Origin of the sequence: Sporolactobacillus shoreicorticis (assembly GCF_024125445.1) — a bacterium.
Classification (GTDB): Bacteria; Bacillota; Bacilli; order Bacillales; family Sporolactobacillaceae; genus Sporolactobacillus; species Sporolactobacillus shoreicorticis.
In genome coordinates this window covers 57672-115342 of the sequence record NZ_JAMXWM010000012.1, presented here as the reverse complement: position 1 = coordinate 115342, position 57671 = coordinate 57672, and the positions used below count along the sequence as shown (strand labels likewise).

The following is a 57671-nucleotide window of genomic DNA, read 5'->3' as shown; positions in this document are numbered from 1 at the left end:
CTACTATCCAATGGGAAACCAGGGAAACGTGACGAGTCCGTGGACGCAGGGATCGAACGCTGGCAGCGCAGTAAGTCCTGCAGCCCAAGGACCGAATCAAGGGAACGTGACGAGCCCGTGGACACAGGGAGCGAATTCAGGGAATGTGACAAGTCCGTGGACACAGGGATCAAACGTCGGCAGCGCAGTAAGCTCTGCGAATCAAGGGAACGTGACGAGTCCGTGGACACAGGGAGCGAATCCGGGGAATGTGGCGAGCCCGTGGACACAAAGTCCGAACGCCGGCAGCGCAATAAGCCCTGCAACCCAGGGACCAAATCAAGGAAATGTGATGAGTCCGTGGACGCAGGGGGCGAATCTGGGGAATGTGACGAGCCCGTGGGCACAAAGTCCGAACGCCGGCAGCGCAATAAGCCCTGCAACTCAGGGACCAAATCAAGGAAATGTGACGAGTCCGTGGACGCAGGAACCGAACGCCGGCAGTACAGTAAGCCCTGCAACCCAGGGAGCGAATCAAGGGAATGTGGCGAGTCCGTGGACGCAGGGATCGAACGCTGGCAGCGCAGTAAGCCCTGCAACCCAGGGTTCGAATCAAGGGAATATCAGTCCGTCGATTCAAGGGAGCAGTACAAATCCTTATTATCCAAGTGCAGTAGGCGGAGCTGCTTCGCAGAAGCCCGTTTATCATCCTGTTGATCAGATGGGAGCAAAGAGTCCATATTATCCACAGTTGCAGCCGTGGACAGGGCAACAGCCGCAATTTCCAATTGGCCATGGAACGGTGCAGCTTGATAAAGCTTATGTAGGTAGTCAAACATCTGCGGGTAAAAAAACGATGCCATGGACGAATCCACAAGTAGCCGGAACTGCGTCGAAACAAAAACAGCCGCAAACCGCACCTGTCGGCAGCAACAAAACATCACCTGTGCAGACAGGAGTAGTGGGAGGCTATCCGTACCCGGTAATTCCAAATAAAGCACAAACCGGTAAACCATGTAATTGTGGAGGTCCGGTACCTCATTCGCCATACGGAAATGCACCAATCGCAGGGTATTACGGTGGAAACCAGCCGCCGCGTCCGCAACCGATGCCTTATTGGGCAATGCCAAATGTGTCCGCGCCAATATACCAAGCAGGGAAATCAGGAAGTCCTAAAAAATAGGCTCTGTTTAAAAATAATATTGTTTCCACTCCATTGTTTGGAGCGGAAGGTGCAAAAACCTTGCGGGATCAGCAGAGCTACGTGAGACATGGCAACGCGTGGAACGCGCAAGAAGACTCATGAATTACCCACAGTCGTGCCGTCATGCGCAATTGAGAAACAACAACCGTATTTAACGGAACCAAAAAATAAAAACAATGCGTTTAAGATAATATGATTGATCCGGCATATGTTTTCTATTTTTTGCTAATTTAACGGTAAAAATTCTTAAGCGTAAAATGCTCCTTCTTCACACATGATAAGTGCGAAAGGGGGAGCAAAAGTGAAAAAAGCAATAGCAAAATTAGGAACCGTGTTAACATTAAGTGCCTTATTGGCAGGCTGTCAGGCGGATAACGCTGCATATAACCGCCCAAATGCGCCGCGGGATGTCAATTACCGAACCGGCTACAACAATCCGAATTCGAATGCAGTTCCACCAACCGCACCGGATTACAATAATCTGAGCGGTGACACCAATAACCAGGTGAACCAGTTAAGTTACGGTGATCAAAAGAAATTAGCGAACCGTATTGCGGATCGAGCAGCTTCTGTTGACGGAGTGGATGAAGCCCATGTACTGGTTTCGGGAAACAACGTTGCCATAGGAGCAGTTCTGGATAAAGGACGAAACGATCGCGCAAACTTAAGAAAGAAAATCAGGCTTGCAGTTCTTCCGCTCGCAGGCGGTCGTGAAGTGCTGGTATCGACCGACAGCCGCTATGTCAAACGAATTACTGCAACAGAAGCGACGTTTAATGCAGGCAAGGCAACTCGAGAAGTTCGCTCAGATATTGTCGGCATTATCGACGATCTGGCCAATGCTGTTAAGCGTCCGTTTGAAAACAACAGCAAATAAAAAAGTAGTAATTCTGGAAGAAAGAGCAAGGGCATTAAGCCTTTGCTCTTTTTTTCGCCGTGAAAAATAGGTATAATGATAACGGAGTGAAATATGCGGGGTACATTAAAGCAGCAGTTGAAGAACTAAAGGATAAAAAACGGTAGCGGGTGAGCGGAGAACGGCTTTTGCCGGTTCTTTTTTTGCCTCTATGTTTTTTATAAAGGTGCATTCGTTTTTTTGTACCGCATTTTTATTGGGAGGAGAAGAAATTATGTCTGGACATTCAAAATGGAATAACATACAGCATAAGAAAAATGCGTTGGATGCCGTACGTGGTAAAATTTTTATGAAATTATCCAAGGATATTTTCCTTGAAGCGCGTCACGGGGGCGGCGACCCAAGCATGAATGCCGGATTAAGGCATGCGATTGAGAAAGCAAAAGCGGCTAATATGCCAAACGACAACATTTCCCGGGCAATCAAGAAAGCAACCGGAAATTTAGACGGCGTGACTTACGAAGAAATTACTTATGAAGGATACGGTCCGGGCGGTGTAGCGGTCATGGTTGACGTTCTGACCGATAACCGTAACCGTTCGGCTTCCGAAATTCGCCATGCGTTTTCAAAGAGCGGCGGTAATTTAGGCGAATCGGGAAGTGTTGGATTCCTGTTCGAAAAACAGGGCATTATTGAAATTGAAGCAAAGGACGGCCTTGATGAAGACATGGTTATGATGGATGCCGTTGATGCGGGTGCTGATGATGTGAAAACAGAAGAAGATCGGTTTATTATCGTGACAACACCTGATGTCTTTGAGGACGTTCGAAAAACATTAGCTGAAGAAAAAAACTATGAAATTGATCGTGCGGAGATCGCTATGATCCCGACGACTACAACCTCGTTGAGCGGTGAAGACCTTGAAAAAATGGAAACATTAATTGGGGCTTTGGAAGATAACGATGATGTACAGGATATTTACAGCAACCTTGAAGAAGCATAACTCCGAATGAGGCGAAAGAGGGAACATTCGACGTGAATGTTCCCTTAATTTTTGCGTGTGCCTGCTTACATGGGTCTGTGAACCATCAGTGCTCATTGGCTTTTCTTGGGACAAATACCCGCCATGTGGTATGATAAAAGACAGAGGCCTTGGCTTAGAAACGATGGACGAGGAGTTAGCTTAGTGTTTGATTATATTAAAGGAATTCTGACTTATCTTTCCGGCAGCGGTATTGTTATTGAACTGGGAGGATTCGGCTACAAGATCATATGCCCGAATCCGTTCAGCTATCAACCGCTGCTGGACAAAGAAACGAAGATTTATCTTTATCAGTACGTTCGCGAAGAGGCGAACGTTTTATATGGTTTTCAGACAAGAGAGGAGCGGGAACTGTTTGTCCGGCTGCTCTCTGTTTCCGGGATCGGACCGAAAAATGCGCTTGCGATTCTTGCTTCGGGCGACCCTGATGAAGTCATCCAAGCAATTGAGGCAGAGGATGAAAAGTTTCTTACTCGTTTCCCGGGCATCGGCAAAAAAACAGCGGGACAAATTATTCTTGATCTGAAAGGTAAATTACAAGAATTTGCTGTCCGGCCGGCAGACATGAAATTGGAAGAAAATATGGACAGCAGACTGGAAAACGCGCTTGCCGAAGCGACGGATGTTCTGGCGATGCTCGGTTATTCCGACAGGGAAATCCGCAAGGTTGTACCACAATTAAGAAAATTAGATCTGAATGCGGAGAATTATGTGAAAGAGGCTTTGAAGCGATTATCCAAAGTGTAGAAGGAGGGCGACGGATTTGGAAGAGGATCATTTGCTGTCTCGTGACGCAACACTTGAAGATCAAGGGCTGGATCAATCCATTCGCCCTTCTGATTTAGATCACTACATCGGTCAAGAGGAAATAAAGCAGAACTTAAAGATTTTTATTTGTGCAGCAAAAGCGCGTCACGAACCGCTTGACCATGTACTTCTTTATGGCCCGCCCGGACTTGGTAAAACAACTTTATCGATGATTATTGCATCGGAAATGGGCGCAAATATTCGGACAACATCTGGTCCGGCACTTGAGCGGCCGGGAGATCTTGCGGCGGTACTCTCATCGCTTGAACCTGGTGATGTACTTTTTATCGACGAGATTCACCGCCTTCCTCGCCATGTTGAAGAGATTCTTTATCCGGCAATGGAAGACTTCTGCATGGATATAGTTATTGGAAAGGATGAAACCGCACATTCGGTACGAATCAATCTGCCGCCGTTTACGCTTGTCGGTGCAACCACAAGGGCCGGTTATTTGTCTCCTCCGCTTCGTGATCGTTTCGGTGTGATCAGTCGTCTTCAGTTTTACACTCCGGATGAGTTGTCCATGATTATTAAAAGAACGGCATCTGTACTGCAAACAGAAATCGAGCAGGATGCCTGCATTGAGATTGCACGCCGTTCACGTGGGACTCCGCGAATCGCGAACCGCCTGCTGAAGCGGATTCGCGACTTTGCTCAGGTAGAGAGCAATGGGTTCATTGACCGCACGACGGCACGAGACGGTCTGAACCGGCTTCACGTTGATGAAGCCGGACTGGACCGTGTCGATCATCAGCTGCTGATGGGGATGATTGACCAGTTTAATGGCGGGCCGGTTGGCCTAGATACCTTGGCCGCAGCAATCGGCGAAGAACGGCACACAATTGAAGATGTTCATGAGCCGTATTTGCTTCAAATCGGTTACATCCAGCGCACGCCGCGCGGACGAATGGTTACTGATCGGGCATACAGTCATTTTAATCTGGGACGAGGGGATCGGAAGTGATGAGTGGCATGGGTAGAATACTCATGATTGTTGGTGCCATCCTTTTTTTAGTCGGTCTCTGCTGGCCGCTAATCGGACGACTTCCGGGCGATATTGTTTTTAAAAAGGGGAATACCACGTTCATTTTCCCCATTGTGACTTGTCTTATAATAAGCTTGATTTTATCGCTAATCATGTATGTCATTAATCACTGGTTTCACAGGATGTAATGTCAGCGTTGCTCACAGGATGTGAGTGTATTTAATCGAGGATCCTGTAAATTAGAGGATTCTTTGAAATCGAGAATTCCTTGCAATTATTGAAGTTCCTATAAAAAGAAAGAGAGTGCTGAAATGGAATTATCTGATTTTGATTATGATTTGCCGGAAGAACTGATTGCGCAGACCCCGTTAAAGAATCGTGCAGCTTCACGGCTTATGGTACTTAATCCGAACAAGGATCGGATCGCACACCATACGTTTGGTGAAATTATCGATTATTTAAATCCGGGGGACTGCCTTGTTCTGAATGACACGAAGGTGCTTCCGGCCCGTCTGATCGGTCATAAAGAAGATACCGGTGCGAAAATTGAACTGCTGCTTCTGAAACAGAAAGAAGGAGATACGTGGGAATGCCTGGCAAAGCCGGCAAAGCGTGTACATCAGGGTGCACGTGTTTCATTTGGTAATGGGATGCTGGTCGGCGAGTGTACCGAAGAACTGGATGAAGGGCGACGTCTCGTGAACTTTCATTACGAGGGCATTTTCTATGAAGTTTTGGACGCGCTCGGCAAGATGCCACTGCCGCCTTACATAAAAAAACAGCTCAACGACCCCGATCTGTATCAGACTGTCTATGCCAAGCATCGCGGATCGGCAGCTGCACCGACAGCCGGGCTACATTTTACTAAGGAATTGCTTGCTGAAATTCAAAAAAAGGGGATACACATTGTTTTTATCACTTTGCATGTTGGGCTGGGCACATTCCGTCCGGTTAAGGTGGACAAGATCGAGGAGCACACAATGCATTCTGAATTCTATCAGATGTCTGCCCAGGCTGCGGAACAACTGACGAAAACGCGCGCCGAAGGCAAACGAATCATTGCATGCGGTACGACGGTTATTCGCACACTGGAAACGATAACAGAGAAATGTGACGGCAAGTTCGAAGAAGCATCCGGCTGGACCGATATTTTTATTTATCCAGGATATAAATATCGCGCCATTGACGGAATGATCACCAACTTTCATCTGCCGAAGTCAACACTGATTATGCTGGTCAGTGCATTCACTGGTCGGGAATTTATCATGAGGGCGTATCGTGAAGCGGTCAAGGAACGGTATCGTTTCTTCAGCTTTGGCGATGCTATGTTTATTGAGGAAGGAATTAGCCATTAATGAATCAAGCTGCAGTTACCTATGAATTAATTAAGACGGATAAGAAAACAGGAGCACGACTTGGAAGGCTCCATACGCCTCACGGAACATTTGACACACCAATGTTCATGCCGGTCGGAACACAGGCAACGGTCAAGACAATGAGCCCGGAGGAACTAAAAGAGATGGGTGCGGGCGTCATCCTGAGTAATACTTATCATCTGTGGCTTCGTCCGGGCGAAGATATTGTTCAGGAAGCCGGAGGGCTTCATCACTTTACGAACTGGGATCAAGGAATATTGACCGATTCCGGCGGCTACCAAGTGTTTAGTCTGAGCAAGCTACGTGATATAACTGAGGAGGGTGTACATTTTCGCAATCATCTGAACGGAGAGAAACTTTTTCTCTCTCCAGAAAAGTCGATAGCGATTCAGAACGCACTCGGTTCGGATATCATGATGGCGTTTGACGAATGTCCGCCGTTTGATTCACCTTATGAGTATATGAAAACGTCTGTAGAACGAACTAGCCGTTGGGCAGAGCGCTGCCTGGCAGCTAACGTCAATCCTGAACGCCAGGCGCTGTTCGGGATTGTCCAAGGCGGCGGATATAAGGAACTTCGCGAGCTGTCGGCACGTACGCTTGCGTCGCTTGATTTTCCGGGCTATGCAATCGGCGGACTCTCGGTCGGCGAACCAAAGGAAAAAATGAATGAGATGCTCACCTATACGACACCGCTTCTTGCGGCGGATAAACCTCGTTATTTAATGGGTGTCGGCTCCCCTGATTCATTGATTGACGGTGTCATCCGCGGCATTGATCTGTTTGATTGTGTGCTGCCGACTCGGATTGCGCGCAATGGCACATGCATGACTGAGCATGGGCGGCTTGTTATTCGCAATGCGAAATATGCTCATGACTTTGGTCCGATCGATGCATCCTGCGATTGCAAAGTGTGCCGAAATTACTCACGCGCGTACATCCGTCATCTTGTTAAAGCAAATGAAACGTTCGGATTTCGCTTAACCACTTACCATAACCTTTATTTTCTGATAAAATTAATGAAGCGTGTCCGATCTGCGATCAAAGAAGACCGGCTGCTTGAATTCAGAGAGGAATTCTTTGAATCGTATGGGTTTAATAAACCGGGTGCTAAAAACTTTTGAGTATAGAAAGGAAGAAGTTCATTGAGTCTTATGCAGTTGTTACCATTGCTGGTGTTTGTAGCAATTTTCTATTTTTTGCTGATTCGCCCGCAACAAAAGAGGACTAAAGAAACAAGAGCGATGCAATCGGCTTTAGCTAAGGGCGACAAGGTTGTTACGGTTGGAGGACTTCAGGGTACGATCGACTCGATCGACGATCAGGCAGCAGTGCTTCGCTGCGGCGGTACGAAACTGACTTTTGAACGCAACGCGATCCGCGCGGTCCTGAAAAAGGCAAATGCACCGGAACCTGCTGTTGAAGAAAGTACGGAAAAATAATAAATCAAAAAAAGGCGGCCGCGCGCGGTCGCCCTTTTTTGATTTTCACAATTAATGCTTTCCGGCAAATAGATTGACGCCGATTGCACCTCCTAGCGATGCAGATGCAATATTGGCAACAAAAAAAAGGTACTGATTCAGGCTTGGACTCTGATCAAGACCAAGATATTGAAAGAAGAGACTGAACAAACAATAAGCAAGCCCGGTGATGGCTCCGATCAAGAGCCCTTTTTCTTTTGTCTTTGATCCGGAAATCACACCGCCGATGAAAAGAGCAACAATTGAGATGACAATGGGAAGGATGGAACCATTTGATTCCGTGTACGTTGTGAAGCGCAGCAGCGAGGCGAGAAGAAATGCGGAAGCAAGGACAATGAGGATCGCAGCGATCATTCCGTATGTGACAGCACTAAGCCAATTTCGAGACATTTTACCACCTCCATTAATGAATGTTTCAAGTCTGTTGCCAAAAATTTTCGACATCCTCTTATTGGTAAAAGGATTTGGATTTGCCGGATATGACGCGGCAAATCGAGATTCCTGATAGTCCATCTTATTCGGACAGGTTCAAAATCATGACACCTGTCCCATTCATGAAATTGTCCGGCTTGCCCATACTAAACCTATAGATCAAGAATTCAGAGAGGAGAAGCAGAATGGGAACGTCGGTGATTCGCATACTTTGCTTGGCCCTGCTCATGTTCATCGGTTTCAGAAAGTCATTGAGTGAAAAGATTTCAGAACAATCCGGTCTTGACGTAGTGCTCGTATTCTCTGCTTCCGGATTGGCCGTTGCGGCGATAGTGATGCCGGAGAGACCGTTAATTCCGCTGCTCGCACCGTTCCTGATTCTCATTCTCATTTATCGGTCGCGCTTTTGGCTTTATCGTTTTGCCGCCAAATGGTCGATTCATGAGCACCTTATTCAATATTTGAAGGCCGCTGATTTCCGTTCAATGAGAAAAAAGACGATGCATCCATTTGAAGCCGATTATGAGCCGCCTCGGCCGGGGCTTTCACTTATTGAAAACGGGAAGGTGCGAAGCGATAATCTGGAACAGATTGGAAAAACACCGCTCTGGCTCAGGCAGGAGCTGAGAAAATTCGGCTATCGCAATATTCGTCAAGTCAACTATTTAAGAATGGATCCTCTGGGAAATTTCTACATGGACCTTAACAAATACATGCGCCATGATTAACTGAGCCACTTTCCGATGATCGGAAGCTGGCTCAGCTGTTCTTTTTGCAACAAACCGAGGAAAGACGCAAGTACTAAATAGAGTGCAGCGACCAGCGAGATCATAACAAGCGTTCTCGGAAGAAGTGACCAGGCTGTAAATGTCCGCTGGATAAGCAGATGGGCAACAAAACCTGAGAAAACAATCAAGAGAAAGGTGCGGATGTAATCACGAATAATCAACGAGAATCCAATGGCTTTAAACATGACAGCGGCGTGCAGGACAGTGACAAGAACAACATTCGTGCAGATAGCGAGCGCGGTGCCTTTAATGCCGAATTCTGGTCGACAGGTGAGCACGAACAGCATAATGGTTTTGACAATCGCTCCTGTTAAGGTGTTATACATGGCCGCCTTTGCTAAATCAAGTGCCTGAAGAACGGCGTGCATCGGTGCTTGAAAATAAAAGATCATGAAAAACGGTGTCATAATATAGAGAAATTGAGCAGATTCCGGTGAGTCGTAAATAATATCCATCAACGGCCTAGCAAATGAGTAAGTGACAACTACCGAAAGACCGCCGGTGAGCATGGCGATGCGCAATGCCTGGTTCAATCGGTAATGAATCAAATTAAAGGACTTGCGCGCATACGCTTCACTGATTGCCGGAACAAGCGAGACATGAAGGGCATGCGTGATGAAGCTTGGGAGCAGCAGCAGTGTCATTGCGTATCCGGTCAGCTGTCCATAAAGCTGTGTGGACCAGGCAATTGAATATCCGGCGATAACGAGTGCATGTGAGACGATCATAGGTTCAAAGAAATTGCTGAGCGATGAAATCAGACGGCTGCCCATTGTCGGCAGCCCGATTCGAAGCAGGTCGCGAAGAACTTCACGCGTCCCTTTTAGCGATCTTTTCTTGCGACCCTTCATTTTTATGCCTTCTCCATGCTTAAAAACGTAAAGCATGTAGAGGAGCGAGGCACATTCTCCTGCCGAACCGGCAATCATTGCGCCTGCGGCGGCATAGGCGACACCATAAGGCATCAGCAGATTAGCCAGTGTTGCGACGAGCGAAATCCGAACAACCTGTTCAACAATTCCTGAATAGGCATAAGGCTTCATGTTGCGGATTCCCTGAAAATAGCCGCGTAAAACAGAGCTTACGGCGACAATTGGGATCACCGGTGTTATAGCAAGCAAAGGATAGATAACGCGTGTGTCGGCGAATAAATAGTTCGCCGATATTGGAATCACGATCAACATGACTGTGGTCAGTACGATACTGGAGAATCCGACAATAGCCAGCGACCAGGCGAGTACCAATTTAACTTTACGAAAGTTGCCAAACGTCTGCGCCTCAGCAACAAGCTTTGATATCGCGACCGGCAAACCAAGCTCGGTGAGCGTTACGACCAGGAGCATGGCAGGAAACGCCATCATAAACAGGCCGACTCCCTCGTCACCGATCACGCGAGCAAGCACCATCCCATTGATCATGCCGAGAATGCGGGTAATCAGACCCGCTGTCATTAATATAAAAGAGCCTTTTAAAAAAGATTGTCGTGTCATGAGCGGCCCGCCTTTGTTTGCAAATTCACAAGTGAGTAAATGATGTGGCTTGCGACCGTGTTGGGAAAGGAAATTCCGCGGCCGTAGTAGAGTATATGCATCAAAAGGGTCCAAGCATGACAAGCCTTGCAGAAAAAGGCAGGTTGACATCTGTTTTTGTGTTTCGTATTCAACCGCAAATATGCTATTATAGGCTTTATGGGGAGGAATCAAAATGCCGGATGAATTGAACGATATGGAAAAGTGGCGGACGATCATTGAGCCGTTTCTGCAAAGTAAATTAAATGAGTTTCAATTGCTCGGCCTTAATCACTTGAAAATGGATGAATTCTGGCAATTTGTTAAAGAATCTTTGGAGAAAAAGAAAGAGGACAAACCCGAACGAATACATGAAGTGGTGGCTGCGGTCATGGCGTTGACAGTGAATGATTACATGAACAAACTGCGCTTGGATCTGTTTAAAAACAGCTCAAATGAAATGGACAGCTCACTGTTTGGATAAATGCAGTTCGTAGACGGGAAGGCTTTCGTAGCAAACGAGGGCCGACAAAGAGAAGGGAGCAAGCTTAGATAATGGTAAAAAAAGGACCGATTTTTTCCTTTTTTGCGCTTTTAATTGTGCTGGGGGTCATCATTGGTTTTGCAGTAAATCCCATCATACATAGGGTAAATTTGGGACTGGACCTTAAAGGCGGCTTCGAAGTGCTGTATCAGGTCGAACCACTTAAGGCAGGCCAAAAAATTGACAGCGATACAATGAGCAACGCGGTCGCGGCAATCAATAAGCGGATCAATGTGCTCGGTGTCAGCGAACCGAATATTTCGATTGAAAACGGACACCGGATTCGTGTCCAGCTTCCGGGCGTTAAAGATGAAAAACGTGCGCGTCAGCTGCTGTCAACAACGGCGAAGCTGGAATTCCGCGATTATAAAGACAGATTGATGATGGACGGCTCGGACCTGAAACCGGGCAAGGCAAAGGTTGCTTTCGACCAAATGAACAAGCCGATGGTTACCTTGCAGCTGAAGGATCCGAAGAAATTCGCCAGTGTGACAAAGAAAATTGCAAGTTATGATCCATTAAAACGCGAAAATGTTCTCGTGATCTGGATGGATTATAAAAAAGGCAATTCTTATGCTAAAGAATCGGGCAAAACAAATCAAAAATTCATCTCCGATCCTAGTGTGGATCAAGAACTGAATACGTCCGATGTTGAGATTACCGGGAGCTTTACGGCTAAAGAGGCGACAAACCTGAAGGACTTACTGAACTCAGGTTCACTGCCGGTTCGAATGGTTGAAAAATATTCCACTTCTGTCGGCGCTCAATTCGGACAAGACTCCATGAAAGAAACGATTTACGCAGGTGCGCTTGCCGTCGCGGCCATCATGCTGTTCATGCTCTTGTTCTATCGTTTAGGCGGGCTGATTGCGGACCTGACTCTGGTTTTCTACAGCATCATTGTTATGGCCGTATTTGTCGGACTGCAGGCGGTGCTCACATTGCCGGGTATTGCCGCCATGATTCTCGGGGTAGGGATGGCTGTCGATGCCAACATTATCACACTTGAACGAATTAAAGATGAGCTGCGAAGCGGAAAATCAATAATTTCTGCGTTTAAAGCCGGGAATCAGCGGGCACTGCCTACGGTTATCGATGCTAACCTGACGACGATCATTGCCGCTGCTGTTCTGTTTGCCTTGGGAACCAGTGCTGTCAAGGGATTCGCCGTCATGTTGCTGATCAGCAATGTTGTCACCTTCGTGACATCGGTTTATGGTGCTCGTCTGCTGCTTGGCCTTCTGGTTCACAGCCGTGCGCTTAATAATCACCCATGGCTGTTCGGCGTGAAGAGGAGTGATATTCGTGGAACTAAATGAAAAAATGGATTACAAACACTACAATAAATTTTACGATCACTTTGATTTTATGAAGCACCGAAATGTTTTCTTTGTCATTTCGTCTGCGCTGATTATTTTGGGTATCCTTTCACTTTTTGTTTTCAAGCTCAATTTGGGGATTGATTTCTCAAGCGGTACACGTGTCGATGTGCAGAGCACTGAGCCAATTTCAATTGAAAAGGTTGACCAGACTTTTCGCGCAATGAATTATGACCCGGAACGACCGGTTGTTTCCGGAACCCATAAGAACATTGCGACTGTCCGCATCAACGAAGAACTGAATCAGCACCAAATTGCGGCGATTAAGAGCAAAATCAAAGCACAGTTCGGCATCGAGCCAAACGTCAGTATGGTTTCTCCGCAAGTCGGACGCGATCTTGCGAAGAACGGTCTATTCGCTCTGGTTTTGGCTTCAATCGGTATTATCATCTATGTATGGATTCGTTTTGAATTTCTTCAAGGTCTAACGGCGGTGCTTGCGCTGATCCATGACGCGTTTTTCATCGTGACCGTATTCAGCCTGTTTCATCTTGAAGTTGATATTTTGATTATTCCTGCTGTGCTTACGATTGTCGGTTATTCAATTAACGACACGATTGTGACGTTTGACCGTGTGCGTGAAAACATTAAGCTGAGCAGAAAGAGACTTTCAACGATTGAGGAATTCGGTGCAATCGTAAACCTGAGTATCCGCGAAACACTGACGCGATCATTGAACACGGTGCTTACCGTGCTGATTCCGGTTGTTCTGCTGCTGATCTTCGGCAGTGAATCAATCCGTAACTTTACGCTTGCCCTCTTTGTCGGACTGCTTTGCGGCGTGTATTCGTCAATCTGTATCGCCTGTCCTTTATGGGCGGTCATGAAGGTTCGCTATCTTGACAGGCGGAAGAAAAAGAGAACTGTACAGACTCAGGCATAATTTTTAATGGAGAAATGGAGGTACCGGAATGAAAAAACAGTGGAGAATACTCCTCGTACTCATTTTCACATTAATTATTGTTCTGTTTTCCATTGCTAATGTGGAAACCGTGGGGTTCAGCTTTCTGTTCGGCGTTGTCCGGCTGCCACTCATTCTTGTGATCATCGGATCATTGCTGATCGGAGCAGTGCTTATCGGGTTGTTCACGTATTCCACGATTTACAAACAGCGTCATCGAATCGGCAAACTGGAACGTGAACTTCGAAGAATAATTGATTTGCATCCTGAGGATTCCGAACGTTTGAAAGTTGATCTGAGCGGTGAAGAGACATCAAGCGAATCACGGACCGCGAGGCGTCGGTCACAAAAATAAAAATCCGGCCAAGCGAGGAACCGGTTGTTGAGGGAGCGCGAGGGCGGATGTTGAAATCAAAAAATTATTGGAAGATAAAAAAGGTTGATGAAGAAAAAATGCAGCGGCTCTCAGAGTCGCTGCATATTTCTGTGCTTACTGCTCGTTTATTGGTTGCAAGAGGATTTGACGATGCGGAACAAGCCAAACACTTCCTGCACTGCGAAAGCATGAAATTCTATGAATCTATGAAAATGAAGGGCATGGATAAAGCTGTTGTCCGCGTTAGCAAAGCGGTAACAAACGGGGAACAGATTCGCGTCTTTGGTGATTATGATGCAGACGGAGTGACGTCGACTGCTATTCTGATTCGCGCATTGACGTCAATCGGCGCTCATGTATCCTACTACATTCCGAACCGGTTCAAGGATGGATACGGGCCTAATGTGGGTGCGGTCGAACAAGCGAAGAAGGACGGCGTAACACTGATTATAACCGTCGATTCAGGCATTGCAGCTAGCGATCCTGCCGAATGCGCGAAGAGAATGGGGATTGATTATGTGATCACCGATCATCATGAGCCGCCGGATCAGCTGCCGGAAGCTTTTGCCATTCTAAATCCGAAGCAGAAAGACTGCCCTTATCCCTTTAAGGGATTGTCCGGTGCCGGGATCGCACTCAAGCTTGCACAAGCGATCTGCCCATCGGATACATTCGATGAGAAACTGGTGGCACTCGCCGCCATCGGAACGATTGCCGATCTCGTACCGCTTGTTGATGAAAATCGTTTGATTGCTTATCTAGGATTAAAAACGATGAATGCGGGATCGCTGCCGGGGATTGACGCACTCAAGATAAAAGCATCCGGGGCGGGAATGGTTGACAGCGATGTGATCGGTTTTCAAATGGCGCCGAGACTGAATGCCGCAGGACGCATGAATGACGCAAGAGCTGCGCTTGAACTGCTGCTGACTGAAGATGTGAGCGAGGCCGCGGCGCTTGCCGAACAGCTAGATTCGCTGAATCAAGATCGGCGAGCAATTGTTGACAGAATAGCCAGGGAGGCTGACGCACAAGCTGCGGGCTATATAAGTCGAGGCGATAAAGCACTCGTCCTTGCGGGTACAGATTGGCATCAAGGCGTTATCGGCATTGCGGCGTCGAAAATCGTTGGCAAATATTACCGCCCCGTGATTATTCTCAGTATTGATGAAGAAACCGGTATTGCTAAAGGTTCCGGACGCAGTATCGAAGGCTTCAATCTTTATCAGGGATTGAAAGACGCATCGAATTATCTGATTCAGTTTGGCGGGCATCAGATGGCGGCAGGGATGACGGTTGCGAAAAACGAGATCGATGCCTTTCGGAAGGCCTTTGCAGATGCCGCGGCTCGTGTGCTGCAGCCTGAAGACCTCGTTCCTCAATTGACCATAGACGGTGTTTCTTCAGTTGATGATCTTTCCGTAGATCTGATTGAAGAATTGGCGCAGCTTGCTCCGTTCGGCACGGACAATCCGCGTCCGCTGTTTCAGATTGAACAAGCACCTTTAGCAAAGCTCGGTGCTGTTGGACGTAATAACAATCATTTAAAGGTGACACTTAAGGGTGGCGAAAAAGAACTCGAAGCAATTGGATTCGGATTTGGCAGCTGGATGTCGCGTATTTCACCAAATGACCACTTAGTTGCAGTCGGTGAGTTAGGAATTAATGAATGGAACGGCTTTAGAAAAGTACAGTTACTGATTCGTGATCTTTGTGTTGAGGGTATTCAAGTGTATGATTGGCGTTCTGTGCGCGACATTCATGAAAAAACGGCACAGCTTGTAGAGGATTCCGTAACCCTGCTTGCCTTTCAGCCGGAAACTGCGGCACATTTTCAGCTCGAAGGTATCGTGCAGGTATATGAGTCCGGCATGTCTGTTCCATCAGATGCTGTTGCATTTCTTGATCTCCCAGATGATGAGGCACAACTCGCAGACATGATAGGAAGCAATCCGCAGCTTAACCGCTTTTACTGCATCTTTTATCACCCGGAAGACCACTACTTCACAGTGTTTCCGGAACGCGATCACTTTGTGTGGTATTACGCGCTAATCCGCAAAAGGCATTCCTTCGATGTTCAGGAAATGATTCGTCAAATCGCAGGCTATAAAGGTTGGAGTGAGCAGTCGATTTCTTTGATGACCCAGGTGTTTTTTGAACTCGGTTTTGTTAAAATAGAGAAGGGTTTCTTAACTGAGAACCCCTCTCCGGTTAAAGCGCCGCTAACATCCTCCGACACGTACCGTAAAGAGAAGATGCAGCGCAGATTGGAAGCACGTTTCTGCTATTCGCCGATCGGCGAACTGAAGCAGTGGATCATGGCACAGTTTATGCATGAACGCGTTTTAAAATAATATAATGCGATTTTGCAGCGATGCACAGTCAGATAAACGAGAGCATTTATTGAAATGGAGAGAGTGCGCAATATGGATTATGCAAAGTATATAAAGTCGGTCATGGATTTTCCGACGACAGGTATTAATTTCAGAGACATTACATCGCTGCTTGAGGAGGGAGCGGTCTACCGTTCAGCCATTGATGACTTGGCAGCTTTCGCAAAAAGCAAGCACGCGGATGTGATCGTCGGACCGGAAGCACGCGGATTCGTCATCGGTGGACCGCTTGCCTATTCATTAGGACTTGGTTTCGTACCTGTCCGCAAACCGGGTAAACTGCCGCGTGAAGTTGCGACGGTTTCCTACGAGAAGGAATACGGTATTGATACGCTATGTATTCATAAAGACTCAATTAAACCGGGGCAGCGTGTGCTTGTCACCGATGATTTGCTTGCAACCGGTGGTACGATTGAGGCGACCATTCAATTGGTCGAACAATTAGGCGGCGTGATTGCCGGAGTCGCTTTTTTAATTGAATTGACCGAACTCAACGGCTCAAGGCTGCTTAAAGATTATGATGTCCTTTCTTTAATTCACTATTAAATGAAATGCTCCGGAGTGCCTGGAATTAGGCACTCTCTTTTTCTCACTGCGAATCATAACAATTAGGAGGTTTTGTCCACCTGCAGGATGGACAGAATGGAATGTAAATCCTTTACTTTATTGGTTTTATCTTTGATAATAGTCCTAATAGGTGCCAATTGCGCGGGACCATAGTCGCCGGCTTGTTGGCTGCCTTGCTTCTTTTTTTATTTATTTGTCTGAAATTACTAAATTGGGTGATTTAAAGATTTGATTCGCAGAACCGGCAAGGGTCCGGCATACAGGTGATGATATTATGACGATGGAAGAACTTATACAGCAAGCTTCAACCTACTTAGATAAAAAAGATATTGAATTAATCCGTGAGGCCTATCGTTTTGCCGATCACGCGCACAAGGGACAAGTCCGCAGGTCGGGCGAGCCCTATATAATGCATCCGATTGAGGTCGCGGGTATTCTTGTGCAATTGAATATGGATGTCATTACCATAATCAGCGGCTTTCTTCATGATGTTGTAGAAGATACGCCGGTTACTTTGGAAGACATTCGCGAAGCATTCGGAGATAACGTGGCTGAGCTTGTCGATGGCGTGACGAAGCTGAGAAATTTTGAATACACATCAAAAGAAGATCAGCAGGCAGAAAACCACCGTAAAATGTTTGTCGCCATGGCGCGTGATTTGCGCTGTGTCATTGTCAAGCTTGCCGACAGGTTGCATAATATGCGGACGTTAAAATATATGAGTGCCGAGAAGCAGATTCAAAAAGCGAATGAAACATTGGAGATTTACGCGCCGCTTGCCAATCGACTCGGTATTTCCGCAATTAAATGGGAGCTCGAAGACATCTCGCTGCGTTATTTGAAGCCACAGCAATACTATAAAATTGTCAATTTAATGAAACAAAAACGTGAAGAACGCGAAGCTTATATTGCTCAGGTAGTTGAGGGATTGAGGGCGTATGTAAAATCCGTACATATTGATGCTGAGGTCTCCGGCCGCCCAAAGCATATTTACAGCATCTATCGCAAAATGGTGAATCAACATAAGCAGTTCAACGAAATTTACGATTTATTCGCGGTCCGGATTATCGTCAAAAGCATTAAGGACTGCTATGCTATTCTTGGCATTATCCACACACATTGGAAGCCGATGCCCGGTCGTTTCAAAGACTATATCGCGATGCCAAAAGCCAATATGTACCAGTCGCTCCATACCACTGTAATCGGGCCGAAGGGAGATCCGCTTGAGGTCCAGATTCGAACTGAGGAAATGCATGATGTTGCGGAATACGGAATTGCGGCGCACTGGGCATACAAGGAGGGCAAGGTTCGAAATATCAATAACAAATTTGAGGACAAGCTCACCTGGTTTCGTGAAATTCTTGAGTATCAGAATGAAACCGACGATGCCAAGGAATTCATGGAATCATTAAAGATGGATTTGTTTTCGGACACCGTATTTGTGTTCACGCCTAAGGGGGATGTGATCGAGCTTCCGGTCGGATCAGTACCGATTGATTTCGCCTATCGGATTCATACCGAGATCGGCAACAAAACGGTTGGTGCGCGCGTTAATGGCAAGATGGTGCCGCTGGATTACAAGCTGAAGACCGGCGATATTGTCGAGGTTATGACCTCGAATCATTCCTACGGACCGAGCCGGGATTGGCTGAAGATTGCCCAGAGTTCGGCTGTAAAGAATAAGATCAGGCAGTGGTTCAAGCGCCAGCAACGTCAGGAAAATGTGGCAAAGGGCCGTGAGATGCTTGAAAAGGAATGCCGTAGTCAGAATGTAAGCATAAAGGATAACCTGACTGAGGATAAAATCATTGCTGTAGCAAAAAAGTTTAATTTTTCCCATGAAAATGAACTGTTTGCAGCAATTGGATATAACGGAATTACGGCCAAGCAGGTTGTTACTCGGTTCACCGACGACGAGCACAAGGCTTCGGAACCAACAGAAGCAGAGGAACGAATGAGGCAACTGTCTGAACCAAAGCAGAACACAAACAACCATCGGAAGACGTCGCTTGGCGTGCGCGTTAAAGGTGTTGACAATTTGCTTGTTCGTCTTGCACGCTGTTGTAATCCAGTGCCAGGTGATGCGATTGTCGGTTATATTACACGCGGGAGAGGTGTCACCATTCATCGTGTGGATTGTCCGAATATCAAAAATGAAGAGGAGCAACGCCTGATGAAGGTCGAATGGGAGAGCAATGAATCAAAATCAAAAGAATACAACGTCGATATTGAGGTGACTGCCTTTGACCGGAACGGTCTGCTCAATGAAGTGCTCCAATGCGTTTCCGATTCGCACACAGCCATTAATGGTATTTCCGGCCGCGCCGATAAAAACAAAGTGGCGACCATCAACATGACGATCGCGATCACGAATATTGATCATCTGTATCGAGTCGTTGAGAAAATCAAGCGGATTCCCGATATCTATTCGGTTCGCCGCGTGATGCAATAGAAAAGGGTGATTTCTAAAAAATGAGGGTTGTATTGCAGCGCGTTAAGCGCGCTAAGGTCGACATCGATGGCAAAACGGTAGGGAAAATTGGCGCTGGACTGCTCCTTTTAGTCGGCATAAAAACCGGTGACACAGAAAATGATCTTCAGTATGTCGCTGATAAACTGTCTGGTTTGCGTATCTTTGAGGATGACGGAGGCAAAATGAATCGGTCGATCGTTGACGCTGAGGGAGCCGTTTTATCTGTGTCTCAGTTTACACTCTATGGTGATGCATCGAGGGGCAGACGTCCGAGCTTTATCGAAGCGGCGCGTCCGGAGATTGCCGAACCGCTTTACGAAGTGTTTAATGAAAAACTGAGGGCATACGGTCTTCATGTTGAAACCGGTGTTTTCGGCGCGGATATGGCCGTTTCTCTTGTGAACGACGGTCCGGTTACGCTGATTGTCGAAAGTAAAAACCATTAATCAAAGCGGGTTCAAAGATTTGCGCTAAACCTTGACATTTTATGTGAAGATACGTAGTATAGAAGAACGAACAAAGCCAGTGATGGAGAGATTTTCGGATTGATCAGCTAATAAGAGAAGGCATCCATGGGCTGAAAGGTGCCGGCATAGATTTCCGAAAACAGACACTCCTGAGGCGCTTGTCTGAACAATGCATTGATGCGATCAGTAGGATGAGTCGTGCCCGGGCGTTAACCGGTATTCAGAGGAAACATGTTGATGTTTCAAATGAGGGTGGCACCACGAAGTTCATTCGTCCCTTGTCTGTCGGCTCGCCGATGGACAAGGGCTTTTATTTTATTTTCATGCATTCATTTTGATTAGAGAGAATTAAGGATGTATTAAGCCGTGGCAGGTAATGTGCTGCGGATCTTGCGAAAAAGTTGAAGGAGGAACACTTGTGACCATTCAAATTCCCCGCGGAACTTATGATGTTCTGCCGGAAGATGCTTTTAAGTGGCAGAAAATCGAAGCTGCTGCTCGAGAAGTCTGCGCGCTTTTCAATTATAAGGAAATGAGAACGCCGATCTTTGAGTCTACAGATCTGTTTCAGCGCGGTGTCGGTGATACAACCGACATTGTGCAGAAAGAAATGTACAGTTTTAAGGACCGCGGCGATCGTGATTTAACGCTGAGACCAGAGGGAACGGCATCGTTTGTGCGCGCTTATGTCGAACACAAACTGTTTGGCCAGCCGAGCCAACCGCAAAAATTGTATTATATCGGGCCGATGTTCCGCTACGAACGCCCGCAGGCAGGACGCAATCGTCAGTTTACGCAGTTTGGCTGTGAGGCGCTCGGGTCGGCGGATCCTTCGATTGATGCTGAAATCATTGTACTTGCGCTGACTTTTTACCGGAAGCTCGGATTGAAGAACTTGAAGCTTGTCCTGAACAGTTTAGGCGATCCGGAAAGCCGTGCTGCTCACCGCGAGGCACTGATCGCTCACTTTAAGCCGTCCATTGGCGAGTTCTGCGAGGATTGTCAGAAACGCTTAGAGAAGAATCCGCTGCGTATTCTTGACTGTAAGACGGATCACAATCATCCGTTGATGGCGACCGCACCGTCGATCATTGACTACCTGAATGAAGCTTCTCGTGATTACTTTGCTAAGGTTAAGACGATTCTGAACGAGATGGGTATTGATTATGAACTCGATCCGACACTGGTCCGCGGGCTTGATTATTACAATCATACGACATTCGAGATCATGGGCGCGAGTCAGGGAGCCATTACGACGCTTATGGGCGGCGGCCGTTACAATGGTCTTGTGAGCGAGCTCGGCGGGCCGGAAACACCGGGTATCGGGTTTGCTTTAAGTATCGAACGGCTTCTACTTGCATTAGACGTTGAAGGTGTGTCGCTCGACTCGGATCCGTCGCTTGACTGTTTCATCGTCGCTATTGGCGATAAAGCCGAACAGAAGGCGCCGGTGCTGCTGAATCAACTGCGTCAGGCCGGTTTGCAGGCAGACAAAGATTATATGGTGCGCAAGGTCAAAGGCCAATTCAAACAGGCGGATCGCGATCGGGCAAAATTTGTTGTGGTGATCGGCGATGAAGAGCTGAATGTGCAAAAAGCCGTTGTCAAGAATATGGCCGACGGATCTCAGGATGAAGTCGCGTTCGCCACTTTAACTGATTATCTAAAGAAAAAAATATGATTCATAATGATGGAGGGAATACCATGTATCGCAACGCAAATTGCGGTGAATTAACCGAAGCGTCCGCCGGAAAAACGGTCACACTGGCCGGCTGGGTGCAGAAAAGAAGAGACCTAGGCGGTGTTATTTTTATTGACTTGCGCGACAGGTCGGGCATTGTTCAGATTGTATTTAATCCGCAGGTGAATCAGGAAGCATGGAATAAGGCAGATAAGCTGCGCAGCGAATATTGCGTGACCGTCAGCGGTGAAGTGACGAAACGCGATCCTGAAGCCATCAATGAAAAAATTAAAACCGGAACGATTGAAGTGATGATCAGCGAAATCACTTTGCTGAACAAATCGAAGACACCGCCGTTCCCAATTGAAGATGATATTGAGGCATCCGAAGATGTAAGGTTAAACTATCGCTATCTTGATCTCAGACGTCCGGAAATGCTGGCAACGTTAAAAATGCGTCATAAGATTACGCATACTTTGCGTGAATTTCTTGATAAAAAAGGATTCCTTGATGTTGAGACGCCGATTTTGACCAAGAGCACTCCAGAAGGCGCACGCGACTACCTCGTGCCTAGTCGCGTTCATCCGGGTGAATTCTACGCGTTGCCGCAATCACCGCAGCTTTTCAAGCAGCTGCTGATGGCTTCGGGTATTGAAAAATACTATCAGATTGCCCGTTGTTTCCGCGACGAGGACTTGCGTGCCGACAGGCAGCCCGAATTTACTCAGGTCGATATGGAAATGTCTTTCTTTGAGGTCGAAACGTTCCAGAATATGATTGAAGAAATGCTTGTCCGTATGATGAAAGAGGTTAAAGGGATTGATATTCCTCGGCCATTCAAACGCCTGACCTATGCAGAGGCTATTGATCTGTATGGAAGCGATAAGCCGGATACCCGCTTTGACATGACGCTGATCGACTTGACCGATATTGCAGCCGACAGTACCTTGAAGGTGTTTAAGGAAGTTCAAGAAAAGGGCGGTCTGGTCAAAGCGATTAACGCAAAAGGTGTCGCTTCCCAGTTCTCACGTAAGCAGGTCGACGAGGATCTGCGTGGCATCGTTTCGCCATACGGCGCCAAGGGGCTTGCTTGGCTGAAAGTTGAAGAGGGCGGCATGAAAGGGCCGATTGCAAAATTCTTTGACGAATCATTAAATGCGCGGATCATCGAACGTACAAATGCCGAACCGGGTGACTTGCTGCTGTTTGTTGCCGACAAGAAAAAAGTTGTTGCCGATAGCCTTGGAGCACTGCGTCTGCATCTCGGCAAGCTGCTCGGCCTGATTGATGAATCGGCATTCAACTTCCTGTGGGTGACCCACTTTCCGCTGCTTACTTATAGCGAAGAAGAGCACCGTTATGTGGCTGAACACCATCCATTTACAATGCCGGTTATTGAAGACCTTGACCGCATTGACCGTGATCCGGGCAGTGTACGTGCCCAGTCGTTTGATATAGTCTTGAATGGCTTCGAGCTCGGCAGCGGTTCGCAACGTATCAGTGACCCTGAGATGCAAGAACGCATGTTCAAGCTGCTCGGTTTCACTGAGGAACGGGCGAGAAAGCAATTTGGTTTCTTGCTGGACGCCTTCGAATACGGCGTTCCACCACATGGGGGCATGGCGCTCGGTATCGACCGTATTGTGATGCTGCTTGCCGGCCGCGCAAGTCTGCGCGATACGATTGCCTTCCCAAAAACTGCAAGCGCAAGCGACGTGTTGACTAAAGCACCAAGCGAAGTGAGTCAGGCACAATTGAGCGAACTGCATCTTGATGTTGCAGCAATTCTTAAATAAGCAGTTGGCACGGTTCAAGCCAATTTGCCTTGATAAGCGCTTACAGATATGCTACAATAAGTACACAAGTTAAGAAGAGATCCTGAAGTGTTAGTCGAATGTCGTTATGTTTTGACCGAACATGTTTTGATAGGGAGTCCGAAGTTTTCACCCGGAGCGCATGCCCCGCTAGGGACCCGCAAACTGTGGAACAGGGCACCCACCTGCTTATAAGTGCGGGTTTCAAAGCTGCGGCTTCGCAACGGCACGTTCGGGATTTTTTTATTTGAAAAAAATAAAACCGAAACAAGGGATACAGATTAGCCTAGGTTTCGGTTTTTTTATGTTTTATTATGTAGTTGAAATTCGCAAAGCAAAGTCAAACAAAGGACTCATTAAAGTAGTTAGATCGAAGAGGGCGGAAATACAACCGGATTCCCAAATTTAATTTTCAACACGTAACCAATGAAACGCAGTAACGCGATTATAAGGTTTGCCTCAGAAATTGGTTTTAACTTTTCGGGGACTTGCTTTAACCGGCACTGTTGTTACATCATATTACGCAGTTTGATTGTTTGACACGTTTCTCGATAAGCAAATAATGCGAAATAAGAACGTTATTCAAATAATTTATTTGAGTCAAAGACAACTGATATACCGTAAGATTGAATAAATTTACAATCATTTTTCTGAACAAAAATAATCTCTAATGTCAGAAGGTTAAGTTCAGATAAAAGGCGATCAAACGGTCACCAAAGAAAAAGCTTGTCAGCATACCTAGGACGATAAAAGGTACAAAGGGCACGGGTTGGCGATGCTTAATGAATCCCAGAATCAGGCCGCCGATGCCGATTATCGCGCCGAAAAAGGCCGAAAGGAAAAAGCCGAGAATAACGAGTTTCATGCCGACGAGCAACCCCATGACTGCGAAAAGCTTTACATCGCCGCCACCCATCCCGCCATGGCTGATTAAAGCGATCAGCGCGAGCAAAGCAAATCCAGTGGCCATTCCGGCAAGCGCGTCCCACCATGGATTCGTGTGGTAGATTATGCGGAATATTGTAAATAAAATCAAGAAAAACATCAGGATCTTATCAGGAATCAACATATATTCCAGATCGGAAACAAGCATGATCATCAGCAATGAAACAAGCAGCCAACCACAAAGCATCTCTTCAATTGAAGTAGCTCGCAAAAAGCTGAATAGGAATAAAAAGCCTGTTCCTGCCTCAATGATCGGATAGAGCAGTGAAATCTTACTATGGCATGTCCTGCATTTCCCACCCAAAAAGATATAGGAAAAAACAGGTATCAAATCTAGGATAGTCAAGCGCCGCCCGCACGACGGACAGTGCGAAGGCGGCATAATAATTGACTGACCTGCAGGAACACGCAGCCCAATGACGTTGTAGAAAGAACCCAGAGTAATGCCTAAAAGAAAAGAGTACAAAACGATATAACTATACATATTTTTAATATCCTCATTGTGTAACTGGATACACCATTAAATTTTAACAATTGAGTTTCTGTATAACTTTCAGACGAATCTATGAGTCCATTTACACTACTTAATTTACGAATATGATGTAGTCACGCTACACGTTATTACAAGTTTTTTAATTATAGCATAATTTATTCTTAATTTACTAGATATATTTTTGGTTTATTCAGTTATTTCTAAATAGAGATTGACTACTGCGGGAATAATGCATGGCCACAAACCAGTGAAAATGGTGAGTAGTAATTAATTCTCAAGTTCGAGGTTCGAGGCTGCTTATGTGGCGGTATAGGTATCTACAAAATGACATTAATAAGAAAAATACACCGCGATCCATCGTTCCACTGGGTGTATTTTTCATCCTTTATTTATGTTTAAGGTGCCACAACACTTTTTAGCTGGTTGATCACTTTGCATTTAGAAGCAGGTGCGGCAGTTAGCACGATTTTAATTTTTTTATATGTTTATGCATGAAAATATTTACAATAGTAGTGAAATGAAAACAGTTGTGTTACATCACTTTTAAGTCTATTTATTCTTTGTACTCGATGGCTTAAACAAACGATAAAGTCGCCATTCTTCGCCGTACTCTTTCTCAAGTTTTGCGAAGGAGGCTCCCCTATAGTAGAAATTTTTATAGCGCTTAGTTACTGCGTTTAGTGAAGCCACTCCATTCGGTTTTGGTACTAGAATGTACGTTATTTTATGTTTGACAGGATGATTCAGAGATTTTTCAAAATCAAGATCACTTGTAATTACCAATTGCTGGTTGTGCCTGGAATTTAAAATGATTTGAAAGGCATTAAATGAATCCATGAGTATTTTCGAATCAGGGTGTTGAGACAGACGTTTATCCAAGTCGCCAGCAATCCTTTTTGCCAGCATTCTATTTAGATAAGTCGGGCTTTGTTTAGCATGAATTGCATCATATTCTTCTGGTGCGAATTTTCTATTGTTCATAAATAGCCAAGTCACATAGGAAGAAAAAATGAGAGATGAGATTACAGCTAAAGTTGTTATTTTGTATAGAATCTTTTTTTTAGTTTTAAGTTTTCCAAGTTCATAAGGCAGCCATGCCATAACGATTGGCAGAGGATAGACAAAAAATCTTAACCATCCATAGGAGGCCCCTTTGTACAGCATAATCAGTTGCATCAACGGAACAGAGAGTATAAGAATAACCAGACACAAGAAATCCATTTTAAAAAGTTTGCCAGTAAAGGCCCGGACCAGGACTATGAGAACGAATGGTATTGAAAAAGGAATGCTTCTCAGCAGTACGTACTGGATCGTTTGCAGCCAATTACCAATTACAGGCGCAATAATGGGATTTGTACTTAAGTTCTCTGATTGAGCTAAGTTGGAATAATTAGAGTGTAGAAAATAAAGGGCATCTCCCATAATTGACCAATTCAGAAAGATCCAAAGCAAGCCCCCATAAATTGCCGGTAGCAGGATAATTAATTCGGCTGCTTCAATTTTTTGATATACTGTGCGTGCATGATACTCTTTGTTCTTGTAATGATTTAAAATGATAACAACCGCTGAAAGAGAAAGCGCGGCTCCAAAAAAAATTGATTCATATCTTGTAAAAAATGCCAAGGCCAATGAAAAACCAATTAAAATTAATGATATCGTATTATTTTCTGTGTCCATTAAATCGGTGAGATAGGTTACACAGACGATGATAAAAAAGATAAACAGTGTTTCACTCATCCCGTTAGATCCATAGAGAAACATAAACGGATTAAAAATAAAGATAAAAACAAAAAATATACTGACTAGGACAGAATGCCCTCTTCTTGAAAAATTTCTAAACAAAAATACGGCCATTGCCGAGGCAAATAGTGAGGTAAGAATGACCCCGCTAATACCTTCATTTGCAAGTTCCGGGATCCAGCGATTAAAAAGAAGAATGGGTAGTATCAAAAGACTGGGAAGCGGATTCCAAACAAAGCCGACTGCTCCTAGGTGAGGATCTCGACTGTATAGAACATAAAAAGCATTGGCAACTCTGCTAATTGCATCTCCAGGAATAAAGTAGTTCCAATGTGCCATCCAAATACCGAAGATAAGCTCTGAACCAAAGACCAGAGTGCCAATACATAATAGAATCCAGCGATTACTTTTCGACATGCTGCATCACCGTCTTATCTGATAAATTCTTTTTTGAGGTTGTAAATGTCCATTTATCATTGACAACGAAATTGATGATCACACTTGCTGCGATACCAGTCATTCCGCTTAACATTGGTGATAAATGAAGAAGGTAGTGTGCTGATGATAATACCCCACTTGAAACGCATAAACTCGCAATAGAGACAATCACATATTTGACCATTCGTTCAAACCAGGAAAATCGACTCTTTCTTTTATGTCTCATTCGCCACGTGAAAGCATTGTTTAATAAATAATTAGAGAGAATGCTGATAAGCGATGATATAAGGAAAGCATACATTATTGGCATGCCCATTGATAACATCAATTTATAGACAAGCAAGTTTATTACCACGCCGCTGCTGCCGACAAGGCAGAATAAATAAAAACGGCGATCTTCTTCGCTTTCTAAAATAAGCTTAAACAGATGAATAAGATACTTTAATTGTTCGGCGGCATTCATTTTTGAACTGCCCAGATCTCTGGCCTGAAAATGATAAGGAATTTCAGCAATCTGATCAATGTTTGCCCGAACAATAATTTCCAGCATAATTTTCCATCCAATAGGATGGAATTCCTTTCCTTCCAAAGCAGATTTTCGAACAGCAAAAAAACCACTTGTTGGATCTGTAGTTTTCCTGAGCCGTTTCAAGGTTAATCGTGCAATAATTCGAGCTGTCCAGGAAACGAGCTTTCGATAATAATTAAGACCGCCATCATTTCCACCGGCAATAAAACGAGAAGGGATTACCATCTGATACCCTTCATTGATTTTGTTCAGCAAATCAGGAATGAGTTCAGGGGGATGCTGTAGATCTGAATCCATGACAATCAGGATACTGCCTCTCGCATTTTTTAGTCCATCAGTTACCGCACTGGCAAGCCCCCGCATGTCAACTCGATGAATATAGTTTACAAAAGGGTATTTTTCGGATAAAGCTCCCAGCTGTTGAGGTGTATCATCTGTGCTGTCGTCCATAAATAAAATTTCAAACGTCCGATTCAGGGGCAGAATGACCTTGGTTAATCTGGAGACCATAGTTTGAACATTTGTTCCTTCATTATAAGTCGGAATGATTATACTAATGTCCATTGTCGTTCCCCCCTAGATGTCCCTGCTTTTAAAAACCGGTGAGATATCAATATCTTGAGTTTGTTCCTGATCAAAGCCATGGACCGTTTTCTCCCAATAAAAAGGGTTGCGAATTAATTGCCAGAGTGCTTTTATTGAGGCAATACTCATTAAAACCCAATAGATCGGTGTTAAAAGTGCATATTTTACTAATCCATAAGAAAGCCATTGTTCGTTTTTGCGGTGTAAATCTTGAACAACCCAGTAAGTGCCAGCCATGTTTGTATAAATAAATAGGAAGTTTCCCAGAATAAGTTGGGCCGCAGCCAAGTAATAGATGGGGCCGGGGAAAAAGTTATCAATCCATCCAGCGTGTGTCGCATACCAAAGAACGAGCAGAGACCAAAAAATGGGATTCAGCATCGGCAACAAAGGTGATGAGAGCAACATAAATTGTGCTCCCCAAAACCCTTTAAAGCCTAGTTCACGATGAAGCCTAACGGGATGCCTCATATGAACCAGCCAGGTTTGCATGTAGCCTTTGATCCATCTTGAGCGCTGACGAATCCAGTTTCGATTTCTGCTATTTGCTTCTTCGAGAGTTCGTGAATCAACTACTTTGGTTTTGTACCTTTTTTTATACAGCCGAATACCTAAATCTGCATCCTCGGTAACATTATATGGATCCCATGCACCTAGATCTTTGAGGATATGAGTTTTAAAATGATTGGACGTCCCGCCAAGCGGAATTGGAATATCCATTTGCATGACGCCAGGAAGCATCAGTTCAAACCAATTGCTGTATTCTTGAGTAAAAAAACGAGTGAGCAAGTTCTGCTCGCTATTAAAATAGTTAAGTTTAGCCTGGATGCAGACGGTTTGATCTGAACTTTTTTGAAATGCTAGAAAAACTTTTTTTAGCTGATCGGAATCTGGGCGATCTTCTGCATCGTAGATTACGACATAGTCTCCTCGCGCACGGATTAACCCATAATTACACGCTTTGGGTTTCGTTTTCGGTTCTCCATCAGGAATAACGATCATTTGAAAATAATGGGGGAGATCCATTGCTTTTAATACTTCTCGAGCTTCATCGTCATCTTGCTCAATAAGCAGACGTATATCCAATTTATTTTTTGGATAATCCAATTGGCTTAGATTATGAACGAGTCTTGGGATGACATTGCTCTCTTTATACATTGGGACCAGAACGGTATATATAGGTAAATCCTTCTCGTTTATTGCTTCGATTTCTTCTGCTTTAAATCTCATTTGTGCCGTTTCACGTGTTCCATACATAATAAATAGAAATTTAGTTACAGACATTGAAAAATAGGCGAGCTGAATAATAATATTAATAATAATTAATGTTTGGAACCAGTTCCAAAATAACGATATTAGAGTCACAGCAGCGATAATGATGATACCGAGAATTTGTGGTAAAGAGAATGTTTCACTAGCAGAGTTTTCAGGCTGTTCTTCCCTTAATTTATCGGTGCTTTCATTCAACAATTCTGTTTTGTAGATGTCCTCCCAAAGTATTTCCATTTCCCATGGAGAAGCAAGTACTTGTGTGACAGATGCATTAAGCAAATGAGTTAACTCTGTTAATTGTGAATCAGAAAGAAGCTTTTCCACAGCTAAAATAACACGTACGGATGAGCGATTGATAACAATGGCGTGAAATTTTCGGGCTTCCTTTTCGGGTAGTTTATTGGTTACAGCTTCCTTTTTATTGTAGGCACCCATTCTCCCAATTTGGTTTTGAGCTGCCAGTGCTTCATAAAGTTGATCCTGAGTAATCAAATTCATTGAAAGCAAGATTTCACCAATATCTCCACCAACTTGTTCCTGTTGCTGTAAAGCCCTTAGCAACTCGTCACGTGTTAGGCAGCCTGCCTGTACAAGTTGTTCGCCCAATAAGAGTCTTCTAAATGACTGACCGACAATTTGTTGAATTTCCTCACGATCAGCATAGCCGAGATCCACAAGCAAATCGCCAATTCGTCCTCCATGCAACACCTGTTCATGAAGTGCACGATTTAGTTGTTCTGCATTAATGCTGCCTAATAAAAGCAGACGTTCACCGATGCGTAAACTGCCGAATAAATGGCCGGCCTGATCATTTTTGCTTTGAAGCGTATTTTTTAGCTGCTCCCAATGACCCTGATTGATGAGGCATGTCTTTTCAATTCGTTCATAGGATTCCTTAATGTCGTTTTCAAAGGCTTCTCTTTTTAGCTGGGCATCGGCTTTCAATTTTTCCAAGAGTATGTTTAACTCATTCAGTTCTTTTTCTTTTGTTTTGACTCGCTCCCGAATTGCATCGATTTGTTTTGCGTTTTTTTTGCGCGAAGGAAAAGTGGCTGTAAACTTCATAGTAAATCACCGTTAAAATATTGGTTAATTTCATTCTCTATATTGTTCACTCGTGTAAGACTGTGACGAAGGCGAGTAGTTATTTCACTGCTTTGCCTTTTTACATTATCAATTTCATTCTTTAAAGCGAGGATTCGCAAATCGATCCGACGTTCTTTATTTTCTAAATTATCCAGTAATCTTTTGTTAACTTTGAAGTTCAGTCGTCTCATCTACAATCCTCCTCAGATTATGCCAATCAAAAAAGCCTTTTACAGCATAAGTTGCTGAAAAAGGCCGGTTGTGCCTTATGCTCATCTTGTTCTTGGCACCCACAGTTAAATGAACAAGATTTCATTGCATCCTTTTTGATAACAGTCTAATTACCATAATTAATTTTTTAGTTATTATAGCATTAAACAAATAATTTCGCTAAATTTAGCGAAATAATATACATGCATTGAGAAAATTCACACTATAATTGTTTTTTGTAATGGAAGCCGCAAAACCCCTGAGGCCTTTGCCTCAGGGGTTGATGTACATATATTTTTTACTTCGCAATTTTCTCCAGATTTCCGTTCTCATCCATCTTGAAGGCGGGAGCGGAGCTGTCATTCTGGTCTTGGAAGGCGACCATGCGGCGTGCGCGGTCCATGATGCCGATAAGGGCTTGGTAGTCGTCCTCAACGGTTTGCTGCCGCTTGGTGAGTGCGACGACTTCCTGCTCCAGCTCTTTCACACGCATTTGCAGCTTGTTATTTTCTTCCTTGAGATGCGTGTTCTCTTGATCAAGCCGATCACTGGTTGCGCTGCCCTTTTGCATACTCTGCAAGTAGTGAATGACATCGGTCATGCTGAGTGTCTGTTTTGCGGCGGGAGCTTCCACTTTGCTGCTTTGCTCGGGTTGAGCACTTTGCGCCGCATAGGTGGGTTCAGAAGGATCCGAGAGTGCAGCAGTTTCCATCACGTGGAAGGCAGGGGTGTTCACCGGATGAATGGTTCGTCCACGCTGCTCGGCGCGTTTTTTCTGCTTACGCTGTTTCTTAGCAATTTCAATTGCTTGTTCGTATTTTCTGCGGACAATCGCGTTCCAGCGGAATCCGCACGCCGCTCCTGTCCGATTCAGCCGGTCGCCCACTTCTTCAAAGGCATCAAGCTGTGTACTTCCTTCTCTGATATGGCGCAGGACGGTTTCTGCGAGCAGAAGATCGTCTTCGTGCGACCATGCATCTTGTCTCACTTTTGTCATGGTATATGCTCCTTCTTGCATTCTTGTTGATTTGTAAAAAGGATTGACAACTTGCGAGACTTTTATACACGATCGATTTTTCAAAACAATTTTATTCGGCTGCAGCTCACCTATTGCCTTTCTGCCGTTCCTTTTGATCTCGCTCGGCAAAGTAGTCAAGTCGTTTTTGTACGGTTCGTTCGTAGCCCCGCGGTGACGGATGATAGAAGACTTTGTCACGCAGTGACTCGGGCAGATAATTTTGTGTGACGTAGCCACCTTCAAAATCATGGGGATACAGATAATCTTTGCCGTGACCGAGTTTGGCGGCTCCTTTATAATGAGCGTCACGCAGATGAATCGGCACTGCGCCGGTTTTTTTCTCTTTAACCGCTGCGAGTGCCTGATCGATGCCAATAACCGCGGCGTTGCTTTTCGGCGCAGTGGCGACGTAGAGCGCGGCTTCAGCAAGCGGAATGCGTGCTTCAGGCAGGCCGATGAATGTCACAGCCGTGACGGCAGCATTGGCGACAAGGAGGGCATTGGGATCCGCGAGGCCGACATCTTCGGCCGCATGAATGAAAATGCGTCTGGCGATGAATTTCGGGTCCTCACCGGCAGCGATCATTTTCGCGAGCCAGTAAAGGGTAGCGTTCGGATCGGAGCCGCGCATGCTTTTAATAAATGCGGAGACTGTATCATAATGATTGTCGCCATTTTTGTCATACTGCAGCACTTTTTCCTGAATGGATTCTTCGGCAACGCTGCGATCGATGTGAATGATCCCTTTATTATCCGGGTCGGTGGTCAGTGCGGCAAGCTCCAAGGCATGCAGTGCGGTGCGGCTGTCACCGCTGGCAACGCGGACAATATGATCCAGCGCGTCACGGTCAAGCTGGATGGCCACTTCGCCGTAACCGCGTTTTTTATCATGCAGCGCATTTTCGATGATTTTGCGTATCGCGTCATCAGACAATGGTTCAAATCGAAACAGCCGCGAGCGTGAAAGCAGTGCGGCGTTGATTTCGAACATCGGACTTTCGGTTGTCGCGCCGATCAGGATGATGGTTCCTTTTTCAACAGAGGGCAGAAGTGCATCTTGCTGTCCTTTATTAAAACGATGGATTTCATCAATAAAAAGGATCGTTCTTTGCTGGTCAAATTTAAGCCGCTCTTCTGCAGCAGCAATTATTTTTCGTAAATCGCCCACTCCGGAAGTCACGGCGTTCAATTGCTCGTAGTAGGCAGATGTGGTGCGGGCAATAATGTGCGCGAGCGTCGTTTTGCCGGTTCCCGGAGGACCGAAGAAGATCATGGGCGTCAGCTTATCCGCTTGAATCGCTCGGCGCAGGAGACGACCTTTACCGACAATTTGTTCTTGCCCGACAAATTCGTCTAAGGTCTGCGGCCGCATGCGGTCAGCGAGCGGCCGTCCGTTTAAATTGGATTGCTCATCGGTTGGAAAATCGAAAAGATCCATCCCGATCATCCTCTCATTTATAAATATTTGCGCGAATTATTCTTGATTACGTGCAACGTCAATCATTTTCGTCTATAATAATTGAAGGTCTGAACTTAGTTTACCATAGATCACTTCCTATGTTCGCATTGATCGATTCACGCTGAATGTAATATGACGTGCAGGGATACGGACAGGCAGGGGTTACTTTTGAAATCACGGGAACAAAAGATTGACTATAAATGAACTAGAATACTCAGTTGTTTTAGGATGAATGAAGAGGTGTGAACGTTATGAAAATCTCAACGAAAGGCCGTTATGGCCTAACGATTATGATGGCGCTTGCGAAAAATAAAGGCCGCGGTCCGCTCTCTTTGAAAGCGATCGCCAATGAACACAATCTGTCGGAACACTATTTGGAACAGCTGATCGCTCCGCTGCGCAACGCCGGACTTGTCAGCAGTATTCGTGGTGCATATGGCGGTTATGTTCTGTCGAAGACGCCGAGTGAAATTACAGCAGCAGATGTGATCCGCGTCTTGGAGGGACCGATTCAGCCGGTTGAAGTGATGGATGACGATGATCCGGCAAAGCGCGAGCTTTGGGTGAAGATCCGCGATGCGGTTCGCGATGTTCTGCAAGGGACGACACTGGACGATTTGATCCATTATGACTCTGATCCGCAGGTCCAAGACCCGGATATGTTCTATATTTAATGGATTAATGGGTACGGCTCAGTTAATCCGGCCTGAACGTTGTTTCAGGAGATAAAAAAGGAGTGTTTCAGGTGGATCCGATTTATCTTGATCACGCCGCGACGACGCCTATTGATCCGGAGGTTCTGCAGATCATGGTTGAGACCTACCAAAATGTGGTGGGCAATCCGTCGAGTATTCACTCGTTCGGACGACAGGCGCGCAAGATCGTTGACGATTCCCGCCACGAGATTGCGAAGTATATTGGTGCACGCAGTCGAGAAATTGTATTCACAAGCGGCGGTACCGAAGGTGATAATATTGCCATTCTCGGTACGGCATTTGCCAACAGCCATAGAGGAAAACATATTATTACGACGAAAATCGAACATCATGGTGTACTCAAAACATGCGCGTATTTGGAAAGCCAGGGATTTGAGGTCGATTATCTGGATGTCGATCAGACAGGCAGAATCTCTATAGATGATTTGAAAAGTAAATTGAGGGATGACACGATTCTTGTGACGATTATGTTCGCCAACAATGAAGTGGGAACCATTCAGCCGATACGTGACGTTGCCCACCTCTTAGCCAATCATCAGGCTTATTTTCATACGGATGTTGTGCAGGCATTCGGCACCGTCGATATGGACGTGAAGGATACGCCCATTGATCTGCTCTCAATGGCTGGTCACAAAATTGGCGGACCAAAAGGAATCGGTTTTATTTATGTACGCGACGGGCTCTCGCTTCAAGCCTATACGCATGGCGGTGATCAGGAGCGCAAACGCCGGGCAGGTACGGAAAATGTGCCGGCAATTGCCGGTCTTGCGCGTGCGGTTGAAAAAGTAGGCGAGCGTCTCCATGAACGGATTCAGGAGAATCTGCATGCGCGTCAGATCATGCTTGAGACACTTGACGCGGAACAGGTGGCGTATAAAACCAACGGCAATTCGGAGCATTTTCTGCCTCAAGTCCTGAATCTTTATTTTCCAGGCACACGTGTGGAAACGTTGTTGACGAAGCTTGATTTGGCCGGCGTCGCCGTATCGAGCGGATCGGCTTGCACGGCGGGTTCTGTTGAACCGTCCCACGTTTTGACGGCAATGTTCGGAAAGGGAGCTCCGGAGACCGGAAGTTCGATCCGTATCAGTTTTGGTGAAGGTATGAAAGAAGAGCGGCTCCGGGAAGCGGGCAGGATTATTGCAGCATCGGTCCGCGACCTCGTGAACTTAGGAAAGGCGAGTGAATCAATGTGACGAAGAAATCCCCCAGTCAGACCAGGGTCGTTGTCGGTATGTCCGGAGGCGTGGATTCAACCGTTGCAGCTTTGCTGCTTAAGCAGCAGGGCTATGATGTGGTCGGCATTTTTATGAAAAACTGGGACGATACCGATGAAAACGGCGTCTGCACGGCTACAGAAGATTACGAGGACGTTGTTCGTGTCTCCAATCAAATCGGTATTCCGTATTATGCAGTGAATTTTGAAAAACAGTACTGGGATCGCGTATTTACGTATTTCCTGGATGAATACAAATTAGGACGCACGCCGAACCCGGACGTTATGTGCAATAAAGAGATTAAGTTCAAGGCATTCCTTGATCATGCTATGGCGCTCGGTGCGGATTATGTGGCAACCGGGCACTATGCACGCGTCGAAGAGCGTGACGGGAAAACAGCGATGATTCGAGCTGCTGATCAAAACAAGGATCAGACATATTTTCTGAATCAGCTGTCTCAGGAGCAGGTCTCAAAAGTAATGTTCCCGCTCGGTGATTTGGAAAAGCCAGAGGTCCGAGACATTGCACGTGAGCATCATTTGGCAACAGCGGAGAAAAAGGACAGCACCGGCATCTGCTTTATTGGCGAACGTAACTTCAAGGAGTTCTTAAGCACCTATCTTCCGGCTAACCGCGGTGAGATTCGAACGATCGACGGCGAGTTAAAGGGCTATCATGACGGGCTGATGTATTATACCAACGGTCAGCGGCAAGGGCTCGGTATCGGTGGACCGGGTGGACCATGGTTCGTGTGCGGCAAGGATCTGAAACAAAATATCTTGTATGTGGCACCAGGAGCGGATCATCCTGCTCTTTATTCACAGGGCCTGATTGCTGATCATGTGAATTGGATCTCCGGCAGTCCAAAGGAGCGCGTGTTCCACTGCACAGCTAAGTTCCGTTACCGTCAAAAGGATCGTCCGGTCACGGTCCATGTGCTTGACGACGGCCGAATCGAAGTCGTTTTTGACGAGCTTGAATGGGCGGTGACACCGGGGCAGTCTGTTGTTCTCTATGACTTTGACGAATGTCTCGGCGGAGGAACAATTGCGACGATATTGAACCAAGGGACAGATACAGTACTTGATTTTACAGACTCGGCTTCGATTTGAAGCCCGGGTCTTTTTCCTCTTATAGAAAAGGTGTTTGAAAAAATGGCAATAAGGATCTTTTAAATCACATGACCTTTCGCTAATAACCTATACGCAACGCGAAAGCCATCATGTCGTGTGAAAGTACGTCCTATACACAACGCAGAAATCATTATATCTTGTGAAAGTACGCTCGCTCAGGTAGGTATGCGCTTCCTTGATCTTAGGCGCCCGGGACGGGTTGGTGTCTGGCATGCAGGAGATTAGCGTCTGACTGACCCTGGTCTTTTCGAACAACTTTAATAGAATGCTTGTTTGGTGGTGGATGTTATGGCGGATACAATGGTGCATGTGCAGCAATTAATTGCTGCAAGAAAATATGAACAAGCAGCAAAAGCACTTGATGCGGCGATTTCAGCACATCCGGATGATCCGACAGGATACACCAATTTCGGCAACCTGTTGATTGCGATGGGTGACAGCCGACGCGCAGTTACCTTTTTTAAAAAGGCCCTGTCTCTAGATGAGACCAATGGGCCTGCGTCCTTTGGCTGTGGGAATGCTTTGTTTGAACTCGGACGCTATCAGGAAGCGTCGACATGCTTTACGGATGCGCAGCAGGCAGGTATTAATGACAGCGACCTTTTTTATATGATCGGACGTTGCGGGCTTGAATTAGGCCGCAGTGGTCAGGCGCTTACTGCCTTTCAGCGCGCTGTTGAATTAAACGGCGCCGATGTTGAGGCGCGTTTTCAATACGCGCTCATGTTAGCGAAGTTAGGTGACTTGAGTGCGGCAGAAAAGCAATTTTCTGCGGTCATTCGCGCGGATGCCTTGCATGCGGATGCTTATTATAATCTTGGCGTGATTGCGGCGTTCAGAGATCAAGCAGAAAAAGCGCGCCAATTGTTTGAACGTGCGCTGAAGCTGAATCCGCAGCATATTCTTGCTTCAAACGCATTGAAAACTCTGGACAACAAACGATAATGGCAAAAATGGAGAGGAAGGATGGCGGGGATGACGGAACAAAGCGCAATGGATCTTTTTCCGGATCATAAGACCTCAATTAAAGGTGAACCGGTCCGGATTGTTTTTCAAAACAGTGAGAACGGCTATACCGTGATGATTGTCAAAATCAATGAGACGAATGAACCGATCAGCGAAAAAGAGATTACGATGGTTGGTTTCTTTCCCGCCGTCCACCTTTATGAAACCTATCAATTTGCGGGAAAGCTGAAAACGCATCCGCGCTACGGACAGCAATACGAAGTAGAAAGTTACCGAAAATTGCTGCCTAAATCCAAATCCGGTGTGATCAGCTATCTGTCCGGAGACCTTTTTCCCGGTATTGGCAAGAAGACTGCGGAAGCGATTGTCGATGAACTCGGGGAGAATGCTATCTCCGAGATTCTTAATGACCCATCCTGCCTCAGTCGGGTACCGAAGCTCGATGAAGCGAAAAGTACGATGATTACAGGTACATTGTTGAAGAATGAGGGTCTGGAAAAAATATTGATCGGTCTGTCGGATCTGGGTTTCGGCTCACAGCTGGCGATGAAAATCTATCAGGCGTACGGTAATGAAAGTTTGGAAGTGATTCAGGACAACCCTTATCAACTGATTCAAGATATTGAAGGTATTGGCTTTCAGCGTGCGGACGAGCTTGCCGCCGGACTGGGCATATCGGGCAATCATCCCAGCCGGATTCAAGCCGCTTATTTGTATTGGCTTAATGAGCGGGCAATGAATGATGGTCATGTATTCATGCCTGAGGAGGAAACAATTGCCGAAGTGCGTCAATTACTGACCTCAACAGAAGAGATCAGCGAGGATGATCTGATACGGGAGCTGGATACACTTGAAAAGGATGGGAATTTGGTGCGTGACGATGACCATCTCTATCTTCCTCAGCTGTTTTTTGCGGAGAAAGGGATCATTACAGGGATTCAGAAGCTGATTGAACAAGAGCCTGAGGATGAATACTCGGAGAGTGAATTTCTCGAAGCACTTGGAAAGGTGGAGGACAAGCTGACGATGCAATATGCGGAGAGTCAGCAGTGCGCCATTCGCGAAGCGATTCAATCGTCGATCATGATTTTGACAGGCGGACCGGGTACCGGGAAGACAACGGTCATTCGAGGTATTGTTGAGGTATACGCTGAGCTGAACAGCTATTCGCTCGATCCTAAGGATTATGATGATGATCATCCGTATCCGATTCTGCTGGTTGCCCCAACCGGGCGAGCGGCAAAGCGGATGAAGGAGTCAACCGGACTTCCTGCTGTAACGATTCACCGACTGCTTGGGTGGAATGGCGGCGCAGGCTATGCACATGATGAAGATAATCCGATTGAGGGCAGTCTGCTGATTGTTGATGAGATGTCGATGGTTGATATCTGGCTTGCCAACCAGCTTCTGAAGTCATTGCCGGAAGAAATGAAAATGGTAATTGTCGGTGATGAAGACCAGTTGCCGTCGGTTGGGCCAGGCCAGGTGCTGAGCGATTTAATTCAGTCAGAAGCGATCCCGGTGATCCGTCTGACCGATATTTTTCGCCAGGCGCAAGGATCATCGATTATTGAACTCGCACACGAGATTAAGGAAGGCAAACTCACAGATTTAACGGAACCAAAAAAAGACCGCCGATTCTTCACGTGTCACCAGAATCAAGTTGTTGATCTTATTTGCAAAGTATCGGCTGCTGCGGAGAAGAAGGGGTATCATCCGAAAGATATTCAGGTACTCGCACCGATTTATCGCGGCAATGCCGGAATCGAGCGGATCAACGTGGCGCTTCAGGAACTTTTTAATCCTCCGGATGAGCAGAAACGCGAACTTACCTATGGCGACCATTTGTTTCGCGTCCATGATAAGGTACTTCAACTGGTGAACAATCCCGACGAACAGGTCTTTAACGGGGACATTGGCGAAATTTCCGCTATTTTCAAAGCAAAAGAAACAACAGACAAGGAAGATACTGTCATCGTGACGTTTGATTCGATTGAGGTCAAATATTTGAAGCATGATTTGAATCAGCTGACCTTGGCGTATTGCTGTTCGATTCATAAAGCGCAAGGCAGTGAATTTCCAATCGTGATCCTGCCGATTGTCAAGGGCTATCATCGGATGCTGAAGCGTAATCTGATCTATACGGCAGTGACACGAAGCAAGGATTCACTCGTTCTGTGTGGTGACGAACAGGCGTTTATACAAGCGGTCAGCCGAAATGATGTCGACCGGCGCAATTCCAGTTTGGCTGTAAAAATACGCGAGCGGCTCCATCTCATTCCTGAGCCGGCAGAGGACCCGGAAACGAATCAGGATGAAAAAGTGGAAAAATAAAAAAACGGATCCGACGGTGATACTAATGGGTCCTGTTTTGAGTTGTGAGCGTAATAAAGCGTAAACGGATTTTTGTCACGAAATTAATGAAACACATTTAACATGAAAACACAGCCGATTGGATTTTAATCGGCTGTGTTTTGTTACAAGGAAAGAAAGTTTAGAATTTTGCCCCGTCGACACGACGATAAGGTCATAAGCTGCTGATTCCCAATCCGCACTGATTATTTGGGCGATCAGGTAACCGCTCATGATAAATAGACGGAAAAATTCCGCTTATTGAATTGAAAAACGTGAAAATGGAGGCTTTTTCTGTGTATAACCGGAAAAATTACCCTTATTCACCGGCGAAACAAGCTCAAGAGTGCAAATAACCGGAATATCTCCGCTTATTTTTTACTTGTTCCTTAATGAAGGACCAGAATGCCTAATGCAACACGAAAGCCACCGTATCCTGCGAAAGTAAGGGCCGGGCGCTTTTTGCCCGGTTTTTCTTATGCAGGACCAGACGCTTAGAAAGTTCAACTCCACACAGGAAAAGTTGAACCGAAGACCAAGAAAGTTCGCTATGAGTTTCGCTTTAATTTTTAGTACATTGGTTTTAAGTTTTCCGCAGTTGGCTTTCACTTTTCTTGAATTAGCTTTTACTTATGAGTTTTGCTTTAACTTTTGGTGGATCGGTTTTAAGTTTTCCCGAATCATCTTTAACATTTTTGCGTTGTATTCTTCATCCTATGTATATTTTTGGGGGAAAATGGACATTGATGCGAGTAGCACAAACAGAGCAACTGCTTTGTTGAATGATGAGGTGAAAACTGATGAAATGTCCGAATTGTTCGAGTAAGAACATTGGAAAGATTGGAGTCAATCAATATTATTGCTGGGATTGCTTTATTGAATTAGCGCTTGAAGATGGAAAATTATCATTGAGCCAGGTTGAAGAGGATGGCAGTTTAACCGGATTGGATGACTTGTTTCAGTCTTCGGATCTTGAGGCAAAGGCAAATGGATTCTGATACTCCGCTTTAATGAGTTCCCAAAAAGTATCATGTTTTGTCTGTAATTGGGCAATGCTAAGCTTGGAGGGATGATGATGCGGAAATGGTCTGCTTTGCAGTGGATGAAGGGTTTGTCGATCACGCTGCTGTTGTTTTTGAACGGCTATTTATTTTATCTCCTGCTGCCGCTCATTGGTACCGTGGTGCATTTTCTGCTGCATGTTGCTGTTCCATTCTTTGCGGCGGCAATTATTGCCTATCTGCTTCATCCGCTCGTCGGTCGTGTTCAGCGTATGGGATTGCCGCGAACGATCGCAATCCTTGCAATTTATGCGATCTTTTTTGGCGTGGTCGGTTTGACTGTTTATAAAGGTGGTCCCGTTCTGCTGCATGAACTCAGAGGCCTTGACGACGACATTTCAAACTACGAAAAGTTGTATCAAACGAATCTGGATCATGTCTATGGGTCAACGCCTGAAGCGGTGCACGACCAGGTCAATGAGGCGCTGGCACGAATCCGAAGCAGTCTGACGCACACCGGAGAGCGGATTATGGATTGGTGTTCAGGTGTCGTTCAGTCTTTCTTCACACTATTAATTATTCCGTTTCTCTCTTTCTATATTTTAAAAGATGCGGGATCGATTAAAAAGCATGCGCTGCTGCTTGTGCCGCGTAAATGGCGGCAGCAGACGGCGGATATATGCGGGGAAATGGATCGATCGATCGGCAAGTATATACGTGGACAGCTGACGGTTTGTGCGATTTTGGCGGTGATGGCGACGATTGGATTGTGGATTCTTAAAGTTCCGTATCCGATTGTTTTCGGGCTGTTTATCGGTTCGACAGACCTGATTCCGTACTTTGGACCGTTTATCGGTGCTGCACCGGCAGTTCTTATTGCCGCAACAAAATCTTTTTATTCAATGGCGGGCGTTGTTCTGATGATCATTTTAATTCAGTTTCTTGAAGGAAGTGTTATTGAGCCGCTTGTTGTCGGCAAGAGCGCGGAAATTCATCCGCTCTACATTATGCTTGCGGTAGGGGTCGGCGGTGAGCTTGCAGGAATTGTCGGCATGCTCCTTGCTATTCCTTGTTTTATCATTATTCGTACTTGCCTGCGTCACTTGAACGACCGGTTCCGAATTATTGACAAATAAGGACAGACTCATCTATAATTACGGCAGAATAGTGAAACCGAGACGAAAAGAATAGCGACAGCGCGAGCAGCCAATTGACGGGTCGAATCTTGTGGGAACGGCTTTACCGCGGCTGTGGCAATTTGCCTGAGGGGAAAGTCTCCGACGGATCGTTGTGCCGAGTGCTGTGATACATATGCCGCGCATTTTCTTTTCATTTGCGGCGCAGGTAAGCTTGAAAGCTTTCGTCCTTCCTGGTGATGGGATGAGAGCTTTTTTCATTGAGCGCCTCGTGGTTTACATAATGATAGTTGCAGTAAAATGAGTGGAGGTTCTTGTGATGAAACAGCTTAGTTCATCGGAAGTCAGGCAAATGTTTTTGGACTTTTTTAAAGGAAAAGGACACTCGGTTGAGCCGAGTGCATCATTGATTCCGGTTGATGATCCGTCACTGCTTTGGATCAACAGCGGTGTTGCAACGCTGAAAAAATATTTTGACGGACGTGTCGTGCCGAAAAATCCGCGTATCTGCAACGCGCAGAAAGCGATCCGGACAAACGACATTGAAAATGTCGGCTATACCGCGCGTCACCATACATTTTTTGAAATGCTGGGCAATTTTTCAGTAGGTGATTACTTTAAAGAAGAAGCGATTGCTTGGGCATGGGAATTTCTGACGAGCCCGGAATGGATCGCTTTTGATCCGGACAGGCTTTCCGTGACCATTTATCCTGAGGATGAAGAGGCCTATAAGCTTTGGCATGAAAAGGTCGGGCTTCCGGAAAATCGGATCATCAAGCTGGAGCACAATTTCTGGGACATCGGTGAAGGCCCGAGCGGTCCGAACACGGAAATATTCTACGATCGCGGCGAAGCATTCGGCGATGATCCGAACGATCCAGAGCTTTTTCCGGGCGGAGAAAATGAACGCTATTTGGAGGTCTGGAATCTCGTGTTCTCGCAATTTAATCACAACCCGGACGGCAGCCATACACCGCTTCCAAAGAAAAACATCGATACCGGAATGGGACTGGAACGAATGGTCAGTGTGATTCAGAATGCCGAGACGAACTTCGATACCGATTTGTTCCTTCCGATCATTCATAAAATCGAAGAGCTTTCCGGCGCTAAATATCAAGCCGGCAAGAAGAATACGGCGTTTAAAGTAATTGCCGATCATGCACGAACAGTCACTTTTGCGATTGCCGACGGAGCGCTGCCTTCCAATGAAGGACGCGGCTACGTATTGCGCCGCCTTATTCGCCGTGCAGTGCGCTATGCGATGGATCTGGGGCTCGACAAACCGTTCCTATTTGAATTAGTGCCGGTTGTTGCCGATATAATGAAGGACTACTACAAAGAAGTTTTAGAGAGGGCGCCGTTTGTTCAAAAAGTCATTCGCGGCGAGGAAGAACGCTTTCAGGAGACCATACATGAAGGTGTGTCCATTCTGAAAGAGCAGATTGCGGAAGCGAAGGCGCAGGGCAAGAACGAACTTTCGGGCGAGAATGTGTTCAAGCTTTACGACACATTTGGTTTTCCTGTCGAACTGACGGAGGAATATGCGAATCAGGAGGGTTTAGCAATTGATCAAGCCGGCTTTGAAGATGAGCTTAACGCTCAGAGAGACCGCGCACGATCAGCGCGAAAAGATCAAAAGTCGATGCAGGTTCAGAGCGATACGCTCCGTAATATCACCGATCCGAGTGAATTTATCGGCTACGACCAGTTTGCTGTCGACGGTGTCAAGGTCATTGCGCTTGTCAAAAATAATGAAGCTGTTGACAGTGTCGCTGAGGGAGACAACATTCAATTGATCTTGGACCACACACCTTTTTATGCGGAAATGGGCGGTCAAGTCGCCGACCGAGGGACACTGAGAAACGGAACAGCTGTGCTTGAGGTCACTGATGTGCAGAAAGCGCCGAACGGTCAGAACCTGCATACATGTACTGTTAAAAGCGGCAGAATTGCGGTTGGCGATGAATTGAACGCCGCGATCGATGAGAAGGCGCGTCTTGCCATTCAAAAGAACCACACGGCAACCCACCTTTTAGATCAAGCGCTAAAGGATGTACTCGGCGCGCATGTTAACCAAGCAGGATCCTATGTATCTGCTGATCGGCTTCGTTTTGACTTCTCACATTTCGGCCAAGTGACCGAGAAAGAAATGCAGCAGGTTGAAAGGATTGTTAATGAGAAGATCTGGCAGCAGCTTCCGGTTACAACGAAAGAGATGCCGATTGAAGAGGCGAAGAAGTTAGGTGCGATCGCTCTTTTCGGAGAAAAATACGGAAAAATCGTGCGTGTCGTCAGTGCCGGAGACTACAGCGTCGAGCTATGCGGCGGTTGCCATGTGGGCAATACAGCCGAACTCGGGCTGTTCACGCTTGTCAGCGAGGGCGGAATCGGTGCCGGAACACGCCGTATTGAAGCATTAACCGGAGAAAAGGCATTTGAAAAATTGAATCAGGTAAAGCTTCAGATGAAGACGATTGCTACTTTGCTGAAGACTGCACCGGAACAGCTCAGTGAACGCATCGAAACCCTGCAGCAGCAGATTAAGACTCTGGAAAAAGAAAACACCACGCTGATGAACAAGCTGGGGAGCGCGAAGTCCGGAGAACTGGAACGGTCTGTGAAAAAAAGCGGTGACGTCGCTTATATTGCCGCTAAAGCTGATACGATGGATATGAACCAGCTTCGTTCAATGGCTGATGAATTGAAAAACAAGCTTAGATCAGTTGTTGTTGTACTCGCATCCGTTACCGGTGGCAAGGTGTATTTTGTTGCCGGTGTGACTAAAGACCTGATTCAGAAAGGCTTCCATGCCGGAAAAATTGTCAAGGAAGTGGCGGCGATCTGCGGCGGAGGCGGAGGCGGACGCCCGGATATGGCTCAGGCCGGCGGCAAACACCCGGAAAAAGTCAATGACGCATTGAACGCTGTTACCGATCTGATTGAGAAAGCAGCTGTCCGCTGAGTTACCAGTAACGAGCACGAGATAATTCCTGTTGGGGGATGAGTATCATGGATAAGACGATGAAATTCAGTTTTGGCGATCAAGGAGACCATAATCCGCGTGAAGTCTTGTTTCAAGTCTATGATGCGCTTGATGAAAAGGGATACAATCCGATTAATCAGATTGTCGGTTATCTATTATCGGGAGATCCCGCTTATATCCCGAGACACAAGGATGCGCGAAAACTTATTCGCAGGCTCGAACGTGATGAAATTATTGAAGAGCTGGTTACTGCATATCTTAAAGAAAAATGGGATAAAGAATGAGAATTATGGGTCTGGATTTCGGTTCGGTAACGGTGGGCGTCGCAATCAGCGATCCGCTCGGCTGGACCGCTCAAGGTATTGAAACCGTGCGATATGTCGAACATAAGAAAAATATGCTGTTCGATCGCATCGGTGAATTAATCAAAGAATATGAAGTCGAAATGATTGTAGTCGGTCTTCCCAAGGATCTGATCGGGACGGAAACGCAGCGCGCCGCGGCTTCGCGAGGATTCGCAAAAAGTGTTCGGCGCAAATTTAAGATACCGGTGGAGTTATGGGATGAACGGTTAACGACCATGGCGGCAGAGCGTATCCTGATTGCTGCAGACCTCAGTCGCAAGAAACGAAAACAAGTGATTGATAAGGAAGCAGCGGTACTTATTCTGCAAAGCTACCTTGATAAAAAACGATTGGAGCAAAAAAATGATGAGTGAACACGAACACAATCATTATCCGATTTTTCTTCCGGATTCCGAAGAACAGGAACGCATTGTCATTCCTGAAGAAAACGGTGATGAAAATCTATTTGACGTCCTGTTCTATTTTGATGTTCCGGAAACAGACAAATCCTATGTTGTTGTAGTACCGGCAGAGCAGGATCAAGAGGATGAAGAGCAGGAAGTATTTGCTTTTCGTTATGAAGGTGAGGATGACGATTTCAAGTTGTTCCCGATCGATACTGACGAGGAATGGGACATCGTTGAAGAAATGATCAATACGTTCAGTGATGAAAGCGAAGAATAATTGAGCCCCCGAACAGGGGCTTTTTCAATGCATCCTAGGCAACGAAAAATCACAACGAATCATGTCGTTTCGTGCAAGAAAAGGTATTTTTTAGTGTATAATTGGTGAGTACTCTTGAAGGGAGCGGCTCATTTCTATGATAAAAAAACACTGGCGGCTGCTGAGCGCAATCACAATTATTCTGATTGCGATGATTGCAGGGGCTGCATGGGGATTCAATCGTTATTATGCAAGTCTTTTGACACCGGTTAACCAGAAGAACAACCAGTCGATTTCGGTAAACATACCGTCCGGCGCCTCTGTCAAAGATATTGGACGTATTTTAGAAGACAAGGGTTTGGTTCGCAAGGCATGGGCATTTGAGTTTTACGCACGATGGAATCATCTGAATAACTATCGATCAGGTACTTATGTGTTTAATCAAACGATGTCGGCCGGTCAATTGATGAACGATCTGGAAAATGGCAAACGTCACGAGCGGATCTTGCTCGTAGACGTGCGTCAGGGAATGTGGGTCAGCGAGATTGCCCAGCAGATGGCAACCGTTGCCAATCTGGATAAGAAAGATATTCTGAAAAAGTTGAGCGACCATACGTATGTCAAGGCACACTATGCCGGCAAATACACGTTCCTTACGGATGAAGTGTTCGCGAAGGGAATTAAATACCCGTTGGAGGGTTATCTGGCGCCGGGAAACTACCGATTCAAAGTGACCAGTAAGACCCCTTTGACACTTGACCGAATGATTGATCAAATGCTTGATCAAACAGAGCGAACATATAAATCGTATGGGTCCCAGATTAAAGTGAACAAACTTGGCTCATTTCATAAGATTCTAGCGATGGCCTCTCTTGTTGAACAGGAAGCGCCGAAAGACAAGGATCGCCGGTTGATTGCGGGCGTATTCTACAACAGGCTGGAACAAAAGAAACGCCTTGAATCGGATACTACGGTTATTTACAACAGACAGAAACGGAATCGTGATTACACGTTGAAAGATATTCGCAAAGATACGCCGTACAACACGTATACGCGCACAGGCTTGCCGGTAGGACCGATTGGCGCTCCTGCAAGGGATGCCATTGAAGCGGTTTTAAATCCCACAGCTTCGAAAAACTTGTTTTTCTATGCAAGACCAAACGGAAAAATTTATTATTCAAAAACCTATCAAGAACATCAAGCAATTGTGGCTAAATATCAGCGTGAGTGGTCTGAAAAATCGTAAATCATTTTCATGAGTTACAGAAAGGAAGATCAGGTTGATTGATTTTAAAGTGCTGTCGGACTACGCAGCTACTTTTACCCATTCGGAAAATGATCTGCTTCGCCAAATGGAGGAGAAAGCTGCGGAAATTTACATTCCGATCATGCAGCCTTCAGCGATGGCATTTCTGCAGCAATTGATTCGCTGGAGGAGTGCGCGAAAAATTCTTGAACTTGGCACGGCGATCGGCTACTCATCGATTCGAATGGCGCTGGCGGCAGGAAATGACACGACAATCGTAAGCGTTGAACGAGATGAGGCGATGATTGAGGAAGCCACGCAAAATATTGAAGCGCTCAATCTTCAAGAACGCATTCAAATCGTTGCCGGTGATGCAACCGATGATTTGTCGGAGGTCGCATCAGCTGCTCCATACGATCTCATCTTAATTGATGCTGCGAAGGTTCAGTATGAACATCTGTTTGAGAAATGCTCTGGGCTGCTGGCCGATCAGGGAATTATTGTTACAGACAATGTCTTTTTTCACGGGCTGGTGTGTGATATTGATGCGGTACAAAAAAAACAATTGCACAGGCTTGTTAAAAAGGTTGATGCGTTTAATCATTTTCTTTCTGAACGAGAAGATTTTGACACTATTTTTCTTACGGTTGGAGATGGTATGGCTGTAAGTACGAAAAGATCATGCGCAGAGGGGGAGCGTTGAGATGGGAAGGAACAAGCCTATTGTTATCGGGGTCGCCGGAGGTTCCGGATCGGGGAAAACGACGGTTACGCGGGAGATTTACCGTAGCTTTCCGGACAAATCAATTGCGGTCATTCAGCAGGACTCCTACTATAAAGCTCAGGATGACAAACCCTTTGAGAAACGGCTACTAACAAACTATGATCATCCGCTTGGGTTCGATACCGACTTGTTAATTTATCATATCAGTGAGCTGCTGCAGTTTCACCCGATAAAAAAACCAGTGTATGACTATACAGTACATACAAGATCTGCTAAAATTGTACCCGTCGAACCAAAAGATGTAATTATTCTCGAAGGAATTTTAATCTTAGAGGATGAGCGATTGCGCGATTTGATGGACATTAAGGTTTTTGTGGATACGGATTCCGATCTTCGTATCATACGCAGGCTGCTTCGCGACACCGAGGAGCGTGGCAGAAGTGTTGAATCGGTGATCAATCAATATTTGACCGCCGTTCGACCGATGCACCTCCAATTTGTTGAGCCGACGAAACGTTATGCGGATATCATCATTCCCGAAGGCGGGAAGAATACGGTAGCGATTGATTTGATGACGACGAAAATTCGTACCGTTCTGGAAGGAAAAAACAAATCACTGTGACTTAACGCGTTGACGCTATGCTCATTGAGATGAATGAGTAAAATGAACAGTTGATCATAAATCTATTCAGGAGTGTGGAACACAATGGCAGAGAAACTTCACTATATGACCGCTGAAGGAAAAGAAAAGCTTGAACATGAATTGGAATACTTGAAAACAGAGAAAAGAAAAGAAGTTGTCGAGAGAATTAAGATTGCCCGTGGTTTCGGCGATCTCTCCGAAAACTCAGAATATGACGCAGCGAAGGATGAGCAGGCGTTCGTTGAAGCCCGTATTCAGCAGTTGGAACTGATGATTCGTAATTCTGTAATCATTGAAGACGATGAAACGACCGATGTTGTCAAAATCGGTAAATCGGTAACCTTCCGTGAACTTCCTGACGGCGATGAAGAAACCTATCAGATCGTCGGCAGTGCTGAGTCCGATCCGTTTAAAGGCAAAATTTCAAACGATTCTCCGATGGCCAAAGGACTGATCGGTCTGTCTGTCGGTGAAGAAGTCAGCGTCAGCACACCGGGCGGTGACATTCGTGTCAAAATTTTAAAAGTAGAATGATCCTTTTTTGAGAAAACGCAAATCTGTTCGGAGGGGTATCCGCCGGCAGTTTTGCGTTTTTTGAATGATTGTGGAAAACCATTGACTAATGGCATAGTTTACAGGCAAGCGCATACGTTTAACATTGATCATTTGATACAGCTTTCGTCATGACAGACAGGAAGGACATGCTTTCTTCGAAATTATTAATACGGATTTTGTGGAAAATTGCTTGCACCGTAAGTTACGAATCCATGGGCACGCGCATTGTGCGACATTTTTTAATTTTGCATCTGAGATGAATGAGACAAACACTGATCGGTTCAGTAAGGATCACTATTTATAAGTTATTGTCGTCGGTCAAAAGGAGGATGTCTTATGAGAAGTCAGAGAGGGAATGGTTATTCGTCGTCTCGAATGGAGCAACGCAAGAGCAAGACGGATCGGCTGCTGAGTTGGACGATCGGCATCGTCTCACTGCTTATCTTGGCTATAGGCTGTATCATTCTCATTTCAGTTTTTCACACATCGCCGGATTCAAAGCCAGCGGCGTCATCATCGCCATCGAGCAGCAGCGCTCAATCTCACGAAAGCAAAGAGGATCAGTCATCATCCTCTGAATCCAGTCAGGCTTCGAACGATGAATCAGGCAACTCTGAATCATCAAACTCAAGTTCTGAGTCATCAAGCTCAAGTTCTGAATCCTTGACGGAGGATGAAAATCATCAAGCATCGTATGAAATGGGTTCGGCGGATTGGAATGCGCAGGTACAAGCAATTTCCGAAGCCACAGGAATTGATGAAGCGAACATGACGATTCGCTGGCTTGGAAATGGAGGAACGCCGAACAGTTCGCTTGCTCGGGTCGCACCTAAAAGTGACCAAAGTGCAATCTATGTCGTTCATCTGATTTATAAAGGCGGTCGTTGGCAAGCAGATAATGTAAAAAAGCCGTAAATTGAATGAAAAAGCAGCCGTCGATTCCTGAAATCGCGGCTGCTTTTTTTACCTTTTGTACATTGTTTAAACTTGGCGAGTTGGCATAGAAATGCAGATCGAACTATTTGTCATGAAGGTTTGCGCGATCGATGCTCATTTTTCTTATGTTCCAGCGGACTGTAGTGTTGTAAAATGTTTTTTGTTGAAGATTTTTGTGATCTGTGCTAGCTTAATGTCATCGACTTTTATAATCCATACTAATGTTATATGAATATAATGTTATTATACAGTATGGGAGGTTACAGCGTATGGGACGCGAGTTTATTCATACATTTGAAGAATGGGCAGATGACTATGATCGTTCTGTTTCCGGGGGAGATTTAGAGTATCGGGAAGTTTTCAAAGATTATGATCGGATTCTTGATGAGGTTGCTGAAAATGCCCGCGGATCAGTGCTTGAGTTTGGCGTCGGCACAGGCAATTTAACACAAAAATTAATGAAACGAGGATTGGATGTGACAGGGATCGAACCCTCTGAAAAGATGCGGCGAAAAGCGATTGAAAAGCTACCGCAGCTTCATATAACAGACGGTGATTTTCTCGATTTTCCAATTCCGGGTCATAAGATCAATACAATTGTGAGTTCATTTGCTTTTCATCACTTGAACGATGACGAGAAGGATCAGGCGATTGAGAACTATAGCCGTCTGCTTCCGATTAATGGTAGAATAGTATTTGCTGATACGCTGTTTGGCAGCGAGCTTGAGAAGAAAAAAGTGCACCACTGGGCACATATAAATGGATATACTCATCTGCTAAAGGATTTGCGCACAGAGTATTACCCTTTGCGCAAAACACTTTACACTATATTTCGCCGGCACCACTTTGTGCCCTATTTTAAACAATTAAACCGATTTGCGTGGCTGATTGTCGCCGAAAAAAATGAATGAGTTTCAGGAGGACCCTGTTTTGACAATTGGAATCATCGGAGCAATGGAAGAAGAAGTAGCACTGCTTAAAGAACATATGAGCAGGATCGAACAGAATGAAATTGCCGGTTGTCGTTTCTATAAGGGATTACTTAACGGAACTGAGGCAGTTCTGTTGCAGTCCGGTATTGGCAAAGTGAGCGCAGCACTCGGTACAACACTGCTCATCGATCGCTACCAGCCAACGGCAATCATCAACACAGGATCGGCTGGAGGCACGGACACGAGCCTTAATATCGGTGATGTGGTCATCTCTTCATCAGTCATTCATCATGACGCCGACGCAACTGCCTTCGGCTATGTGGCAGGACAGATTCCAGGCATGCCGCCTGCTTTTCAACCGAGCAATAAATTAGTCAGGGCTGCGCTTGCATCTTCTGCTGCCGTTCGACCGGAACATCAGATTGTTGAAGGCCAGATCGGTTCTGGAGATTCATTTATGGCTGATCCAGAGCGCATTCGCAATGTGAAAAAGATCTTTCCGGAATTGAAGGCAGTTGAGATGGAGGCAGCAGCAATTGCTCAAGTGTGCTATCAGTTCAAAGTACCGTTTTTAATCATTCGATCACTTTCTGATATTGCCGGCAAGGATTCTAATCTCTTATTTGATCAATTTTTAAAAACTGCCGCGAAGCACTCGGCTGAATTTACGCTTTCGATTATTAAGGAGCTGGTATGACATGGCAGTCCACATTAAAGTGAAGGCATCGTATGTATGGCCTGTTGGAGTGGCACCAGCAGCTGAAACTCCGGCTGTCGCCTGTTGTCAGCCCGGCCGGGCAAGTAATGATCTTTCGGGCGCAAAGAAAGCTGTGAAAAAAATGTTGGCGCACAAGGCTGAGTGGAATGAGTTCTGCGCCTGAGCTTGACCTTGTGATCCGGAGATAGGGAGAGAAGGTTATGGCAGTATTTGAAAGTGTTCATGAACTGGTTGGCAAGACACCGCTGGTCGAGCTGCATGCATTTCCGCTGCCCGAGGGGGTACGGCTTTATGCAAAATGCGAGTATTTTAGTCCCGGAGGCAGTGTAAAAGATCGTCTAGGTGAAAAGCTGATCCGTGAGGCGTTGCGTACTGGAAAACTTAAACCGGGCGGAACCTTGATTGAGCCTACGGCTGGAAATACAGGCATCGGTTTGGCACTTGCTGCTGTGGGCAAAGGCATTAACGTTGTCTTTTGTGTTCCTGAAAAGTTCAGTGTGGAAAAACAAATTCTGATGAAAGCGCTTGGTGCGCGTATTGTTCAGACATCGACTGAGCAAGGAATGACCGGTGCGGTCGCAAAGGCGCGCGAGCTTGAGCGTTCAATTGCAGGGGGGTACTGCCCAAATCAATTTGCAAACCCGGACAATCCGAATGCATACTTCGAAACGCTTGGACCGGAGATATGGAACGATCTGAATGGGAAAGTGGATGTGTTTGTCGCCGGTGCAGGAACCGGCGGGACATTTACCGGAACAGCGGATTATTTGAAAATGAAAAATCCGGATGTAAAAACAATCGTCGTTGAACCCAAGGGATCAATTTTGAATGGCGGCAAACCTGCGGCGCATCGAACGGAAGGTATTGGGATGGAATTTATTCCTTCTTTCGTTAAAACCGAGTATTTTGATGACATTTATACTATTAGTGACGATGATGCCTTTCGACGACTGAAAGAGGCGGCACAACTCGAAGGTTTACTAATTGGTAGTTCATCAGGGTCAGCTTTGCACGCAGCATTGCTGGAGGCGGAAAAATCAGAACCAGGTACAAATATTGTCGTCATTTTTCCCGATTCCAGTGAACGCTATTTCAGCGAACACATTTATGATTAATCGTTTACTTTGAAAAGAAACCGGAGGATTTACGTATGAGACCAAAGACACAAGTGATTCACGCAGGCATTTTTGGAGATGAGTTTACGGGAAGCGTTACGGTACCGATCTATCAAACGAGTACTTATCAACAAGAGGAAGTAGGGAAAACAAAAGGTTATGATTATTCGCGTTCGGGCAATCCGACACGGCATGCGCTTGAAGTTCTGATTCAAGAACTGGAGCATGGGAAAGCGGGATTTGCTTTCGGATCGGGTATGGCAGCCATATCTTCAGTACTCATGCTGCTGAACAGCGGTGATCATCTCGTTATCACTGACGATGTTTATGGTGGGACATACCGTGTCATTGATAAAGTATTTAAAAGATTAGGGATTTCCGCAACATTTGTTGATACAAGCATACCGGAAAATATTGAAAAAGCGATTACCGATAAGACAAGAGCTCTTTATCTTGAGACGCCAACCAATCCGTTGCTGAAAGTGACGGATATACGCAAAGCAGCAGAAATCGCCCATCGGCACGATCTGATCTTAATTGTTGACAACACCTTTGCAACCTCCTATTGGCAGCATCCTTTGGATCTCGGAGCTGATATTGTTCTGCACAGCGCAACGAAGTACATTGGCGGGCACAGTGATGTTGTTGCCGGACTGGTCGCTGTAGCGTCTGATGAGCTAGCTGAACGGCTCTATTTTATTCAGAACTCAGTTGGTGCCGTACCCGGACCTCAGGACGCCTGGTTACTTGTCAGAGGGATCAAGACACTTGGTCTGCGCATGGAGCAGATCGAAAAGAATGCAAATCAAATTGCAAAATTCCTTCAATCGCATCCGAAAGTTAAAAAGGTTTATTATCCGGGACTTGAGACCCATCCAGGGCACGCACTTGCTGCAAAGCAGGCATCGGGATTCGGCGGTATGATTTCATTTGATGCCGGAGACGAATCAGCTGTGAACCAAATCCTTGCCAAAACGCGTTACTTTACACTTGCCGAGAGCTTGGGAGCGGTAGAAAGCTTAATTTCTGTTCCGGCAAAAATGACGCACGCATCGATTCCTAAGCCGCGCCGTGATGAATTGGGTATCACCGACGGCTTAATTCGCCTATCTGTTGGCATCGAGGATGCTCAGGACTTGATTGAGGATTTAGAGCAGGCATTAAGCTGACTGTGGATTTGCTTCTAGGTAATCTCCCGATTCTTCCAGAGAACATCTTGTTCTTGTCAGAAACTACCTGAACTTCTCGTTTTCATCTCATGTTATAGTAATCTTGTGGCGGAGGGATGAACATGGAAGAACAGCAGAAAATGATTCAAGATAAAATGATCGATTGCCGGAGGATTGGCATGCTGTGCTTGTTTCTCAGCACATTTCTCTACAGCGGAACCCTGATTCCGAGTTATGGCAACGTTGAATGGAAGCTTGAAATTCTTTCGGGTTCTAGTCTCCTATTCTTGGTATTCTCATTCTTTTTTTATTGGAGATCATCTAAACTGAAAGAAAAATTATAATTGCAAAGCACAATCTCAACCGCTGGGTGATCGATACTGATCGCTCAGCGGTTTTTGCAATAGCAAGATGCCTCCCTATGGCGGTCGATACTCTACTTATATGAAACGCACTGACTATTTCGGTTCAGGCGGAGCTGGTTTCAGACCTCGGCAGGAGATGAAAACCGTTCAGCAGTCTGTCGAAACGGATGAGACCAAAAGATAAAATAAAGTTATCAATAAGGAATGCTTAGGAGGCATTTACATGATCCGTTTCCATATTAGTAAATTGGCTGTAACTCTCGAATGGAAGTCGCTGAAGATTGATCATGCGGCCAACGCAAGACACCGTATGTGCAGGGAAAAAGCACACGAAACCATTCTGGACCGGCAGTGCGGAGTACCTTCTTACTTTGATGAAATGGTCAGAAATAATTAAATTTGTTACCTGTAGAAAATAAAAAGCAGCAGGGAGCGCTAAATGGCGCCTCCTTGCTACTTTGACCGACGATTGAATGGAATGGATCAATCGGTATTTTTAATCTCGAACTGAACATAATTTTTTGGCGTTTCATATTCATATATATTTACGTCTTTAATCCGTGAGAAGGGGCTTCCCTTTTTTATCGTTTTCACGAATTGCTGAATATCTGATTTTTCACCTTCAGCAGCAATTTCGACACTGCCGTCATCTCGATTGCGCACCCAACCCGATATTCGATAAACATTGGCAGTCTGCCACGTGAAATAGCGGAAGCCGACAGCTTGTACTCTTCCCCTGACCATCATGTGTATGCTTTTGATTTCTTCTGGCTCGCCCATCAGGTGCAAGCCTCTTGTTTTATGTGATTCGTTCATCATAATTCCTCGATTCTGATCCTTATTCTGAACTACTCTGGCTTAAGTGTACCATTGAATCGAGTACCCGTGTATGAGAATGCTCTTTATTTATCCGTTTTGTGCAGAATCATTAATTCGGATTCCGATAAATCTCGTGAAACAGCTTCATTAAAGCGCGCTTTTCTATACGAGATACATAACTGCGAGAGATCGCCAGCTTCTTTGCAATTTCCCTTTGTGTCAATTCATCCTGATTGTTGAGACCAAATCGGTCAATGATGACTTCGCGCTCACGAGGATCAAGAACATGTAAAGCACCGTAGATCTTTTTTGTTTCAAGATTAAGTGATATTTCATCAACAACATCTTTATTTCTGGATTTCAAAATATCAATTAAGCTAATTGTGTTGCCTTCCTTGTCTTGCCCTATGGGATCATTTAGCGATACATCTTTTCTTGTTTTCTTCAGTCCTCGAAGATGCATGAGTATCTGATTTTCGATACAGCGGGCGGCGTATGTTGCTAATTTAGTTCCCTTGCCGCTTGAGTAGCTGTTGATGGCTTTTATTAATCCAATTGAACCAATGGATATCAAGTCATCGGTATCTTCTTTGGTATTATCAAACTTTTTTACAATATGTGCAACAAGCCGTAAGTTATGCTCAATCAGCTTATTGCGTGCCTCCTCATCACCCTGAGCCATCAGTTCCAGACACCTGGCTTCCTCTTCCTCAGAAAGCGGCTGCGGGAAGGCATTATTTTTTACATAAGATACGAGCAACCAGACATTTTTAAACAAGTAGGCAACGCCACCGACAATTGACAGCATGACTGTTCACTCCTCCGGGAGATGTGATTTTCCTTCGCTGTCTTTTAGTCTATGGGTGGTTGTCATGTCCTGTGTCTGTCCGATTGGAAAAGTACTGGAGGAAATTTTCAATGGTTTTATAAAACCAAAGCTTTATTTAGAGACCATGTTGATTATTGCTTTAAATTTTCATGAGCTCAGCTTGTCTTCTTCATTTGCTTGCGCAGGCTGCGCCGATCAATTTCGGCCTCAATCAATTGAATAAAATCCTCACTTAACTTGTATTCCTTTGCCTTTGTATAAGATTCAATGAGTAAAGCGTCAGAAAGTTTGTCCATTGTCAGCCGTTACCGGTTTCTCAGCTCCTTTCCGTTCGATCATCAGACTCATAGGATTTGTCTCGATTCATTGATAAATCAAGGGCTATGTTTTTGGTTATTAATCGGCAGTTATCAAAAAAATCGAGTGTCAATGAATTTCAATTGTCAACCGTTACCAGTTGACTCAGTGACGAAAATTGGGAATCAAGTAAAATTCATAAGTACACTCTATCATGTTCTTTGTTCTGTAACAATTCGATTTTTATCCACAATAATAGTGGATAAGCTGTGTGTTTCATGTGGGTAACATGATGAAAATGTAGACATTAGTCGGTGAATAATGTGGACAAAATTATCCACAAAAATAATCCTGTCAGCTTTTGTCGAAATATTTAGGATCTAATTTGCCGATGTTAGTCATAAAATGGTCTTTTTTTTAGCAAAACATTCCAATTAGTGGGCGATGCTTTAAAAACTCATGAAGAAGTTGCTTGTACGGGGAACAATTATGATTTAGGACTTGGTAAAATCGTCAACATGTGGGAAAATGAGATCAGAATATGAGGTGGCTAATTCAGTGTTGAGAAAATTTTTGCCTGATGAACATGTAGAATCAATTTTAGATATCAAGCCAGATAAATTGAGACAAAGAGGAGTTAAAGCGCTCGTTACCGATTTGGACAATACACTTATTGCTTGGAATGAAAAAGGTACAACACCGCAGCTGGTGCACTGGTTTTCCTCACTGAAAAAAGTGGGAATTTCAGTCATGATTCTGTCAAACAATAGTGAAAAACGGGTCAAGTTGTTCTCAGATTCTGCCGGTGTTTCGTATATTTACAGGGCGCGAAAGCCGCTCCCATTTGCATTTAGACGTGCGATGCGGATCATGAAAGTGACTGGAGATGAGATGGTTGTTGTCGGAGATCAGTTGATGACTGATGTCTTGGGCGGTAATCAGGTAGGCGCGCACACAATTTTAGTAACGCCTATTGCTTCTACTGATGGTTGGGCAACCAAAATGAATCGTCATTTGGAACGATTTATTTTATCGTTGATGAGGCGCAAGGGCTGGCTCAAATGGGAGGAATAAGATATGAGTGAACTTTATTGTGCGGGCTGTGGTGTGAAGATTCAAACAACAGATCCTGATAAACTCGGCTATGCGCCGAGTAGCGCCCTTCAGCATGAACCGATTGTCTGTCAGCGCTGCTTTCGTTTAACCCATTATAATGAAATTCAAGATGTTTCTTTAAACGGAGACGACTTTTTGAACATGCTTTCCCGGATTGCGCAGGAAGATGCGCTTGTCGTTTATTTGGTAGATCTTTTCGATATTGCCGGAAGCTGGGTGAGCGGTCTGCAGCGCTTTGTCGGCCATAATCCGATACTTCTTGTCGGAAACAAGCATGATTTGTTTCCAAAGTCGACGAATCCGAATAAACTGACCAACTGGATGCGGCGTTCCGCACATGAGCAAGGATTAAAGCCGGTGGATGTACTTTTAATGAGTGCCGGAAAAAATCATGGATTGGACGAAATTGCCTCAAACATTGATTATTATCGCAAGGGACGCGACGTTTATGTTGTCGGTGTGACAAATGTAGGCAAATCGACTTTTATTAACCATTTAATCTCAAATCTTGGTTCCGGAGATTCGGCGATTACGACATCAAGATTCCCGGGAACGACCTTGGACTTCATAGAGATTCCGCTGGATGATGGCCGCAGTCTCTATGATACACCAGGTGTTGTCAATGATCACCAAGTCGCGCATTTTGTGGATGCGCGTGATTATAAGATTGTGATGCCGTTAAAAGAAGTGAAACCTAAAGTTTACCAGCTCAATGAAAAACAGACCCTTTTCCTTGGCGGCATCGCGCGTATTGATTACATCGGTCCGGGCAGAAGATCACTGATTGTTTATTGCGCCGGTTCATTGCCGATTCATCGCACAAAGACGGAGCAGGCAGATGATCTATATGAAAGACAGTTTGGGCGTT

55 protein-coding genes, 1 other RNA gene and 1 pseudogene (2 of these 57 cut by a window edge) are annotated in these 57671 nt (G+C 45.5%); 45 read left to right on the top strand and 12 right to left on the bottom strand.

Annotation, left to right across the window (positions count from 1 at the left end):
* From NIE88_RS11615 to yajC, 9 genes are all read left to right on the top strand, one after another.
* A protein-coding gene (locus NIE88_RS11615) for a LysM peptidoglycan-binding domain-containing protein (protein WP_253062288.1) crosses the window boundary here: on the top strand, nt 1-1162 show its 3' portion. 518 nt of this gene lie to the left of the window's left edge; only the last 1162 of its 1680 coding nucleotides appear in the window; its start codon lies beyond the left edge, outside the window; the stop codon is at nt 1160-1162.
* Nucleotides 1163-1484: 322 nt separating this feature from the next.
* Nucleotides 1485-2060, top strand: coding sequence for a YhcN/YlaJ family sporulation lipoprotein (locus tag NIE88_RS11610; protein ID WP_253062286.1), 576 nt, complete (start codon nt 1485-1487; stop codon nt 2058-2060).
* A gap of 253 nt (nt 2061-2313) precedes the next feature.
* Nucleotides 2314-3042: a YebC/PmpR family DNA-binding transcriptional regulator gene (locus NIE88_RS11605; protein ID WP_253062284.1), complete on the top strand. Its 729-nt coding sequence runs from the start codon at nt 2314-2316 to the stop codon at nt 3040-3042.
* A 183-nt stretch (nt 3043-3225) separates the two neighbouring features.
* The gene (gene ruvA, locus NIE88_RS11600; RefSeq protein WP_253062282.1) at nt 3226-3828 is read left to right on the top strand and encodes a Holliday junction branch migration protein RuvA; all 603 of its coding nucleotides are present in this window, start codon (nt 3226-3228) and stop codon (nt 3826-3828) included.
* A gap of 16 nt (nt 3829-3844) precedes the next feature.
* Nucleotides 3845-4852: a Holliday junction branch migration DNA helicase RuvB gene (gene ruvB, locus NIE88_RS11595; RefSeq protein ID WP_253062280.1), complete on the top strand. Its 1008-nt coding sequence runs from the start codon at nt 3845-3847 to the stop codon at nt 4850-4852.
* Nucleotides 4853-4860: 8 nt separating this feature from the next.
* The gene (locus NIE88_RS11590; RefSeq protein WP_373689431.1) at nt 4861-5061 is read left to right on the top strand and encodes a DUF2905 domain-containing protein; all 201 of its coding nucleotides are present in this window, start codon (nt 4861-4863) and stop codon (nt 5059-5061) included.
* Between the two features lie 123 nt (nt 5062-5184).
* Complete coding sequence (queA, locus tag NIE88_RS11585) at nt 5185-6228, top strand: tRNA preQ1(34) S-adenosylmethionine ribosyltransferase-isomerase QueA (RefSeq protein ID WP_253062276.1); 1044 nt, start codon at nt 5185-5187, stop codon at nt 6226-6228.
* Nucleotides 6228-7373 carry a tRNA guanosine(34) transglycosylase Tgt gene (gene tgt / locus NIE88_RS11580; protein WP_253062274.1) on the top strand — a complete coding sequence of 382 codons (1146 nt, stop codon included), beginning with the start codon at nt 6228-6230 and terminating at the stop codon, nt 7371-7373. Before queA ends, tgt begins: the two co-directional genes overlap by 1 nt.
* A gap of 30 nt (nt 7374-7403) precedes the next feature.
* The gene (gene yajC, locus NIE88_RS11575) at nt 7404-7691 is read left to right on the top strand and encodes a preprotein translocase subunit YajC (protein ID WP_253062310.1); all 288 of its coding nucleotides are present in this window, start codon (nt 7404-7406) and stop codon (nt 7689-7691) included.
* A 51-nt stretch (nt 7692-7742) separates the two neighbouring features.
* On the opposite strand, the gene NIE88_RS11570 is transcribed toward yajC, so the two are convergent.
* Entirely contained in the window at nt 7743-8120 is a 378-nt protein-coding gene (locus tag NIE88_RS11570) for a TIGR04086 family membrane protein (protein WP_253062272.1), read from the bottom strand.
* 227 nt (nt 8121-8347) lie between these two features.
* On the opposite strand from NIE88_RS11570, the gene NIE88_RS11565 reads away from it, so the two are divergent.
* The gene (locus tag NIE88_RS11565) at nt 8348-8890 is read left to right on the top strand and encodes a YetF domain-containing protein (protein WP_253062270.1); all 543 of its coding nucleotides are present in this window, start codon (nt 8348-8350) and stop codon (nt 8888-8890) included.
* Here the strand turns inward: NIE88_RS11565 and spoVB are convergent.
* Nucleotides 8887-10440, bottom strand: coding sequence for a stage V sporulation protein B (gene spoVB / locus NIE88_RS11560; RefSeq protein WP_253062268.1), 1554 nt, complete (start codon nt 10438-10440; stop codon nt 8887-8889). The genes NIE88_RS11565 and spoVB overlap by 4 nt on opposite strands.
* A 214-nt stretch (nt 10441-10654) precedes the next feature.
* On the opposite strand from spoVB, the gene NIE88_RS11555 reads away from it, so the two are divergent.
* From NIE88_RS11555 to ssrS, 10 genes and pseudogenes are all read left to right on the top strand, one after another.
* Complete coding sequence (locus tag NIE88_RS11555; protein ID WP_253062266.1) at nt 10655-10942, top strand: post-transcriptional regulator; 288 nt, start codon at nt 10655-10657, stop codon at nt 10940-10942.
* A 71-nt stretch (nt 10943-11013) separates the two neighbouring features.
* A pseudogene (gene secD / locus NIE88_RS11550) lies at nt 11014-13264 on the top strand (protein translocase subunit SecD).
* 28 nt (nt 13265-13292) lie between these two features.
* Nucleotides 13293-13637 (top strand): LapA family protein, encoded by a 345-nt coding sequence (locus NIE88_RS11545; protein ID WP_253062265.1) that lies wholly within the window; start codon nt 13293-13295, stop codon nt 13635-13637.
* A gap of 47 nt (nt 13638-13684) precedes the next feature.
* Nucleotides 13685-16012, top strand: a complete 2328-nt coding sequence (gene recJ, locus NIE88_RS11540; protein WP_253062264.1) for a single-stranded-DNA-specific exonuclease RecJ — start codon at nt 13685-13687, stop codon at nt 16010-16012.
* A 72-nt stretch (nt 16013-16084) separates the two neighbouring features.
* Complete coding sequence (locus tag NIE88_RS11535; protein ID WP_253062263.1) at nt 16085-16597, top strand: adenine phosphoribosyltransferase; 513 nt, start codon at nt 16085-16087, stop codon at nt 16595-16597.
* Between the two features lie 295 nt (nt 16598-16892).
* Nucleotides 16893-19070, top strand: a complete 2178-nt coding sequence (locus tag NIE88_RS11530; protein ID WP_253062262.1) for a RelA/SpoT family protein — start codon at nt 16893-16895, stop codon at nt 19068-19070.
* Nucleotides 19071-19090: 20 nt separating this feature from the next.
* Entirely contained in the window at nt 19091-19537 is a 447-nt protein-coding gene (dtd, locus tag NIE88_RS11525; RefSeq protein ID WP_253062261.1) for a D-aminoacyl-tRNA deacylase, read from the top strand.
* Nucleotides 19538-19976: 439 nt separating this feature from the next.
* On the top strand, nt 19977-21239 hold the full coding sequence (gene hisS, locus NIE88_RS11520) for a histidine--tRNA ligase (RefSeq protein WP_253062260.1): 1263 nt from the start codon (nt 19977-19979) through the stop codon (nt 21237-21239).
* 23 nt (nt 21240-21262) lie between these two features.
* Nucleotides 21263-23035, top strand: coding sequence for an aspartate--tRNA ligase (aspS, locus tag NIE88_RS11515; protein WP_253062259.1), 1773 nt, complete (start codon nt 21263-21265; stop codon nt 23033-23035).
* Between the two features lie 76 nt (nt 23036-23111).
* A non-coding RNA gene (ssrS, locus tag NIE88_RS11510) (6S RNA) lies at nt 23112-23296 on the top strand.
* A 430-nt stretch (nt 23297-23726) separates the two neighbouring features.
* Here ssrS and NIE88_RS11505 read toward each other — a convergent pair.
* From NIE88_RS11505 to NIE88_RS11475, 7 genes are all read right to left on the bottom strand, one after another.
* On the bottom strand, nt 23727-24482 hold the full coding sequence (locus tag NIE88_RS11505; protein ID WP_253062258.1) for a prepilin peptidase: 756 nt from the start codon (nt 24480-24482) through the stop codon (nt 23727-23729).
* A gap of 558 nt (nt 24483-25040) precedes the next feature.
* Nucleotides 25041-26648, bottom strand: a complete 1608-nt coding sequence (locus NIE88_RS11500; RefSeq protein ID WP_253062256.1) for a hypothetical protein — start codon at nt 26646-26648, stop codon at nt 25041-25043.
* Nucleotides 26635-27762 (bottom strand): glycosyltransferase, encoded by a 1128-nt coding sequence (locus NIE88_RS11495; RefSeq protein ID WP_253062254.1) that lies wholly within the window; start codon nt 27760-27762, stop codon nt 26635-26637. The genes NIE88_RS11500 and NIE88_RS11495 overlap by 14 nt, the downstream gene beginning before the upstream one ends.
* A 12-nt stretch (nt 27763-27774) precedes the next feature.
* Entirely contained in the window at nt 27775-29832 is a 2058-nt protein-coding gene (locus tag NIE88_RS11490; protein WP_507237323.1) for a cyclic di-GMP-binding domain-containing protein, MshE-related, read from the bottom strand.
* A 284-nt stretch (nt 29833-30116) separates the two neighbouring features.
* Entirely contained in the window at nt 30117-30332 is a 216-nt protein-coding gene (locus NIE88_RS11485) for a hypothetical protein (protein WP_253062251.1), read from the bottom strand.
* 317 nt (nt 30333-30649) lie between these two features.
* Nucleotides 30650-31348: an RsfA family transcriptional regulator gene (locus NIE88_RS11480; protein ID WP_253062249.1), complete on the bottom strand. Its 699-nt coding sequence runs from the start codon at nt 31346-31348 to the stop codon at nt 30650-30652.
* 106 nt (nt 31349-31454) lie between these two features.
* The gene (locus tag NIE88_RS11475) at nt 31455-32807 is read right to left on the bottom strand and encodes a replication-associated recombination protein A (RefSeq protein WP_253062247.1); all 1353 of its coding nucleotides are present in this window, start codon (nt 32805-32807) and stop codon (nt 31455-31457) included.
* A 272-nt stretch (nt 32808-33079) separates the two neighbouring features.
* Here NIE88_RS11475 and cymR point away from each other — a divergent pair, with 272 nt between their 5' ends.
* From cymR to NIE88_RS11360, 23 genes are all read left to right on the top strand, one after another.
* Complete coding sequence (gene cymR / locus NIE88_RS11470) at nt 33080-33502, top strand: cysteine metabolism transcriptional regulator CymR (protein WP_253062245.1); 423 nt, start codon at nt 33080-33082, stop codon at nt 33500-33502.
* 71 nt (nt 33503-33573) lie between these two features.
* The gene (locus NIE88_RS11465) at nt 33574-34740 is read left to right on the top strand and encodes a cysteine desulfurase family protein (RefSeq protein WP_253062243.1); all 1167 of its coding nucleotides are present in this window, start codon (nt 33574-33576) and stop codon (nt 34738-34740) included.
* A complete protein-coding gene (gene mnmA, locus NIE88_RS11460; protein ID WP_309247035.1) occupies nt 34737-35873 on the top strand; it encodes a tRNA 2-thiouridine(34) synthase MnmA in 1137 nt (378 codons plus the stop codon). The genes NIE88_RS11465 and mnmA overlap by 4 nt, the downstream gene beginning before the upstream one ends.
* A gap of 309 nt (nt 35874-36182) precedes the next feature.
* Entirely contained in the window at nt 36183-36839 is a 657-nt protein-coding gene (locus NIE88_RS11455) for a tetratricopeptide repeat protein (protein WP_253062241.1), read from the top strand.
* Nucleotides 36840-36869: 30 nt separating this feature from the next.
* Nucleotides 36870-39194: an SF1B family DNA helicase RecD2 gene (recD2, locus tag NIE88_RS11450; protein ID WP_253062239.1), complete on the top strand. Its 2325-nt coding sequence runs from the start codon at nt 36870-36872 to the stop codon at nt 39192-39194.
* 818 nt (nt 39195-40012) lie between these two features.
* On the top strand, nt 40013-40210 hold the full coding sequence (locus NIE88_RS11445) for a YrzR-like zinc ribbon domain (RefSeq protein ID WP_253062237.1): 198 nt from the start codon (nt 40013-40015) through the stop codon (nt 40208-40210).
* Between the two features lie 77 nt (nt 40211-40287).
* Nucleotides 40288-41349 (top strand): AI-2E family transporter, encoded by a 1062-nt coding sequence (locus NIE88_RS11440; RefSeq protein WP_253062235.1) that lies wholly within the window; start codon nt 40288-40290, stop codon nt 41347-41349.
* Between the two features lie 319 nt (nt 41350-41668).
* Entirely contained in the window at nt 41669-44311 is a 2643-nt protein-coding gene (alaS, locus tag NIE88_RS11435) for an alanine--tRNA ligase (protein WP_253062234.1), read from the top strand.
* A gap of 38 nt (nt 44312-44349) precedes the next feature.
* Complete coding sequence (locus NIE88_RS11430; protein WP_253062232.1) at nt 44350-44616, top strand: IreB family regulatory phosphoprotein; 267 nt, start codon at nt 44350-44352, stop codon at nt 44614-44616.
* Complete coding sequence (gene ruvX / locus NIE88_RS11425; protein ID WP_253062230.1) at nt 44613-45050, top strand: Holliday junction resolvase RuvX; 438 nt, start codon at nt 44613-44615, stop codon at nt 45048-45050. Before NIE88_RS11430 ends, ruvX begins: the two co-directional genes overlap by 4 nt.
* Nucleotides 45043-45360 (top strand): DUF1292 domain-containing protein, encoded by a 318-nt coding sequence (locus NIE88_RS11420; RefSeq protein WP_253062228.1) that lies wholly within the window; start codon nt 45043-45045, stop codon nt 45358-45360. Before ruvX ends, NIE88_RS11420 begins: the two co-directional genes overlap by 8 nt.
* A 136-nt stretch (nt 45361-45496) precedes the next feature.
* Nucleotides 45497-46585: an endolytic transglycosylase MltG gene (mltG, locus tag NIE88_RS11415; protein ID WP_253062226.1), complete on the top strand. Its 1089-nt coding sequence runs from the start codon at nt 45497-45499 to the stop codon at nt 46583-46585.
* Nucleotides 46586-46619: 34 nt separating this feature from the next.
* A complete protein-coding gene (locus NIE88_RS11410; protein WP_253062224.1) occupies nt 46620-47288 on the top strand; it encodes an O-methyltransferase in 669 nt (222 codons plus the stop codon).
* A gap of 1 nt (nt 47289) precedes the next feature.
* Entirely contained in the window at nt 47290-47931 is a 642-nt protein-coding gene (gene udk / locus NIE88_RS11405; RefSeq protein WP_253062223.1) for a uridine kinase, read from the top strand.
* Nucleotides 47932-48015: 84 nt separating this feature from the next.
* Nucleotides 48016-48486 (top strand): transcription elongation factor GreA, encoded by a 471-nt coding sequence (gene greA / locus NIE88_RS11400; protein ID WP_253062222.1) that lies wholly within the window; start codon nt 48016-48018, stop codon nt 48484-48486.
* A 357-nt stretch (nt 48487-48843) separates the two neighbouring features.
* Nucleotides 48844-49422 (top strand): YrrS family protein, encoded by a 579-nt coding sequence (locus tag NIE88_RS11395; RefSeq protein ID WP_253062221.1) that lies wholly within the window; start codon nt 48844-48846, stop codon nt 49420-49422.
* 290 nt (nt 49423-49712) lie between these two features.
* On the top strand, nt 49713-50354 hold the full coding sequence (locus tag NIE88_RS11390; protein ID WP_253062220.1) for a class I SAM-dependent DNA methyltransferase: 642 nt from the start codon (nt 49713-49715) through the stop codon (nt 50352-50354).
* Between the two features lie 19 nt (nt 50355-50373).
* The gene (gene mtnN, locus NIE88_RS11385) at nt 50374-51072 is read left to right on the top strand and encodes a 5'-methylthioadenosine/S-adenosylhomocysteine nucleosidase (protein ID WP_253062219.1); all 699 of its coding nucleotides are present in this window, start codon (nt 50374-50376) and stop codon (nt 51070-51072) included.
* A gap of 1 nt (nt 51073) precedes the next feature.
* The gene (locus tag NIE88_RS11380) at nt 51074-51256 is read left to right on the top strand and encodes a hypothetical protein (protein ID WP_253062218.1); all 183 of its coding nucleotides are present in this window, start codon (nt 51074-51076) and stop codon (nt 51254-51256) included.
* A 37-nt stretch (nt 51257-51293) separates the two neighbouring features.
* Nucleotides 51294-52208 (top strand): PLP-dependent cysteine synthase family protein, encoded by a 915-nt coding sequence (locus tag NIE88_RS11375; RefSeq protein WP_253062217.1) that lies wholly within the window; start codon nt 51294-51296, stop codon nt 52206-52208.
* 35 nt (nt 52209-52243) lie between these two features.
* Nucleotides 52244-53377: a bifunctional cystathionine gamma-lyase/homocysteine desulfhydrase gene (locus NIE88_RS11370; RefSeq protein WP_253062216.1), complete on the top strand. Its 1134-nt coding sequence runs from the start codon at nt 52244-52246 to the stop codon at nt 53375-53377.
* A gap of 122 nt (nt 53378-53499) precedes the next feature.
* Nucleotides 53500-53721 carry a YrhC family protein gene (locus tag NIE88_RS11365; protein ID WP_253062214.1) on the top strand — a complete coding sequence of 74 codons (222 nt, stop codon included), beginning with the start codon at nt 53500-53502 and terminating at the stop codon, nt 53719-53721.
* Nucleotides 53722-53965: 244 nt separating this feature from the next.
* Nucleotides 53966-54139 carry a hypothetical protein gene (locus NIE88_RS11360; protein WP_253062212.1) on the top strand — a complete coding sequence of 58 codons (174 nt, stop codon included), beginning with the start codon at nt 53966-53968 and terminating at the stop codon, nt 54137-54139.
* Between the two features lie 86 nt (nt 54140-54225).
* Here NIE88_RS11360 and NIE88_RS11355 read toward each other — a convergent pair whose 3' ends face one another.
* The 3 genes from NIE88_RS11355 to NIE88_RS11345 all read right to left on the bottom strand — a co-directional run bounded on the left by NIE88_RS11355 (nt 54226) and on the right by NIE88_RS11345 (nt 55686).
* Complete coding sequence (locus NIE88_RS11355; RefSeq protein ID WP_373689430.1) at nt 54226-54522, bottom strand: acylphosphatase; 297 nt, start codon at nt 54520-54522, stop codon at nt 54226-54228.
* Between the two features lie 148 nt (nt 54523-54670).
* Nucleotides 54671-55369, bottom strand: a complete 699-nt coding sequence (gene sigK / locus NIE88_RS11350) for an RNA polymerase sporulation sigma factor SigK (RefSeq protein WP_253062210.1) — start codon at nt 55367-55369, stop codon at nt 54671-54673.
* A gap of 176 nt (nt 55370-55545) precedes the next feature.
* Nucleotides 55546-55686: a sporulation histidine kinase inhibitor Sda gene (locus NIE88_RS11345; protein WP_253062208.1), complete on the bottom strand. Its 141-nt coding sequence runs from the start codon at nt 55684-55686 to the stop codon at nt 55546-55548.
* 559 nt (nt 55687-56245) lie between these two features.
* Here NIE88_RS11345 and NIE88_RS11340 point away from each other — a divergent pair.
* On the top strand, nt 56246-56761 hold the full coding sequence (locus NIE88_RS11340; RefSeq protein WP_253062207.1) for a YqeG family HAD IIIA-type phosphatase: 516 nt from the start codon (nt 56246-56248) through the stop codon (nt 56759-56761).
* A 3-nt stretch (nt 56762-56764) separates the two neighbouring features.
* On the top strand, nt 56765-57671 hold the 5' portion of the coding sequence (yqeH, locus tag NIE88_RS11335; protein ID WP_253062206.1) for a ribosome biogenesis GTPase YqeH. 194 nt of this gene lie beyond the right edge of the window; 907 of the gene's 1101 nt are visible here — the first part of the coding sequence; its start codon is at nt 56765-56767; the stop codon falls past the right edge of the window.

Coding starts and splice junctions, on each gene's coding strand:
- NIE88_RS11530 (WP_253062262.1), top strand. CDS start 16,893: ATGACGATGGAAGAACTTATACAGCAAGCTTCAACCTACTTAGATAAA.
- NIE88_RS11360 (WP_253062212.1), top strand. CDS start 53,966: ATGATCCGTTTCCATATTAGTAAATTGGCTGTAACTCTCGAATGGAAG.
- NIE88_RS11440 (WP_253062235.1), top strand. CDS start 40,288: ATGCGGAAATGGTCTGCTTTGCAGTGGATGAAGGGTTTGTCGATCACG.
- NIE88_RS11555 (WP_253062266.1), top strand. CDS start 10,655: ATGCCGGATGAATTGAACGATATGGAAAAGTGGCGGACGATCATTGAG.
- cymR (WP_253062245.1), top strand. CDS start 33,080: ATGAAAATCTCAACGAAAGGCCGTTATGGCCTAACGATTATGATGGCG.
- NIE88_RS11570 (WP_253062272.1), bottom strand. CDS start 8,120: ATGTCTCGAAATTGGCTTAGTGCTGTCACATACGGAATGATCGCTGCG.
- NIE88_RS11590 (WP_373689431.1), top strand. CDS start 4,861: ATGGGTAGAATACTCATGATTGTTGGTGCCATCCTTTTTTTAGTCGGT.
- recJ (WP_253062264.1), top strand. CDS start 13,685: ATGTTGAAATCAAAAAATTATTGGAAGATAAAAAAGGTTGATGAAGAA.
- NIE88_RS11500 (WP_253062256.1), bottom strand. CDS start 26,648: ATGTCGAAAAGTAATCGCTGGATTCTATTATGTATTGGCACTCTGGTC.
- NIE88_RS11480 (WP_253062249.1), bottom strand. CDS start 31,348: ATGACAAAAGTGAGACAAGATGCATGGTCGCACGAAGACGATCTTCTG.
- NIE88_RS11355 (WP_373689430.1), bottom strand. CDS start 54,522: ATGGGCGAGCCAGAAGAAATCAAAAGCATACACATGATGGTCAGGGGA.
- NIE88_RS11455 (WP_253062241.1), top strand. CDS start 36,183: ATGGCGGATACAATGGTGCATGTGCAGCAATTAATTGCTGCAAGAAAA.
- ruvX (WP_253062230.1), top strand. CDS start 44,613: ATGAGAATTATGGGTCTGGATTTCGGTTCGGTAACGGTGGGCGTCGCA.
- recD2 (WP_253062239.1), top strand. CDS start 36,870: ATGACGGAACAAAGCGCAATGGATCTTTTTCCGGATCATAAGACCTCA.
- NIE88_RS11535 (WP_253062263.1), top strand. CDS start 16,085: ATGGATTATGCAAAGTATATAAAGTCGGTCATGGATTTTCCGACGACA.
- spoVB (WP_253062268.1), bottom strand. CDS start 10,440: ATGACACGACAATCTTTTTTAAAAGGCTCTTTTATATTAATGACAGCG.
- NIE88_RS11445 (WP_253062237.1), top strand. CDS start 40,013: ATGAAATGTCCGAATTGTTCGAGTAAGAACATTGGAAAGATTGGAGTC.
- sigK (WP_253062210.1), bottom strand. CDS start 55,369: ATGCTGTCAATTGTCGGTGGCGTTGCCTACTTGTTTAAAAATGTCTGG.
- NIE88_RS11375 (WP_253062217.1), top strand. CDS start 51,294: ATGGCAGTATTTGAAAGTGTTCATGAACTGGTTGGCAAGACACCGCTG.
- NIE88_RS11345 (WP_253062208.1), bottom strand. CDS start 55,686: ATGGACAAACTTTCTGACGCTTTACTCATTGAATCTTATACAAAGGCA.
- aspS (WP_253062259.1), top strand. CDS start 21,263: ATGTATCGCAACGCAAATTGCGGTGAATTAACCGAAGCGTCCGCCGGA.
- alaS (WP_253062234.1), top strand. CDS start 41,669: ATGAAACAGCTTAGTTCATCGGAAGTCAGGCAAATGTTTTTGGACTTT.
- NIE88_RS11395 (WP_253062221.1), top strand. CDS start 48,844: ATGAGAAGTCAGAGAGGGAATGGTTATTCGTCGTCTCGAATGGAGCAA.
- NIE88_RS11420 (WP_253062228.1), top strand. CDS start 45,043: ATGAGTGAACACGAACACAATCATTATCCGATTTTTCTTCCGGATTCC.
- NIE88_RS11495 (WP_253062254.1), bottom strand. CDS start 27,762: ATGGACATTAGTATAATCATTCCGACTTATAATGAAGGAACAAATGTT.
- NIE88_RS11565 (WP_253062270.1), top strand. CDS start 8,348: ATGGGAACGTCGGTGATTCGCATACTTTGCTTGGCCCTGCTCATGTTC.
- NIE88_RS11545 (WP_253062265.1), top strand. CDS start 13,293: ATGAAAAAACAGTGGAGAATACTCCTCGTACTCATTTTCACATTAATT.
- mltG (WP_253062226.1), top strand. CDS start 45,497: ATGATAAAAAAACACTGGCGGCTGCTGAGCGCAATCACAATTATTCTG.
- udk (WP_253062223.1), top strand. CDS start 47,290: ATGGGAAGGAACAAGCCTATTGTTATCGGGGTCGCCGGAGGTTCCGGA.
- NIE88_RS11390 (WP_253062220.1), top strand. CDS start 49,713: ATGGGACGCGAGTTTATTCATACATTTGAAGAATGGGCAGATGACTAT.
- NIE88_RS11430 (WP_253062232.1), top strand. CDS start 44,350: ATGAGTATCATGGATAAGACGATGAAATTCAGTTTTGGCGATCAAGGA.
- greA (WP_253062222.1), top strand. CDS start 48,016: ATGGCAGAGAAACTTCACTATATGACCGCTGAAGGAAAAGAAAAGCTT.
- queA (WP_253062276.1), top strand. CDS start 5,185: ATGGAATTATCTGATTTTGATTATGATTTGCCGGAAGAACTGATTGCG.
- tgt (WP_253062274.1), top strand. CDS start 6,228: ATGAATCAAGCTGCAGTTACCTATGAATTAATTAAGACGGATAAGAAA.
- NIE88_RS11380 (WP_253062218.1), top strand. CDS start 51,074: ATGGCAGTCCACATTAAAGTGAAGGCATCGTATGTATGGCCTGTTGGA.
- NIE88_RS11605 (WP_253062284.1), top strand. CDS start 2,314: ATGTCTGGACATTCAAAATGGAATAACATACAGCATAAGAAAAATGCG.
- NIE88_RS11365 (WP_253062214.1), top strand. CDS start 53,500: ATGGAAGAACAGCAGAAAATGATTCAAGATAAAATGATCGATTGCCGG.
- yajC (WP_253062310.1), top strand. CDS start 7,404: ATGCAGTTGTTACCATTGCTGGTGTTTGTAGCAATTTTCTATTTTTTG.
- NIE88_RS11485 (WP_253062251.1), bottom strand. CDS start 30,332: ATGAGACGACTGAACTTCAAAGTTAACAAAAGATTACTGGATAATTTA.
- NIE88_RS11475 (WP_253062247.1), bottom strand. CDS start 32,807: ATGGATCTTTTCGATTTTCCAACCGATGAGCAATCCAATTTAAACGGA.
- NIE88_RS11505 (WP_253062258.1), bottom strand. CDS start 24,482: ATGTATAGTTATATCGTTTTGTACTCTTTTCTTTTAGGCATTACTCTG.
- dtd (WP_253062261.1), top strand. CDS start 19,091: ATGAGGGTTGTATTGCAGCGCGTTAAGCGCGCTAAGGTCGACATCGAT.
- NIE88_RS11370 (WP_253062216.1), top strand. CDS start 52,244: ATGAGACCAAAGACACAAGTGATTCACGCAGGCATTTTTGGAGATGAG.